We start from the raw sequence: 57,671 nt of genomic DNA on the forward strand, positions 1-57,671 counted from the left end.
TGCGGGCGCGGTGATGAAGGACTGGAACTTCTACCTGGCCTACAACCTGTTCCGGATCTGCGCGATCCTGCAGGGCATCGCCAAGCGGGTGGAGGACGGCACGGCGTCGAGCGCGCAGGCGCGCGAGGCTGGCGCCGGCGCGAAGCCAATGGCGGAGCTGGGCTGGCAGTTCGCGCAGAAGCTGTCGGGCTGAGCGCGACGCCCCTGAAGGAGCGACTTCGGATCGTTCTTCAGAGGGAGGGAAATTCCAGGCTACAATCTGCGGCTTCGTCGGGGCGTAGCGCAGCCTGGTAGCGCATCTGCTTTGGGAGCAGAGGGTCGCGAGTTCGAATCCCGCCGCCCCGACCACCTCTTCGAAAAGCCGCAAGGAGTTCTGCTCCTTGCGGCTTTTTCATTTCCGGGGCCGAGGCGACGTTCCAATGAATTTCGGACCTTCCAAGGCCGATCAGAGGTTCTTCCACTGCTGGTTGGTGCCCGTGCCGCAGGCCCACTGGATCACGCTGGTGCCATCCGCCGTGCTGGCCGCATTGACGTCCATGCACAGGCCGCTGAACCGCGACTTGAGCCGGAAGTAGCCGCTGCCCATGTCCTCCGTGGCCCACTGCTGGCTGGTGTTGCCGTTGCAGGCGGCCTGCACGAGGGCGGTGCCGCCGGCTGTGCTCTGGCTGGCGAGATCCAGGCATTGGCCGCTATGGCTGACCTTGACGCGCGACCAGCCGCCGCCGGCGTCCTCGAAGTTCCACTGCTGGTTGCCGGTGCCGCTGCAGGCCCACTGGATCAGTGTGGTGCCGGAGCTGGTGCTGGCGCCTTGCACATCCAGGCACTTGCTGCTGTGGCGGGCCTGCAGCATGCCGCCTGCCGGGGCGCCATAGATGAGGCCGCGGCCGACGCTGCTCATGTAGACGCGGCCCTCGGTGTTCATGTCACCGGTGATCAGGCTGCCATTGCCGGGGCCGCCAAACTGGTGGGTGTCGTCATTGATGCGCACCCAGTTTGCGCCGGCGTCGGTGGAACGGTAGATGCCCCGCTTGCCCGCGCCCACCGTGCCCCAGATGAAGACGGTGGGATAGCTGGAGCCGCTCATCGCCTTGCCGAAGCCGACGGCGCCGGCATAGCTGACGTTGGCAATGGTGCTGAACGAGCTGCCAGAGTTCGTCGAGCGCGCCAGGCCGCTGCCGTTCAGCGCCACCCAAACGTCGCCTTCGCGGCCCGGGGCGGTGCGCAGCAATGCCGACCCCCATTGGGCGATGGTGGCGGTGGGGCTGAAGTTGGCGCCGCCGTTGGTGCTGACGCGGATGGTGCCGTTGTCGTAGACGTAGAACTTGTTCGAGTTCACGGGATCCGCCACGGGAGCAATGCTTCCGGTGCCCAGGCCGCCCACGGCCGTCCAGGTCGGCGAGCCGGCCGTGAAGTTGGTGGACCGGTAGGTGGCGTAGGTGCCGTCGGAGTTCCTGAAGGTGTGCAGCAGAGCGCCGCCGTTGGCGGCCAGTGCGACGGTGCCGGCGGTGCCCTTGATGCCGGGAACGTCCGTCCACGTGACGCCGGTGTCGCTGGAGCGCTTCATCGAGTTGCCCACGCGCACCATCGTCGCGGTCGCGCCCGCTGCGACGGCCAGGCCCGAGGTGGTGCCGATGCGCGGGTTGTGGACCTGACCGTAGCTGTCGATGCTGCCGGTGTGGCGGAAACCGTCGAAGTCACCGATGACGGAGACCAGCGGCCCGCCCGGCACGCTCACCACACCCAGCGGCACAGTCTCCTCCAGGCCCTTGACCGTGAAGGTCCAGGCCGGGGCCGCGGCGTCGACGTTGGCGGAACGGAAAACCCCGTTGCCGGACGTGACCCAGGCGGCCTTGCTGTCGAAGGGATCGAACTCGATGTCGGTGGCCCAGTGGATGGACTCGGTCGAGATCCAGCTCACACCGTTGGGGTCCAGGCTGTAGCCCTTGGCGACCAGGTCGGTCCAGGTGGCGCCGCCGTTGGTGGAGAGGAAGAAATGGTCACCCCAGACGTTGGGGTTCTGTTGCATCCACGTGTTGCTCGTGGAAATGATGACGCGCTGGGCGTTGGCCGGGTCCACCGAGATGCCGGAGAACGGGCGGGTGGTGCCGCTCGGCGTCACGTTGGTCCAGCTGCCGCTGGCGACGTTGTACTTCCACACCTGGCCGGCATCCAGCGGCTCGGCCGGGTTCACGTTCGTGCCGCCGTTGCCGTCGGGACTCGGACCGGCGCCGTTGGCGTAGGTGACGAAGAGATTGCCGTCGCTGGCCAGCGCTGCACGCTGCGGCAGGTAGGCGGCAGGTGCGTTGGGCACCGCCGTGAAGCTGGCGCCGCCGTTGTCGCTGCGGTAGAAATTGGTACCCACCGAACCGTAGCGCGACACGCCCACGAAGATGCGCTGGGCAGCGCCGTTGAGGACGCTGGTGGGGTCCATCAGGACGAAAGCGACGCCCGCGCCGTTGGGAGTGGCCGTCACGGGCAGCGACGCCACGCGCGAGAAGGTGGCGCCAGCGTCTGTGCTCTTGAAGAGGCCGTTGGCGCGCGAGCCGGCGTAGACCACGTTGCCGTTGCCGGGGTCCACCTGCAGCCGCTCACCGTTGCCGCGGCCCATGCCATTGCCATTGGCACGCCACAGGTTGCTCACGTCCGTGATGCGGCTCCAGGTGGCGCCATAGTCGGTGGAGCGCATCACCACCGTCTTGCCATTGCTGAAGTAAGGCACGCCGGCGACGACGTAGACGACCGCGCTGTTGTTCGGATCCAGCGCCAGCGACTCCACGTGATAGAGGCCGACGTCATCTTGGGAGAAGCCGTCCAGCAGTGGAATCCACTTCGCGTTCGTGACGTCCCATCGGTAGGCGCCGCCCACGTCGGTACGGGCGTAAAACAGGTTGCGCTGCGTCTTGCTGGGAATGACGGCGGTCACGTAGCCGCCGCCGCCAATGGCGACGTTGCTCCAGCGGTAGGACTGGGCTTGGGCGTGGGGGGCGCCCGTGAGCACCAGAACGGACGCCACCAGGGGCGCGAGGATCCAGGTCTTCATGCGGTTTGTCTCCAGGTGCCGGTCAGGCGCCGGCGTGTTGACAGGACATTCCGCGTTGGCTGCCTCGCTTCAGGTCGGACAAGCGCCACGGCATGATTTGGTCATACCAAAACGGAACAGCTGCATGTTCATTGTTAACCTCCCGTGCGAAATATGGGGTTTATGCCAATTAATACAAGGTTTTTGAAACTTTTGGTCAGGCCAATTGCTTTCGAAGGCGCGGCGGGCCCTAGAACTTCCCCAGCATGTTGAGGAACACCCCGCGGCTGCGGTAGCTCAGGTCCGTCAGGTCATCCGAGAAGTCGGTGAAGTTGTAGCCCAGCCCCACCTTGAAGTTCTCGTTGACGTGGTAGTACCCCGCCGTCAGCAGACCCGTCTTGCGCTCGCTCAGCTCGCCGGCCCGCAGCATGCGCAGCTCCAGCAGCCAGTCGTAGCGCCGCACCACCTTCCAGTCCACCCGCGCGATCGCCAGCTGCGCGCTGCTCTTGAACCACGGCGCGCTGTCGTCGCGGCTGGGCCGCAGCTCGCCGACGCGCCAGGCCAGCTTGCCGCCGATGGTCCATCGCGCGCTGACGTCATAGGTCGCGTCCACCGCCGCCACCTGGCTGCGCTGCTGGTAGTCGATGCCCGTCGTGCTGACCGTCGTCTGCGTCACGTCGGTCGCCACCACCTGCCCCGGCGACGACAGGTCGTACAGGTAGGTGTACTTCAGCAGCACGTTGAGCTTGTCGTTGCTCACCGGCCGGAACGCGTAGCCCAGCACCGCCTCGGTGTACTTGGCCGCGGCCAGCGCGCTCGCCGCGCTGTCGCTGTCCGCCCAGTTCAGCTTGCCCAGCCAGCGCGCGTTCGGACCATCCTGCACGCTGACCGAGTTCTTCAGCAGCCAGCTGCGGCGCGTGTCCAGCCCGGTGCGATCGCGCCGGTACTCCACGCCGCCGGCGTACTTCAGGCTCGCGTCGCTGAAGCCCACCGAGAACCCGAGCGCCTCGCGATCGGTCTGCCCCGCGTTCTCCGACTCCAGCCGCCCGTTCTCCGCGCTCACCGCCAGCGTCCAGCGATCGTCCGGCGCGTACTGCACGCCGTAGGCATGCGTCAGGCCGCTCAGCACGCCGGTCGTCTGCTTGTGCTCGGTGTAGGCGCTCAAGCCATCGGCCAGCCGCGACTTGATGCCGCCGACCAGCGTGCCGCCGCGCGCGTTCAAGGTCTCGTCGGTGCGGCCGGTGTCCAGCGCGTAGGTGACGTAGACGTTGGAGCGGTCGTCGTACTGGTAGTCGACGCCCGCCTTGCCCGCCGCGCCGCCGTTGCCGCCCGAGGCCTCGCCCCGCAGCGACAGCTTGTCGTTCACGCGATAGCGCACGCCCGCGCCCAGCCGGTCGTTGTCCTGCCGCGTGCCCGTGCGGTCCACCGTCTTCTGTCCGAAGCCGTACACGCCCCAGCCCTGCCCGCTCTCGTAGTCGACCTGCACGGCCGCGTCGGCGCGCTCGCCGCTGACCACGCCCGATCCGGGCAGCAGCGGCGAGGTGTTCACCGTGTCGGTGGACTTGCGGTCGGCCCGCAGTCCGCCGCTGACGGTCCAGCGCTCGTCGACGCGCCAGGCCAGCTGCGCCTCGCCGGCATCGGTGTTGTAGCCGTTGAGCTCGTCCTTGTGATCGCCCTTGAGCCGCAGCTCGACCTGCTCGCTCACCGGCGCGGTCACGCTGACGCCGGCCTGCCGCGTCTCGTTGGACGCGACCTGTCCGGGCGCCGAGAAGCCGGCCTCGCGCAGCTGCGCATAGGCGCCGACATGTCCGCTCTTGGCCGCGCCGAGATCGGCCAGGTCCGCCTGCCCTTCGACGCGCCACGCATTCGCGCCGCGCGTGTCGCTGGCCAGCGTGTTCTGCGAGAACCCGAAGCCGCCGTCGAGCGAGCTGGTCGTGCCAATGCCGGGACCGTCGCTGCGCGCGGCCTCGATCTTCAGCGTGGTGTTCTCGCTCTTGCGCAGCAGCAGGTCCACGCCGCCCAGGCGCTGGTCGCCGCCGGTCTGCTTCTGCTTCGCGGCGGTGACGCCGACGCGCACCGCGTCCGTCACCCACCAGGCCGCGCGGCCGCCCGCCGCCAGCGTGTCGAGATCGCCCGACAGCGGCGTGTACTCGTAGTCCACCACCAGGAAGGCCGGCTGGCCGCTCAGGCCGCCCGCCCGCACCAGCTGGCCGTTGTCGGCCAGGCTGGGCAGCGGCGAGGTCAGCAGCACCCGCCCCTGCAGGTAGTCGACGTCATAGTCGCTGCCCGGGATCAGCGCGCGGCGCTGCAGCACGAAGCCGGAATCGCGATCACGGATCTCCAGCCACACCTTCTCGGCGCCGCGGCTCACGTCCTGGTGGCGCAGGTAGTACAGCGAGCCGCCCGTGCCGCGAAACTCCTCGCGCGCGGCCAGCGTGCCGGGCTCGGCCGCGTACAGGTCGGCGGTGAAGCGCGCGTCGCCGAAGCTGGTCGCCTCCTCGCCGACGAGGTGGCCCTTCAAGCCATACAGCCCGCGGTTGATCTGCGCCAGCGTGTTGTCGGCGCCCAGGTTGATCTTGAAGTTGCCCCACATCGCATGCGAGCGGCCGTCGTCCACGCGCAGGTACATGCGTCCCTGCGTGGGCGCGTCCTCGACGCTGGTCGAGTCGTCGCCGAAGGTGCCCCAGCTGTCCACCGGATCCATGCGGCGGAACAGCGAGGTCGGGTCCTTGCGGTCGAGGTTGCGCAAGAGCTCCCCCAGCGGGCGCTCCTCGGTGTCGAGGCTCGCCGTCAGCGTCCAGCGCTCGTCCAGCAGGCCCTTGCCGTAGAAGGCCAGGCGCCCTTCGGTCCAGGTGTCGTTGTTGTAGCGGTTGCGCTCCTGCGTCACCAGCGCGGCGGGGCCGCTGGTGCGGTCATGGCCGACGGTGAAGTCCGCCTGACCGACGAAGAAGAAGTCCTGCGGCGGCAGCTCGAAGTCGCGGCGGTAGATCCGCTCCTGGCCATCGGTGCCGCGCACGACGATCTCGCCGGTCTGCACGCGGCGCGGCACCAGCTGCTGCATCACGAAGCGGCCCTGCGCATCGACCGGCACCGCCAGTCCCAGCGCCCTCACCTGCTCGCCGGCGGCGATGCCCTCGCCGCTGGCCGTCACCGTGCCCCCGGTGACCGGGATGTTGGCGATGGACAGCCGGCTCTCGCCATAGCCCGCCAGCAGGCGCTGCGCCTCGGTCGGCTCCTGCTCGAAGCCCGGCGCGTGGCGATCGGCCAGCGCCAGCGGGATGTCGTCGGTTTCGTCGAAGCGGCCGTCGCGGTCGTAGACCCGCACGCGCCAGTAGAGCTTGCGGCGCGCCATCGGCCCCTGCGCCCACTCGGCGGGCACGGTCCAGGCCGCGCGCAGCTCGCTGTCCAGCGGCACGGTGGCCAGCAGCTGCGGCCGCATCTCGCCATCGGCGCTGAACACGCGCAGCTCGCCGCGCGCCAGGAACAGCCGGTAGTTGCTGTAGCCATTGAAGCGCACCGTGTCGCCGGGCACCGCGGTCGCGGGCCAGGCCGTGCCGTTCAGGCGGCGCAGCTGCACCAGGTTGTCGTACTGCAGGCGCAGGCGGTCGCGCTCGAGCCGCACGTCGATGCAGCGCTGGCGATCGGCGCTGGCGCTGTCCGCGCCCACCACCGGCTGGCCGTCGATCGTCAGCCGCAGCGCCGCGTCGTCGGGCGCGTACGGCGTCAGCATGGCGCAGGCGCTCGGGTCGACCAGCGTAACGCTGGACACCGTCTCCACCTTGGCGGGCGCCGTCTCCTTCCAGTACACGCGCACCTCGACGCGCCGGTTGGCGGACCAGTTCGCGCGGTCCTCCCGCGGCGAGGCCAGCGGCTCATCCGGACCGCGCGAGTCGGCCGCGTAGGCGTCCGCCGGCAGCCCCAGCTGCTGCGTCAGGTAGCGGCCCACCTGCTGCGCGCGCGCCAGGCCGAGCGCCTGGTTGTCCGGAAAGCGCGGACGCAGTTCAGGCTTGATGCGCTGCACGTCGGTATGGCCGACGATCTCGAAGCGCAGGCCCTCGCGGCCGCGCACCTGCGCGACGATCGCGTCCAGCCGCGCCTTGTCCTCGGGCTTGAGCAGGTCCTCGCCCGAGTCGAAGTGCGGCGTGTGCGACTCCTCGCGCGGCTGCGAGGTGCCGGGCACGGTGCGCGTCGTCTCGTCGCGCCGCTCCCGCAGCGCGCGCGGATCGCCCAGGATCACGGTGAGCTTGGGCAGCTCGCGCTCGCTGGAGGCCGGCAGGTGGTCGCGTCCATCGATCTCGACGGCGCGCGGGTCGGCCGCGCAGCGGTCGCTGAAGCGGCCGCGCGCGTCGGCGTGGCAGGCGCCGTCATCGCGGCGGGCCGGCGCGCCGTCTTGGGCCGCGGCCGGCAGGCCGATGGCCAGGCAGGCGGCGGCCGCGGCGCTGGCCAGGGCCGCGCGGGGGAATGTGGATCGGGTCATGCGAGTGGCGCGAAAGAAGGGAGAAGACAGGGACCTCGTCATGGCGTCCCCCTTGTCAGCGGTTCAGCAAGGCCGGCACGCGCTCGACCTCGATGTCCAGGTTGAACAGGCTGCGGCCCTGCGACTGGCCGAGCGCCTTCCAGCGCGCCAGCAGTCCGGCCTTGAGCGCCGCGATCCGCTCGTCGCCGAGCGCGCGCGGCTCGTCCGCCGCCGGCTGGTAGGCCAGGCGCAGGATCGAGGGCCGCTCCGTCAGCGCCGCCACCGCCTGGTCCAGCCGCGCCTCGTGCGCCGGCAGCAGCGCGAGCTGGCCGTCGGCGAAGGCGGCCGCCTTCAGGTCCAGCCGCACGACGCGGTGCACGGTGGCGCCGAAGTTCACCTTGATCGCCTTGCCGCGCGTGGCGCGCTCGGACGCCGGGTTCTCGGTCGTCACGCGGTAGCCCGAGGGCAGCGTGCGTTCATCGACCTTCAGCACCAGGTTGCTGCCGGTGCCCTCCTTCGGCACCGCCGCGCAGGCGATGTGATAGCGGCCCTCGGCATCGCTGCTCACCAGCAGGCCGTTGACGGTGGCGATGCGCACGTTCGGGATGCCGGGCTCGCCCTCGTCCTGCACGCCGTTGGCATTGCGGTCGTCGTAGACCTTGCCGATGACGTCGGTGCAGTCCAACAGCGCATCCGGCACGACACGCACCGACGCGGTGGCCGTGTTGGACAGCGCGCGGCCGCCGGTGCCCTGCGTGGCGACCACGCTGTTGACGTACTGGCCTTCGCCCACGCCCACGCCCACCGCCAGCACCATCGAGACGCGCTTGGTCTCGCCGGTGAGGAAGGACTGGCCGGCCAGCGTCAGCTGACGTCCCACGATCGTGGGCTTCACCGCCACGATCGGGCCGCCGGGCAGCGTCTGCACCGTCAGCGAGCCATCCAGGTACTTGAAGCCCGGGGGCAGCGTGTCCAGCAGCGCGACGTTGCCGATCGGGCCGCTGCTCGCGTTGCGCGCGGTGATCACGTACGGCACCGGCTCGCCCTTCTTCACCGTCAGCTTGGAGGTCGACTTGCGCAGCTCGATGGCCGTGCCGTCGCCCTCGCGGTCCAGCGGGATGTGGTTGTTGACCACCGGCCGCGCGTTCGCACCCGACTGCCACTTCAGGAAGTAAGGCGCGGCCGGGCCGGCCACCGGCACCGCGGCGCCGGTGATGACGCAGGCTTCGCTGTCGCGGATCAGCGGCGCGCCCGGCGCGCTGCAGTTCAGCGCGTCCAGCGGTCCGACCGAGGCCGGATAGGTCACCGACGGCAGGTAGCTGACCGGCGGCGTGATCGTCACCGTGTACAGGCCGGCCGGCGCGCCCGGCAGCAGGAAGAACTGGTACGCGCCGTCCGGGCCGGTCGTGATCGCGGCGTTGCCGCCGAGCAGGTGCAGCGCCGCATCGAAGCCGGCCGGGCCATTCAGCGCGACCACCGCGCCGGGGACCGGCTGGGCGCTCAGGCTGTCGTACACCACGCCGCCCGGATCGAGCGGCAGGTCCTGGCGGACCACGGCCGTGCCCGCGCCGACGGTCAGCGGAATCCAGCCGCGCGGGGTCATGCCCGCGACGGTCGGGAAGGCGCCGCCAGGGCCGTTCAGCGCCGGATCGGTCGGCCACGCGCCGCCCACCAGATGGCCCTGCGGATCGCGGAAGCGCACCTGATAGGCGCCCGGCACGACGTTGTCGAAGCGATAGCTGCCATCGGCCGCGGTGACGCGGGTATCGAGCACCTGCGCGCCGGTGTTGGCGCAGCCGGTGCCGCCGTCCAGGCAGGCCACCAGTTCCACGGTCCAGCCCGCGACGGCGGGCTCGCCGTTGCCGGCCTGGCGGTCGTGGTCGGTGTCGCGCCAGATGCGGCCGCTCACCGCGGCCGGCGAGGTCGACTTCTCGAAGAAGTCGTAGCCGGTGCCATTCGCCGCCACGGCGGGCAGCTTCACGTTGAGACGGCCCGGGGCCGGCACGCTGCCGCCCAGCGAGCCCGGCGTCTCGCCGGCGTGGGTGGAACCCGGCACCGGCGATTGCACGAGGGTGAAGCCCGCGCCGTTGTCCAGCGGCAGGTCGACGAAGCGGTAGCTGCCATCGCGCGCCGTGACGGTGCTGCGCGTGACCGGCTGGCCCGAGGCATCGGTGCCGGTCAGCGTCAGCGTCACGCCGGCCAGCGGCAGGTCGCCCGGCTCACGCTTGCCATTCCCATTGACGTCGTTGAACACGGTGCCGGCGATCGAGGCGCCCTGCTCGCCGAAGTCGTAGCCCTCGCCCGAGCCGCCGGTGTAGACCAGGCCGCCGATGCGGTCGTTGCCGGCGAGCGTGCCCGCCGCCGTGCCGTTGAGGCGGCCCACGGTCTCCGCGCCGTCGGCGTAGGTCACCGGCTGCGTCTCGGTGATCACGTAGCCCGCCGCGTCGGACGGCAGCACGCCGTCGAAGAGGTATTGCCCATCGGCGCCGGTGACGGCGCTCAGCTTGACGGGCAGCCCGCCGGCGCTGGTGCCGCTCAGGGTCAGCGCCACGCCCGCGATCGGCGGCTCGCCCGCGTCGCGCTGGCCGTTGCCATTGCTGTCGACATAGACGTGGCCGGAGATCTGGCCGCCGCGCTCGCCGAAGTCGTAGTCCGTGCCGGCCTCTTCCGAGGCCAGCGCGATGTCGCCGAACCGGTCGTTCACGCCGCCCGGATTGGCCGTGCCGCGCGGCGTGCCGCCGACCAGACCCAGATGCTCCGGACCATCGCCGGTGCCGGCGGGCTGCGTCTCGTCGAGCTGATAGCGCCCCGGCAGCAGGCCGGTGGCGGTGAAGCCGCCGTCGGCCGCGGTCGTCAGCGTCTTGGTCACGGCGCGTCCGAGGAAGTCGGTGCCGCTCAGCGTCACCGTCACGCCGGGCATCGGCGGCTCGCCCGCGTCGCGCTGGCCGTTGGCCGGCGCGATGTCGGCATAGACATGGCCCGACAGCGAGGCCGCGCGCACCGACGCGAAGTTGTTGCCGCTCGAGCTCGAGCCCGGCGCGCCCAGGCGGATCTGCTGGATCACCGGCGCGTTGGAACCCGACGGGCCCGCGTCGATGCCCGCGCCGCTGGCGGGCACGCTGCCCGGCGCCGAGCCGGCGCCAGTGACCGTGCCCGCGCGGGTCAGGCCCGGCAGGTAGCCGGCCGGACGCGTCTCGGTCACGGTGTAGGTGCCGGGCGCGACCTTGTCGAAGACGTAGTCGCCGTTGCCATCGGTGACGGCGGTGGCCGACACGGTGTTGCCGTTGGCGTCGGTGCCGGTCAGCGTGATCGTCACGCCGGGGAGGCCGGGTTCGTTCGACGTGGCGCCCTGGCTGCCGTCGCCGTCACGGTCGTAGAAGCTGCGGCCGCGCACCTGGCTGCTGGTGAGCTCGCCGAACAGGTAGTCGCCCACGCTGGCCGGCGTGCCGGTCAGCGGGATGACCACGCCCTGGATCACGTTGCCGCCCGGCTGCGCTGTGCCGGCATGGCCGTTCGGGTTGGCCTTGCCCGGCGCGTAGGTCGCGGGCTGCGTCTCGGTGATCGCGTAGCCGCCAGGCGCCGACGGCGGCACGTTGAGGAACTCGTAGTGGCCCGGCTGGCCTGCGATCGGCGTCGCGGCGATGTCGACCGGCGCTCCCGTGCTGGAGGTGCCCGTCAGGTGCAGCGTCACGCCGGTGATGCCAGCGTCGCCCGCGGCGGGCAGGCCGTCGTTGTCGGCGTCCTCGAAGACGCGGACCGTCACGCGCGGCAGGCGCTCGCCGAAGTGGTAGCCGGTGGCGGCGGTGCCGCTGCCGAGCGCGATGCCGGAGATGCGGTCATTGACGGCGGTGCTGCCGCCGGCCGTGCCGGCGGTCTCGCTGCCATCGGCGAAGCCGTCGGGCTGCGTGGGCTCGGTCACCGTGTAGGTGCCGGGCGTCAGCGTGGCGAAGGCATAGCTGCCATCGGCCGCGGTGGTGGTGCTGGCACTGACGGCATTGCCGAATTGATCGGTGCCGGTGAGCTGCAGCGTCACGCCGGCGATGCCGGGCTCGCTCGCGCCGAGCGCGCCGTTGTAGTCGCGATCCTGATAGACGCGGCCCGCCACCGAGGCGGCACGCACTTCGCCGAACAGGTTGCCGGTGGAGCTGCCGCCCGCGCCCAGCACCACGTTCTGGATCACGTTGGCGTTGGAGCCGTTGGGGCCGCTGGTGACGCCCGCGCCGCTGGCCGGCACGTTGCCGGCGCTGCTGCCCGCGCCACTGGCGCCGCCGGCGCGCGTGATGCCCGGCAGATAGGCCGCGGGCTGCGTCTCGGTGACGGCGTAGGTGCCGGCCGGGACGGAGAAGCTCCAGGCGCCCGCCGCATCGGTCGTGACCGTGCGGCTGACCGGCGTGCCGGTGCCATCGGTGCCGGTCAGCGTCAGCGTCACGCCGGCGATGCCAGGCTCGCCCGCGTCGGCCTGGCCGTTGCCGTTCAGGTCGTCATAGACGCGGCCCGACAAGGTCGCGGTCTGCACGGTGATCGTGCCGGTGGCGAAGTTGTTGCCGCCGTTGGGATCGGTGCCGCCATTGGTGTCGCCCGATCCGGTCGTCACGATGGTGGCGGTGTTGCTCAGCACCGTGCCGTTGGCCGGCGAGCCCACCACCCGCACCGGGATGCGCAGCGTGGCCGCGCCGCCGGAAGGCATGCTGGCGATCGCGCACGTGGTGGCGGTGGCGCCGGCGCTGCCGGTGCAGCTCGGCGCCGCCGGCGTGAAGGTCCCGGCGGTCACGGTGAACACCGGCGTGCCGGCCAGCTGCAGCCCGGCGGGCAGCGTGTCGGCGACCTGGGTGAGCTCGGCCGCCTGCGGGCCGTTGTTGCGCACGTGGATCAGCCAGTCGAAGGCCTGGCCCTGCGCGGCGGTGGCCAGCGGCGTGCTGGTGCCGCTGATGACGGCCGCCTTGTCCACGGCCTGCACGTCGGCCTTGTAGCGGAAGGTGGTCGGCTCCGTGGCGTTGTTGTTGGCCTGCGGATCGAAGGCGTCCAGCGCCGCGTTGGCGAAGCGCACCGAGGCCGCGTTGGTGTAGGTGCCCTTGTCGGCGCCCTGCAGGCGCACGCGCACCTGCACCGAGTTGACCTCGCCGGTCGCGCCGCCGCCGCTGCCGCCCAGGCTGGCGATGGTGCAGCTGAGGCTGCCGCCGGCCGCGCCGACGGTCACGCCGGCGGTGTTGCAGATCACGCCCGCGGGCAGCGGCGTCACCAGACCGGCGAAGGTCGGCGCGCCGGCCCCGGCGGGCAGCGTGTCGGTGAGCACGACGTTCTCGCCCGTCGACCCACCGTTGTTGGTGACGGTCAGCGTGTAGGTGACGTTGTCGCCGACGTTGACCGGGTCCACGTCGTCGACCTTGTTGACGATCAGGTCGTAGGCCGGCGAGGTCACCGTGGTGTCCTGCGTCGCGGTGTTGTTGGCGGCGCCGCCGGCGATCTCCGGCGTGCTCGTGGACACCGTCACCGTGTTGGTGATGGTGCCGCTGCCGCCGAGCGACGCGGCCAGCGCGGCGCTGGCGCGCACGCGCACCGTGACGGTCTGCTGCGAGCCGCGTCCGATCGAGCTCCAGCCGCACACCAGCGCGTTGTTGCCCGGGCCCGTGGCGCTGCCCGCGGCGGGCGTGGCGGTGCAGGAGCCGCCGCCGTTGGCGGTGGCCGACAGGAACACCAGGCCGGCCGGCAGCGTGTCGTTGATGGCGACGTTGTAGGCGCGGCTCGCGCTGGTCGCCGACGGGTTGCTGGCGGTGATGGTGTAGGTCAGCAGCTGGCCGGCGGACACCGGGTCCGGGTTGTCGGTCTTGGTGACCGCCACGTCGGCGCGCGCGATGAAATAGGCGATCGCCGGCGTGTTGTTGTTGGCGTTGTTGTTCGTGAGGTTGGGATCGGCCTCGTTCTGCGCGAGCGCGAAGGCCGTGTTGTTCACCGTGAACTGCGGATCCGACACGGTGCCGTCGCCGAAGTGGCGCACCGTCACCTGCAGGCGCGGGCAATCGACGCCGGCGGTGCACACCGGCAGCGCGGCGATCGTGCAGTTGTTCAGCGACACCGCGGACGCCGACGGCGACAGGCCGCAGCTGCCCATCGTGGCGCTGCCGGCGATCGCGTTCAGCGCGTACTGCGCGGGGCTGGCGTTGAAGACGTTGTTGAAGGTGTCCGTGACGGCGACGTTGGTGGCCGCCTGCGGGCCGGCGTTGACGACCTCGATCTCCCACACGATGGGCGAGCCCGCCTCCTGGCGGTTGCCGGCGCTGTCGCCCAGGCCCACGACGCGCTTGAGCACCGAGACATCGGCCTGCGCGCCGTTGGCTTGCGGGTTCACGCCGACGCTGGCGCAGTCGTTGGCGGAGACGTTGTCCGCCGGCGCGTTGCCCGAGCTCACGCACATCTGGTTGACCAGCGTGCCGCCCGCGGCGGTCGCCTGCGCGTTGATCGTGACGTTGCTGGTCGTCGCGCCGACGCCCAGCGCGAGGTTGCTGCTCGTGCAGGTGATGGTGAGAGGACCGGCCTGCGGGAAGGCGCCGCCGGCCGAGGACAGGCAGCTGAAGCCGGCCGGCGGCGTGATGCCGTTGACCTGCAGGTTGGCGGGGACCGTGTCGGTCAGCGTGATCGTGCCGGAGGACGGGATCGCGCTCGGGCCGAGGTTGGTGGTCGAGATCGTGTAGTTGAAGGCCTGGCCCACCGGCACGGCGGCCTGCGGCCAGCTCTTGCCCTTGTTGGCGCGCAGGTCCGCGGCCGGATCGACCACGGTCGTGTTGACGGAGCCGTTGACCGGCGCGGCGCCGGCGGCGCTCACCGTCGCGGTGTTGACGATGCCGATGCCGCTGGTCAGCGCCTGCACCGGCGCATTGATCGTGCCCAGCGAGGCGTTGTTGCCCGCGCTGCCGGTGCCGCCGCGCGTGCAGCTCAGCGTGCCGCCGGCGGAGGGACAGGTGCTCGACGCGGTGCAGGTCCAGCCGCCGCTGCTGAAGGTCGCGGGCGCGGCGGCGCAGAAGTTGGCCGGCAGGTTGTCGGTCAGTTGCGCGGCGCTCGGGAAGTCGCCGCTGTAGCGCACCGCGAACTGGAAGTTGAAGGCCTGCCCGGTCTGCACCGGATCGGCCACCGACTTGGTCTTGGTCACCGACAGGCTGGTGCCGGGCGTGACCGACGTGCTGGCGCTGTCCACGTTGTTGGCGCTGTCGCCGTCGCCGACGCCGCCACCGCTGGTGACGTCCGCCGCATGCGTCAGCGTGGAGTTGCCGCCGGCGCCGATCACGCCGCTCACCGTGATGACGCTGCTGCCGCCATTGGCGATCGCGCCGACGGCGCAGCTCAGCGTGTTGCCCGACAGCGAGCAGCCGCCCGGCGTGCCCGTCAGCGCGAAGCCCGGCGGCACGTTGTAGGACAGCGTGGACCCGGGTGACGCGTCGGGGCCGTTGTTGGTCACCGTGAAGCGCACGTTCTGCGTGCTGCCCGCCGCCGCCGTGGCCGGCGTCGTGATGGCCAGCTGCAGGTCCGCGCCGGTGTTGACCGTGGTGGTCTCGCTCTGCGAGCTGCCGCCGACGACGGTGCCGGTCACGGTCAGCGTGCCGGCGGCCAGGGTGCGCAGCTTGATCGGCAAGTGCACGGTGGCCTGCGCGGGCACGTTGATGCCGGTGCAGGTGAGCGTGCCGGGACCGGTCTGGTTCAGGGCCATGCCCGCGCAGCTCACGCCGGCGGGCAGCGTGCCGGTGCCGGCGTAGCGCCCGCCGGCCGGGACGTCGAAGTTCAGCGTGACGTTGCTCCGCGCCAGGCCGGTCGCATCGCCGATGCCCACGGTGTAGGTCACGGTGCCGCCCGCGGCCACCGGGTCCGGGCTGTCCGGGATGCCGGTGATGACAAGCTGCGCGTGCGCGGCGCCGGCCAGGCCCAGGCCCAGGCCGGCGACGGCCGCGGCCCGCCGGAGCGCTGCCCAGCCAAGAGCGGGGGCAAGGGCGAGGAGATTCAACATTCGGTCAAACGTCATCGTTGTTCTCCGGGCAGCAGCAAGCCACCCGTGCTGAGACAGGAAGATCGGAAAGGGAAGGAATTCGCGAGCGAGGCGCGGTGAAACGGGGACGCGAGTCCACCGGTCCCGGCTGGTTGCGGACCGCAACGAGCGCGAGGCACAACGAGCGAGGGCGTACGGTCGCGGATCAGCCGCGACGAGTCTTCACACGTTCATCACCGGCATAGAGCGGACGCTCTAAGGCCTGTATTTCGGCCGCTTCATGATGTGTCGGCGCCACATGTTCATCACCGCTCGCCCTCCGCGGCGGCCGGCCGCGGCGCATCGAACAGGACCCGTCCGGCCAGCGCGCCGATCACGGCGCCGCCGATGGGCGCGAGCCAGAACAGCCAGAGTTGGCCCAGCGCCCAGTCGCCGGCGAACAGCGCCACGCCGGTGCTGCGCGCGGGGTTCACCGAGGTGTTGGTGACCGGGATGCTGATCAGGTGGATCAGCGTGAGCGCCATGCCGATCGCCAGCGGCGCGAAGCCGGCCGCGGCCTGGCGCGAGGTCGCGCCCAGGATGACCAGCAGGAAGCCGGCCGTGAGCACGGCCTCGGTCAGCGCTGCCGCCGCCATCGAGTAGCCGCCCGGCGAATGCGCGCCGTAGCCGTTGGCCGCGAAGCCGCTGGCGGCCACATCGAAGCCGGGCTTGCCGGTGGCGATCAGCGCGAGCACGCCGCCCGCGGCGATCGCGCCCAGCACCTGGACCGCGACATAGGGCAGCAGGCGCGACGCGGGGAAGCGTCCGCCGGCCCACAGGCCGACCGACACGGCGGGATTGAAGTGGCCGCCGGACAGCGGTCCCACCGCATGCGCCATCGTCAGCACCGTCAGGCCGAAGGCCAGCGACACGCCGAGCAGGCCGATGCCCAGTTGCGGAAAGCCCGCGGCCAGCACGGCGCTGCCGCAACCGCCCAGAACGAGCCAGAACGTGCCGATGAACTCGGCGGCGAGTGCTTTCTTCATGAATCCCCCTCAAGCTGCGATTGGGCGGCATGATCCGGCGCCGCCGCGCGCTTGAGGAGAGGCGTTGACCTTTGTTGACAATCGGCGGCGTCAGCCGCGCGGCAGGTCGATGAAGAACGCGTTACCGGGCGCCCCGGCCCGCCATCCGGCCTGGCCGCCGTGATGCCGCGCGACCGCCTGCACGAAGGCCAGCCCCAGGCCGGTGCCGTCCGCGGCGGTGGCGCCGCGGCGGAAGCGCTCGAACAGGCCGGCCGCGATCTCCGCGGACAAGGGCGCGCCGCCATCGGCCACCTCCAGGCGCCAATGACCCGCGCGACCCGCGCGGCCGGCGCCGTCCACCAGGCGGCATCGCACCACGTCCCCTTCCCCGCCGCCGTGCTTGAGCGCGTTGTCGAGCAGGTTGGTCAGCGCGCGCACCAGCATCCCGGGGTCGCCGCGGATCAGGCACTCGTCGCCGGGCGCCTCGCTCTCGAGCCGCCTGCCGTGCCGCCGCGCCTGCGCCCAGCAGCCATCGACCGCTTCGACGAGCACGTCGCGCAGGTCCAGCGGCTCGTCGCGGTAGCCCTGCGCGGATTCGGCCCGCGCCAGTTGCACGAAGCCATCGGCCAGCGCGAGCGCGCGCCGCATCTGCGCCTGGATCGCGGGCAGCGGCTCGGCCCGCGAGGCCTCGCCCTGCAGCTCGATCAGCGCCAGCGTCGCCGACAGCGGCGCGCGCAGGTCGTGCGAGAGGAAGTCCAGCGCCTCGCGCCGCTGCCGTTCCAGCGCGCGCACGTGCAGGGCCGCGGCGGAAAGCTCGGCCATGCGGCGGTCCAGCAGATCGCCGCCGGACCGCGCCGAAGGCGGACGCTCATGCGGGGGCAGTTGTTGCCGGATGCGGTCGAACTCGCGCGCGAGGTAGGCCAGCACGACATCCAGCCGGCGCCAGGCCCACAGCGGATAGAGCAGCAGCAGGCCGAGCAGCGCCGCGCCGGGCTGCCATTGCACGCCGGCCTGCAGCAGCGCCCAGGCCGCCAGCACGATCAGCGGCAGCAGCGCTGCGATCGTGGCCGCCGCCCAGCGCGGCCGCACGAAACGCAAGGCGAGCACGGCCAGCGCGAGCGCCGCGAGCGTGAGCAGCGCCGCCTCGCCCGGCGACGCGTCGCGCAGCGTGTGTCCCGAGCGCAGCGCCGCCAGCACCTGCGCGGAGATCTCCACGCCCGGCATCAGCGTGTCCTGGCTTGCCACCGGCGCGGGATAGGCATCGGTCAGGCCCGGCGCCGTGGCGCCGACCAGCACGAGGGCGCCGCGCAGCGCCTCGGGCGCGACGCGGCCCTCGACGACATCGAGGTAGGACACGCGCCGCACGTGGCCCGGCGGTCCGGCGTAGGGAATGCGGAAAGCCTGCTCGCGGTGCCACCAGCCGGGACGTCCCGGCGATGGCGCCTGCGGCGGCGCGGGCAGCGCCTCGCCCGCCGCGCGCAGCAGCGCGAGCGTGAAGTGGTCCCACAGCACGGCGCCGAAGCCCTCGCGCAGGAAGATCGTCCGCACGACGCCGTCGTCATCCAGCTCCAGGTGCAGATGGCCCAGCGCGGCGGCCTCGGCGGCCAGCGCGGGCACCGGCAGCGACACCATCGCGTCGCCCGACTGCAGCGGCGCCATCCGCACCGGCAGCACCACGCGGCCATTGCGGCGCATCGCCGCGGCGAGCACCGCGTCGCCGGCCGGCTCCGGCTCGGAGAACATCAGGTCCAGGCCGATCGCGCGCGGGCGCGCGGCGCTGAGCGCGTCCAGCAGCCGCGCGTGCTGCTCGCGCGGCCAGGGCCAGCGGCCCAGCGCGGCCAGGCTCGCGTCGTCGATGCCGACGATGACGATGTCCGCCGGCGCGGGACGGCCGCTCCAGGTCATCAGGCGATCGGCGATCAGCGCGTCGACGCGGCCCAGGCCATTGAGACCGCCCAGCGCGCCGACCATCGCCGCGAACAGCAGCAGCGCCAGGGCCGAGCGATGCGCGACACCCAGGCGCCATGCGCCGGTCCGGCCGCGCCAGCGCGCCATCAGCGATCCGTCCGCACCGGCCCGCCGCCCGACTGCCGCACGGGCGTGCCGTCGCCGCTGCAGACCGAGGCCTCGGCCTCGATCAGGCGCGGCGGCGAGAACGCGCTCCAGCGGCCATTCGCGTCGGCCGCGCGCAGGCGCACCGCATACGGCACGCAGCCCGCCGGCAGCGACAAGCGCAGCTCGCCCGCCTCGACGACCTCGTCCTGCACCACGGCGGCGAACGCCGTGTCGGTGCCGATCTGCACGCGATAGCGGTAGCCCGGCGCCGCCTTCCAGTGCAGGCGCTGGCCGTCGACCACGATGTCGGCCGCCGCGGGCGTGACCGGATACGGGACCACGGCGAAGCGACCGGGATCGCTGAAGGGGCCGCGCTCGAGGCGGCCATCGGCCATGGGCGCCACCGACGCGACGCGCCAGTAAAGCTCGCCCGCCGGGAGCGCCTGGAGCGCGAAGTGGCAGCGATCGCGGGCCTCGGCGCGCCGCAGCGGCGATTCGAAGCCGGCGCTGGCCGAGACCTCGAGCAGATAGCCCGCGGCGCCGGGCACCGAGGTGCAGTCGACGGTCACCTGATCCGGCGCAACGATCTCGTCCGGCCGCGGCGACTGCGCCAGCGGCGCCACCGGCCGCGTGCGCACCCACAGCTCGCCGACACGCTCGGCGCCGAGCAGGCCATCGGCGTCGATGGCCCGCGCGCGCAGCGGATAGCGGCCATCGGCGAGCCCCTCCACCACCAGCGGCAACGGGCCTTCGCCCGACCACAGCACGCGGGTGAAGTCCGCGTCGTCGGCGACCTCCACGCGATAGCGCGACGCGTCCGGCATCGCCGGCAGCGGGATCGCGCCCGGCATGCGCTCCAGGCGGATCGCGCCGCCGGGCAGCGGCGGCGCCGGCAGCAGCGGCCTGAGCTGCGGCGCGGCGCCGCGGCGCACCACCGCGCCCTGCCCCGCCGCGAGCGCGACCGGATCGCCGGCGCGCCGCGCCCGGGCCTGGGCCTGCACCTGGGTCTGCACCTCGACGCGGCCTTCCACCACGTCGGCCGTGGCGAGCGCGCCCGCCATCGGCACCGTGACGCCGAAGCGCGTGCCGCGCACGCCGGCCGTCGCCAGCGGCGTCTTCACTTCGAAGCGCGAGCCGCTGGACTGCGGCGCGACCGTCGCATCGACGCGTCCGCCATCGAGTTCGATCAAGGTGTTGCGGCGCTGGCCCACCGGCAGGTCGCGCAGCCGCAGCAGCCTGGAGCGGCTGTTGGCCTGCAGCTGCAGCAGCGAGCCGTCATGCAGCCGCAGGCTGACGAAGCCCTGCGCGCCAACCTCCAGCACCGTGCCCTCGCCCACCGCGTCGCCGATGCGCAGCGTCTCGCCGCCGGCGCGCACCGGGCCGCGCACGTACTCCGCGCGGGCCGGCCGCGCCGTGCCCTTGAGCAGCGACGCCGGCAGCAGCAGCCGCTGCCCGGGCCGCAGCCGCGAGGGCTGCGCCAGGCGGTTCAGCTTCGCGACCTCGGGCCAGCGCCGCGGGTCCTCGAGCAGCCGTCCGGCGACCCCGTACAGCGAATCGCCGTGCTGCACCTCGTAGGGGAAGAGTTCCTCGGCGCGCGCCGCGCCAGGCACCGCGCCCAGCATCGGCAGGGCCGCCAGCGCGGCGGCCATCGCCATCGCCGGGCGCTTCATGCCCGCGTCTCCGCGGCGGGCGTGCCGGGCGCGATGACCTCGAGCCGGTAGCCGTGGCCATACACCGCGCTGAGGCGGTAGCCGCGCTCCGGCCGCAGGCCCAGCTTGCTGCGCACCGCCGAGATGTGCGTGTCCAGCGTGCGCGTGGGCAGGTCCTCGCCGCGGCCCCACACGGTCTGCATCAGATAGGCGCGGGACAAGACCTGACCCAGTTGCCGGAACAGGCACAGCGCCAGGTCGAATTCGCGCTGCTTGAGCTCGATCGCCTCGCCCTCGAAGAACGCCGTGCCGGTCGACGGCTGCAACAGGAAGCCGCCATGGCGCAGGCCCGCCTCGTCGCCCGGGTAGCTGCGGCGCAGCAGCGCCAGCATGCGGGCCTTGAGCTCGGCGCCGCGCACCGGCTTGATCACGTAGTCGTCGGCGCCGGCGGTCAGCGCCTGCACGACGTCGCGCTCATCGTCGCGATGCGTCACGAAGATCACCGGCGTGCGCACGCCATGCCGCGAGCGCAGCATGCGCAGCACGTCCAGGCCCGGCATGTCGGGCAGTTCCCAGTCGACCAGCATCAGGTCGAAGGTGGCGCGCTGCACCGCCTGCAGCAGGGCGCCGCCGGTGGCGAACCGGTGCCCGGTGTAACCGAGCGTTTCCACCGCACGGGTCAGGACATCAAGCTGGTGATGATCGTCGTCAAGAAGGGCGACTTGCATGGGCGGGCGGGGATTTCCAAGGCGGCGCGCATTGTCATCGGCCCCATCCCGCCGTGTCATAACCTGACCCCGCGCCGCCGTGCGGTACGCGGATGAAAACCCGATGGAATCGGCGATCCAGCGCCCTGGGGCCCTTCACCCCCTTCAAATGAGGGGGTCGCGCCGCGCTGGCGCGGCGGCGCCGGTTCAGGGCCGCGCGTCCAGCGGGATCGCCGCCGTCTCCACGAAGATCGACGGCCGGAAGCCCTCGGGCCCGCCGCCCGCGCCGGGACGCGCGTCGGAGGCCAGCACTTCGATGGCGCGCGCCGACATGGGCTTCGCGAACAGGTAGCCCTGCAGTTCATCGCAGCCCATGGCGACCAGTTGGTCGCGCTGCGCCACCGTCTCGACGCCCTCGGCCACCACCTTCATCTGCAGCGCGCGGGCCATCTCGACCACTGCCCGGACAATGGCCTGCGCCTCGACGCTGCCGGCGACATCGGCGACGAAGGCGCGGTCGATCTTCAACTCCTGCGCCGGCAGCTGGCGCAGCGCCGCCAGGCTCGAGTAGCCGGTGCCGAAATCGTCGATCGACACATGCACGCCCAGCGCGCCCAGGTGCTTGAAGGCGCGCTCGGTGACGGAGGCGTGCTCCATCGCGACGGACTCGGTGATCTCGCAGGTGAAGCGCTCGGGGCGCAGGCGATAGGTCTTCAAGCCCTTCTCGAGCCGGGCGATGAAGTCGTCCGACCGCATCTGGTAGCCCGACACGTTGATGGCGACGCGCATGCGCAGGCCGAGCTCGCGCCAATGCGCCGCCTGGGCGAGCGCGGTGTCGGCGACCCAGTCGCCGATGGCGTCGATGAGCCCATAGCGCTCGGCCACCGAGATGAAGCGCGCGGGGCTGACCATGCCCAGGGTCGGATGCCGCCAGCGCAGCAGCGCCTCGACGGACGTGACCTGCAGCGTGGCGGCGTTGACCTTGGGCTGGTAGACGAGTTCAAGCTGCTGGCGCTTGACCGCCTCGCGCAGCTCGCGCGCCAGCGCCATTTCCTCGCGCATCACTTCTTCCTGCACTGCATCGAAGAAGGCGTGCCCATTGCCGCCCAGGCGCTTGACCGAGCGCATCGCGGTCTGGGCCCGCCGGATCAGGCGGATGGAGCCGCCATGCTCCGGCGAGGTCGCCACGCCGACCGACAGGCCGGCCCGCAGCGCCGTCGTGCCGATGACGACCGGCTCGCCCAGGGTCTCCAGCACCTGCTTGACCAGCCGGTCGGTCTGCGCGGCGGGGATCTCGCTCCACACGGCGAATTCGTCGCCGGCGAGCCGCCCGATGAGCGCGCGCTCGCCGGCGAGTTGCCGCAGCCGTGCCGCGGTGTGGATCAGCAGCTGGTCGCCGTTCTCCTTGCCGTGCTCGTCGTTGACGAGGCGGAAGCCGTCCAGGCCGATGTAGAGCAGGCAACCCTCGCCGCCACGGCGCGCGAGCGATTCCAGCGCGGCGGTGAAGTCGTCCTCGAAGCGGCGTGACAGCGGCAGGCCGGTCAGCGGGTCGCACTGGCGGCGCCGGCGCGCGCGCTTCCAGCGCTGCTGGACCGCCGACAGCGGGAGCAGGGCCAGCGCCGCGCCCAACAGGACGCCGAGCAACACCCACATCAACATCAGAAAGGCTCCGGAAGCCGCGGAAGATGGGTCGATGCTAGGCGCTAGCCGCCGCTTCGGGGGCGTGGAGCACCGGATCGCGGGGGCACGTGACGCGCAAAGGCGGCAAGTTCACACACCGTGAGGACAGCGCCGGGGGAAATGCGTAAGGGCGCACCGGCGAGCGCCCGTAGGTGGAAACCCCATCGCCCCCGTGATGTCAGTACCGTGTCAGCCAGGGACAATGCGCGCTGTTTTTTGTTTCAGAACTGCGCCTCCCGGTCACGAGCCGGGACCGGCGCGCCAACGGGTTGGCCCGGAAAGATCGAGCAGAGCATGGCGCTTCAGCATTTGACCGACGAACAGGTGCAGACCTGGACGCGCGCGCAGAAGGACGAGTGGTGGTTCAAGAACGTCTTCCGCGGCGACATGGCGCAGCTCTCGCTGCGCTCGGGCTTCACCGGCTTCATGCTGGGCGGCATCCTGGCGGCGACCTCGCTGTACATCGGCGGCAAGACCGGCATCAGCGTCGGGGTGGGCCTGACCTCGGTGATCCTGGCCTTCGCGATGTTCCGCATCTTCGCGACGCTGGGCTGGGCCAAGGACTACACGATCCTGGAGAACAACTGCACGCAGTCGATCGCGACGGCGGCGGGCTACGTGGTGTCGCCGCTGTTCTCGTCGCTGGCGGCCTACATGCTCTTCGTGGACCGCATCGTGCCGTGGTGGCAGATGACGATCTGGATGATCCTGATCGCGGTGCTGGGCGTGCTGGTGGCGTTCCCGATGAAGCGGCGCTTCATCAACGAGGACCAGCTGCCCTTCCCTGAGGGGCGCGCCTGCGGCGTGGTGCTGGACTCGCTGTACACCGGCGAGGGTGGCGAGGGCATCTACAAGGCCAAGCTGCTGGCGAAGGTGGCGGGCGGCGCGGCGCTGTACCAGGCGGTGATCAGCGACGGCTGGATGAAGCTGCTGCAGTTCAAGATCCTGCGCATGGACCAGTGGGCCGGCATGACCGAGCCCTGGACCTTCCACGAGCGGCTGGACGAGTACTACTACGGCCTGGCGGCCAAGGCCGAGATCTGGATCCCGAAGATCCTGGGCACGGACATCCGCGCCCTGGGGCTGCGTCTGACGCTGGACGTGGCGATGCTGGGCGTGGGCGGGCTGATGGGCATCGCGGTGGCGACGAGCTGCCTGCTGGGTGCCTTCGTGAACTTCGTGGTGCTGGCGCCGATCATGATCCAGGCGGGCGACATCGTTCAGCGGGTGAGCGCCACGGGCGCGCCGATCCCGATCTCGCGGGCGGAGATCGTCAACCAGTGGTCGATGTGGTGGGGCGTGGCGATGATGGTCGCGGGCTCGCTGACGACGCTGCTGGCCAAGCCGGACCTGTTCATCGCGGTGTTCAAGTCCATGCGCCGCAAGCCGGGCCAGGCGGGCACGGGCAGCGACCTGCTCAAGCACATCGAGGTGCCGCTGTGGATCTCCTTCGTGGGGGTGCCGGTGCTGGGCGTGCTGTCGTCGTACGTGGCGCACCTGTTCTTCGGCGTGCCTTTCATGATGGCGCTGATCTCGCTGCCGCTGATCTTCGTGCTGACGGTGATCTGCACGAACTCGATGGCGCTGACTTCGTGGACGCCGACGGGCGCGCTGTCCAAGATCACGCAGTTCACGATGGGCGCGATCGACCGGGCGAATCCGGCGTCGAACCTGATCCCGGCGGGCATGACGTCGGAGATCTCGTCGAACGCGGCCAACCTGCTGAGCGACATCAAGCCGGGCTACATGCTGGGCGGCAAGCCGCGGCACCAGGCGATCGGTCACGTGATCGGCGTGGTGGCGGGGGTGCTGTTCTGCGTGCCGCTGTTCTTCCTGCTGTTCGTGCCGAAGAACGCCGCAGGGGTGCGCAGCACCTCGACGATCATTTCGGAGCAGTTCTCGATGCCGGCGGCGGTGCAATGGCGCGGCGTGGCGGAGATCATCGCCAATGGGCTGCACAGCCTGCCGGCGTCGGCGCTGATCACGATGGCGGTGGCGGCGGTGTGCGCCGTGGGCATCGAGCTGATCAAGATGGCGACGAAGGGCAGGTTCCCGCTGTCGTCGGTGGCGATCGGTCTGGGCGTGGTGCTGCCGCCGGAGTCGACCTTCGCGATGTGGGTGGGGGCGATGATGTTCTTCGTGATGGCGAAGGTGCACAAGACGCCGGGCACGGCGGGCTGGAAGCGCTGGGTGGATGGCTGCGAGCCGGTGTGCGCGGGGCTGATCTCGGGCGCGGCGCTGATGGGCATCGGCAACGCGATCGTGAACGTGCTGATCTGAACTTCAGATCGTCGAGAGTCGACCGGATGCCGGTCGAAATCGAACCGCTCCATCGGTGCCGGTGACGGCGCAACGCATGGCACAATTCGGGCCCTTCGGAGGCGTGGGAACGCTCTCCAAGGGCCCGAAGTCCATCTGGACGCACGGGCCCGTCGGTCTACCGACATCAGTCTGCCCGTAGCTCAACTGGATAGAGCAGCTGCCTTCTAAGCAGCAGGTCGGGGGTTCGAGTCCCTCCGGGCAGGCCACGTTGATGCGATGCGTTTGACCGCACGGAGCACCGGAGGTCCACCGTCAAGAAATTGAGCGGGAGCCTGGAGTGCAGCGCTCACCGCGATATGAGATCCAGCCCAGCCTGGTCGGATCTCCTCAACCTTCGCCGCCGCTGCGGCCATGGCATCTGCCATGGTGTTCAGGTTTGCGCACGTATCAAACGGGCTTGCCGAATTCGATGTTCAGCGCATTCGCCTCACAAAGCGACTTGAATCGCTCCGAAACCACGAATCTCGCCTTGCTTTCAACATCCCTGGCAATCAGGAACTCGGAATCAAATGAAGAGTGATAAACCGCCCGCAGCAGCATGCTGCCGCCAGATATCAATTTCCTGAACTCCGACTTTGACGCATCAACCAGCGGCAATTCTCTCAGGATGTGACCTGCAAAACATTCAACAATGCGCCCCTCACATTCCACGCCGCATGCAATGAATTCCATCTCCCCCGAAAGAGCTTCGCCCATCACATCAACAAAGCGATTCGAGAAAATTGGAACCCGAATGGATGCGGCGATCAAATCCGTCGCCGCGAGACTGGCAACCGTATACCCACGTTGAGCCACGGTTCGCAAAGGCAGACTGAGTTTGGACGGGTCCACCCGCCCATGAATCAAGCAGTCCGAGATGGTCTTTACATCGCCTGAAAAGTCGACGATTGCCTCTTCGTCCTGTACCGTCGTCCGAGGTGAAAAAACATTCATGATCCGTTACCTTGCGCAAGTGAATCTGCCATCCCGGGACCCACGGCGAAGCTCAAGCTGCAAGCCGTTGATCTCCTGGCGAATCGTTCGTTGATCCCATCCGTTCTGATGAGCGAGATCATCCAACCCATCGAGATAGATTTCAACCATTTCGTTGTACTCCTTATGCTCGATCGTCCAACCCCTGTGAAGGCCGAGCCCAGGATTTTCCTGGACCTCCCTCATCCAGGAAAACATTGGCATGTACATCATATTCGAGGGGGCATTGATATCGAGCCCTGACCTCTGAAACACGGGATGATTTCTAAGGGAGAACGGAATGATGTGCTGACGTTGCCACAATGGGCGGGTCGGCATCCACGACGGGAACCTGTCTTCCAGCCCAAGCGGATCGGACCAGCCAAATGCATTCTGCGCGAATCCGTAGATATTCTCTCCGGCCGCCTGTCCAAGCGGATCCCGGCTGACAAACCCACCCAGGTTCGGATCGAAATATCGATAGCGGTTGTAATGCAGGCCGCTTTCAATATCCTCATACTGCCCTTGCAGCCGGATCGGATTAACGGTCGTGGCAAGCTGCAACTGGGCCTGCCCCCAAACTTGGTTGCGCGATGCCCACACCACCTGCCCATCGTCTCGAGTCAATCGAGTCGGGCACCCATTCAGATCGACGTGGTATCGATAGCTGACGTCGTCCTCGATCAACGCAAGTGGTACGAAGCTGTACGGGTGATAAAGGTATTCGCGCTGCGAAGCCGCGGACGTTTTCTCATCCGGCGCCTCAGCCACAAGGGCGTCCCCATCCCAACCGAACCGGATTGCGCCATTCCCGGACCGCTTGAAGACGCGCCGCCCCAGTGGGTCGTAGCCGTAGACGGTCTCCGTCTCTGACTGATCGGGGCCGAACGTGCGCCTCGTGCGACTCCGCACCAGCCGCTGATTGCCATCCCATTCCAACGCCAGCATCTTCGGCATCTCGGCATCGCCAAGCTGGCGCTCATCGCGCCGCTCCACCAGGTTGCCCGCGGCATCGAAGCGGTAATGCACGCCTTCGCACCAGCCTTCGCGCCGCCAAGGTCCATCGCCTTGCTTCACGCCAGTGGTCAATCGATCCCCTGCCGGATCCTGGAAGAACTTCTTGAGCTTCCCCTGCGGGTCGATGTGCTCGACGACCTGTCCGAGCGGGTCGTAGCGGAATTGGTCCAACCCGTACTGGCTGTCCTTGCGGTGGGTGAGATTGCCCGCCGAGTCGTAGCCGTACTGCGTGCTGAACAGCCACTCGGCCTCGCGCCGCACGCCCTGCCCCGTGAGCCTGCCTTCGGCGTCGTACTGGTACTGCCGTTCCAGGTTCGGCGCGAGCACCTCCTTGACCACCTGCCCCGCCTCGTCGCGCTCGATCGTGATCGGCGGCTCATCGTTGATGCGGATCGCCGTTGGTTGTCCGAGCGCGTCGTACTCGTAGGCGATGGTGTTGCCCGCGCTGGTCTCACGACGGATGCGACGACCCAGCATATCGAATCCGTTCTTGATGACGAAGTCGCCCTGCTTCTCTTCAAGCAGGCGTCCTTCCACGTCAAGCGTGCGCTGCACCGCGACGTGCTCATTGGCGCAGCCGGTGAGATTGCCGTTCGCGTCGAAGTCGAAGGTCTCCTCGAACTGCCGCGACGCGTCGAAGGGATGCTCGAAGCGCTTGCGCCGGATGCGGCCCAGCTTGTCGGTCGTGAAGTCGATGGCCCGACCCAGCGGGTCGATGCTCTGCTTCAGGTGTCCAGAGAGGTCGAAGACATACCGCGTCGCCTGCCCCCAGTAGTCGACCTCCTCGACCACGCGCCCGAGCGCATCTCGCCGGAGTTCATACGTCTCCCCGCGCTGATTGCTCACGCCGACGAGCTGCTCTTCGGTGTCGTAGTGGTACTGCACCACGTGTCCATCGGGCTGGTGCCGCTTGGCGATCAGTCCCTGGCCGAAGTACTCGAAGCTCGTGCGCGCGCCGTTCTCGTCTTCATGGTGGGTCAGGTTGCTCTGCGCGTCGTAGGCACACCGGATCCGCCCACCGCCCGGCAGACTCGCCTCGACGAGCCGGCTCTTTCGGTCGTAGCGGAATCGAGTGGCGCGGCCGAGGGGATCGGACTGACTGATCACATTGCCCAGCAGATCCCGCTCGAGCCGCGTCACATGCCCCAGCGCGTTCCTCACGCTGGTCAGATAGCCGTCGGTGTCGTAGCCCAATCGCGTCGTGGCCTTGAGCGCATCGGTCACGCTCAGCAGCAGGCCGTCTCCGCTGTACTCGTAGACGGTCACCGCGCCGAGAGGGCTCGTCTGCGCGGCCAACAACCCGCGCTCATCCCATCGCTGGCGCCAGCTCGCGCCGTTGGGATCGGTGATCGCCACCGGCTTGTTGCGGCCATCCACCTCCACCGACATCGCGCTGCCATCCGGCCGCGTGAGCTTCAGCAGATTCCCGCGCTCGTCATACGCATACTCCGTGCGCCGATTCGCGGCATCCACCACCGCCGTCGTGCGTCCGACCTCGTCGTACTCGAAGATCGTGCGTCCGCCCAGTGGGTCGATCTCCAGGATCGGCAGGCCGTTCTCATCGCATTGGACGGTCGACACATGCCCCAGCGAGTCGGTGATGCGCACCTCGCGGATCGCCGGCCAGTACGCGAACTGGTAGTCGTAGAGGCCGCCATCGCCCCAGGCGTGCACGACCTGCCACTCGCCGCCACCGTCGCTGCCCTCGCCGCTCTTGTCGTACTCGTAATGGAACGACAGCCCGGTCCGGTTGGTGTGCCGCACCATGTGCCGCCCGTCGTAGGCGAAGCGATACGGATTGCCCAGCTCGTCGCTCGCCGCCACCAGGCAGCCCTGCGCGTCGTGCTCGTAGCTCACGAAGGTGTGGCTGAACTCCGCCTCCGGCACGTACAGCGACAGCGACCGGATGAAGCGCCCCGCGTACTCCACCAGCAGGTGCCGTCCGCCCGACTCGCGGATCGCGCTCAGCCGCCCTTCCACCCATTCGTACAGCAGCCAGTTGCCGCACAGGTCCGTGACGCGCCCCAGCGGCACCTCCCTCACCTGCTCGGCCGTCAGGACAGCCCCGGCCTTCGGGAAGTGATAGGTCAGGTCACCCTTGGTGCGCACGCGCCATTCGTCGCCGTGGTCGCTCAGCAGCGCCCCGTCCATCAGCTCCAGCACCGCGGCCGCATCGCCCTGCGCATCGGGAAGTGAAGGAAAGAGCGCCGGACCTTCATCCGGATGGAGGAACACCACGCTGCCATCGGCCGCGTCGATCTCCAGCCGCGCATCGGCCGGGCTCTCCCAGCCCACGCCGCAGGCGCCCACGCGCTCGCGTCCCGACGCGTAGTTCCGCACCCAGTCCACCGGAATGCGCCACGGCAGGCTGAAGTCGCTCTGCTCGACGCTGACCTCGCCGGTCAGGATGTTCACCGGCTCCGCGCGCAGCACCTTGCACTTGAGGAACCCGGGGTCCATGTTCTTGAACAGCTTCTGCCGGAACTTCTTGAACCGCGCCCCCAGCGCCTTGCCCAGCCGCGACTTGGCCAGCTTGCCCAGCCCCGCGAACAGCCCCCGCGCGGCCATGCCCGCCATCGAGATGGTCGGCGCCCCGCCCACCTTCACCGTGTTGGGGATCGCCAGGTTGAAGCTCGTGGGCAGCAGGCTGGGCAGCTTGAGTTTTTTCTTCTTCAGCCGCATCGGGCTGGGCATGCCCGCCACCTGGCAGCCCAGCACCGGCAGCGCCTGGTACGACAGCGGGTCGCCATCGGCCACCACCGTCGCGCTGCCCATGAACAGCTCGTCGTCCTTCTCCGGGATCATCGGCGCGAAGGGGAAACCCGGCGGAATGTGCACCACGATCGCCGACGTGCCCGCCGTCGCCCGCTTCATGCCCATCACCTTCACCGTCGCGCCGATGAAGGGCAGGTAGTCGAAGGGATCGAACACCACCGACAGATGCGGCGTGGGCAGCGGGATCGGCCCCGCCGGCGTCGTGCACAGGTGGATGTCGATGCCCAGCTGCGGGTCGCCATGCTTGGCGGAAAGACTCATGCAACGGCTCCCTCGGCCTTTGATGGGGCCGCGGTGATGGCACCCGGCATCGCGACCGGCCACGCCGGCCCGAACAGGCCGCGCGACGTCGTGTACAGCTCGACGAACGCCGCATCGCCGCTCGCCGCTTCACGGTCCGCGCGCTCCTGCGCCTGCTGCTGCAGCGCCTCGCCTTCGTCGAAGTGCTGCAGCTCGACCCGGCGCAGCTCGGCCACCTCGCTGGAGGCCTCCAGCGCCGCGGCCTGCTGGTCCAGGCTCGCGCGCCGGCGCGACTGCTCGCGATCGAGCTCATGCCGGATCGCCTCGATGCGGCCGGCGCGCTCGGGCTCGATGAGCCGCAGCATCTCGAAGCAGTGCAGCGGCAGCGTCGTCATCGGCCGCGACGTCGCCCGCAGCCGCTCGCCCACGTCCAGCGCGGGCCGGCCGAACGCCAGCGCCGCCTGGGTGTCCCCGGCGCGCGCCAGGCAGAAGGTCCCCATGCGCAGCGCCTCGATGCGCAGCAGCGGATTGGGCAACTCGCCCGCGAGCTTTTCAGCCGCCTGGTAGCACGGCGCCGCCTCGCGCGGCTGACCCGCGGCAAGCAGCGCGGCGGCCTCGCCGAACCACGACTGCAGCACCAGTTGACCGCCCGCCGGATGACCGGCGGCGCGCGCCGTCTCCGCCGACGCGCGCGCGTGGCGATAGTGATTGACGGCCTCGTCGCAGCGGCGCTCCTTGAGCATCACGCCGGCCGTGAGCAGGCGCACCGCCACCTCCTGGTCGGGCCAGCCCTGCTGACGCGCGAAGGCCAAGGCATCCCGCGCCTTCAGCAGGACCTGATCGGCCGAGCCCTTCTCCGCGAGCGCGAACAGGCCCGTCAGCAGATTGCGGAACACCCCGCCCGGCCCCACGGCCGGCTCCTGCGCGAAGGTCTCCTGCGCGAGCGACCACGCATCCAGCGCCAGCGGCTGCACCAGCACCTCGGGATGGTCCGCCGCCGCGAGCCGCTCCAGGCGTGGCACTTCGACGAAGTCCGGCACCACGAGCCGCACGCCCTCGGGCACACCGGCCTGGAGCGCGCGCTCCACCCACGCGGCCCAGGCCTCGTCGTCCTGCACCACCGCCGGCGACAGCACCGCCACCAGATGCCCGAACACCGCGTGATGCGCCGCCAGCGAGCCCAGCGCGCGCACGAACGCCGCCGCCGTGTCCGGCGCCTCGTCCGGCTCGAAGCGCCAGTCCGGCGTCTGGCCCGCTTGCCGCAGCTCGTCGTGGCTCGCGGCGTACTGGCCCGCCAGCGCCTCCTTCAGCGCGCGCGAATAGGCGATCGCCTGCTCGAACGGCGCCTCGAAGACGATGAAGGTGTCGCCGCTGGCGCCGCTGGCCGCCTGGCCATCGGCCTCCTCGTGCCGCTGCATCTCAAAGAAGCAGTCGAGCAGGCGCTTGCCGCTGTCCGGCGCCTGCCACAGCAGCAGGCGCTTCGCGGGCAGGTCGATGAACGCCTGCCAGTGCTGCAGCAGCTCGGCGAGCCGGCGCTGCACCGGATTGATGGCCATGGCCACCCTTTCTTCAGCAGTTCAGGGAGATTTCGGTCCCGTTGACCGACACGCCGCCGGCATCGACCTTGATGACCGAGCCGCCAGCGCTGATCGTGATGCTGCCGCCGTCGATGACGACGGTCGACGCGCCCACGCCGAAGGTCAGCGCGCTGGCCGAGGTGTAGGCGCCCGCGCCGTTGGCATGCAGCGCCATCGTGCCGGTCGCGCCGTGCGTCACCGCGCCGGTCGTCTGCACGTCCAGCGCGCCGGTGATGGCCTGCGTGTAGCCGCCGCTCACGGTGAGCCGCTTGCCCGCCGTGACGGTCTTCTCCTCGCCGGCGGTCACCGTCTCGACGAAGTGGCCGTTGACGGTGTTCTCGCGCTTGCCGTTGACCGTGTTGGTCAGGTCGCCGGTGACCGTGCGGGCGGTCGCGCCGGTGATCGTCTGCGTGTAGCCGCCCGCCGTCACCGTCATCTCATGCCCGGCGTTCACCGTCTCCGCCAGCTTGCCCACCACGCTCATCGTGCGGTCGGCATTGACGGTCAGCGTGTCGTTCACCGTCACCGTGGTCGTGCGGTTGTTCTTGACCGTGTTGGTCTGGTCGTGCAGCACCGTCGTGGACATGTCGTACTGCGCATGCAGGGTCATCTGCTCCTGCCCCGCCGTGTCGTTCATCGACATCTCGTTGTAGCCGGTGCCCTTGTGCGTCTTGGACTTGATGCCGCTGACCATCGCGCCATCGGGCAGGCTGAACGGCGGCATCTGCTCGGCGTTGTAGAGCCGGCCCACGATCAGCGGCTGGTCCGGATCGCCCTCGAGGAAGTCGACCACCACCTCCTGGCCGATGCGCGGGATCGACACGCCGCCCCAGCCCTTGCCGGCCCAGGGCTGCGACACGCGGATCCAGCACGAGCTGCGCTCGTCGCGCCGGCCGCGGCGGTCCCAGTGGAACTGCACCTTCACGCGGCCATAGTTGTCGGTGTGGATCTCCTCGCCGCCCGGTCCCGTCACGGTGGCCGTCTGCGGTCCCGGCACGATCGGCTTGGGCGTGCGGCGCGGCGGCCGGAACTGCTGCGCCGCCGGGATCGCGCCGAAGTCGCAGCGCAGCTCGGTGCGGCCGCTGCCGGATTCGCTGGCGGCCTGGCGCACCGTCAGCGTCGTGGCGGTGATCAGGTACCTGCCGTTCTGGTCGTCGCGCGGATGGCGGCTCATCGACAGCATGCGGCCCACGCAGACGCCTTGCGCGTTGCTGCTGCCGCTGAGCACGTTGAACGCGCTGTGCAGCTCGTCCAGCCGGTCCTCCGCGTACTGCGAGCCATCGGCCGACTGGCGGTAGCCGCCCGGGAAGTCGAAGACCTCGCCGTCGGACAGCGCATGGTCGCGCTCGCGCGCCTGCTCGCTGAGCAGCGAGGCCGAGGGCCGCTCGAAGTCGTAGTCCGTCAGCACGACCTTGCCGGGCTGCATGCGCTGCTCGCTGGTCCAGCGGCTGATGTGCTCGAGCTGCGGCGGCGCCTGCTCGACGTTGCCGTAGAACGGCAGCGATTCGCAGCCCGGCGTGGTGTCATGCGCGCCGGCCGCGTCGCACAGCACCAGCTTGTGGCCGCGCTCGTCGTGCTCGATGTACCAGTAGATGCCTTCCTGCTCCAGCAGCCGCGCGACGAAGTTGAAGTCCGTCTCGCGGTACTGCACGCAGTACACCCAGGGGCGGTACGGCCGCATCAGCTTGAGCTCGAAGCGCGCGGCCGGATGGTCCTGGAACACGGCCGCCACGATGTCGGGCACGCTCATGTCCTGGAAGATGCGGCAGTCCGCGGTGCGCGTCATCAGCCAGGGCCAGGGCTTGAGCGTCATCTCGTAGACCGCGTGGCGGCCCTCGAAGCCGCCCTGCACGAAGCGGGCGACATGGCCGCTCAGGCGCCGCACGCCGGCGTCGCGCAGCGCGATGGCCACCGTCACCGGCTTGCCGAGCAGGTCGCTGGCGGCGATGTCCATCTGCTCGCTGAGCAGCCGCAGGCGGATCTCGCCCAGCTCGCTCAGCGCCTCGCGGGCGTAGCACTCGTGCACGCGCAGCGTGCCGTCGGGCAGTGGGGATTCAAGCCGTAGGGAAGCGGTCATGTCGCGCGGTGCTCGGTGGGGCTTGCATTAGAGGCAGCGCCCCCCAGAGGGGTAAAGCGACGAAAGTCACCAGCCGCGAGGCCGATTCAGGAGCCCCATTTGCGCAGGGGTGACGAGTTGCATGGGAGACATGCGGGGAGATGTGAAGCTCGTGACGAGCGGTGACTTTTGGGGCCGGATCGCAGGGGGCAGGCACGTCGTTTGACCGCGCCTTCGCGGGGCGCTGCTGCCCTGCGAAACACCCCCTCTCCCCTGCCCTCTCCCCCCTCGCGGGGGGCGAGGGAGTTCTTGCGCAGGGCAAGTGCGGCCATGCGAGGCACCACCCGGCGCAGTCCTGCCCCCTCGCCCCTCCGGGGAGAGGGAGGGGTGAGGGGTCTTCGCGCGGCGCCAGCGCCGCGTCCCTCATACTGCAGCCCCGTCTTTGGTGCCCTCCCTTCCCGCCGTGTTCCTGTCCGCGCTCCGCAAGCTCTTCAAGTCCCTGCTCTTCCTGCTCCTGGCTGCCGCGCTGCTGGCGGTCTGGGGCTTCGTCATCGAACCGCGCTGGGTGGCCGCGCGCGAGATCGCCGTCGACGTGCCCGGCTGGCGCGGCCCGCAGGGCCTGAAGGTGGCCGTCGCCTCCGACTGGCACATCGCGCACCAGACGCGGCGCGTGATGACCATCGCGCGCGCCAACGCCCTCGTCGACCAGATCAACGCCGCCCATCCGGACGTCGTGCTGCTGCCCGGCGACTTCATCTCCGGCCGCGGCGAGGACGGCACCACGCCCGAGGACGTCGCCGCCGTGCTGGGCCGGCTGAAGGCGCCGCGCGGCGTCTACGCCGTGCTCGGCAACCACGACTGGTGGACCGACGGCACCCGCTTCAACCGCGCGCTGCGCGCCGCCGGCATCACCGTGCTGCTCAACGAGGCGGTGCCGCTGCCGGACTCGCCGGTGTGGGTGGTCGGTGTCGGCGACCGCATGTCCGGCCACAGCGAGCCGGAACGCGCCACGCGCCAGCTGCCGCGCGGCGCGCAGGCGCTCGCGCTGATGCACGACCCCGCCAGCGCGCGCGAGCTCGCGCCGCTGCCCGGCCTCACGGTCGCGGCGCACACGCATGGGGGCCAGGTCTGGATCCCCTTCGTGGGCTCGGCGGTCGCGCCGCATGGCTGGCCCAAGGACCAGACCCATGGCTGGGTCCAGGTCGGCGGCCGCCCGATCTACATCACCAGCGGCCTGGGCGTCAGCATCTATCCGATCCGCATCAACATGCGGCCGGAATGGGTGATGTTCCGCGTCGGCGACGCGGCGCGCGAGGCCGCGGCCTCCGCTCAGTAGACCGACTTCTCCGGCCGCCGCGCCAGCACCGCGATCGGCGGCGCCCAGCGCTCGCCGCGCGGCTTCTTGCTGGTCACCAGCGTGATCTCCGAAGGCTCGAAGACCTCGACGTTGTGCGTGATCGGCGTCGTCAGCAGGTACTGCGCCCGCGTGCTCTTCAGGAAGTGGCCCACCAACTGGATGTTGCGCACGTCCAGGTGGGCGAAGGGCTCGTCGATGAAGACGAAGCCGCCCGGCGCGTCGTCGTCCTTCATCAGCCCCACCAGCAGGATCAGGCTCTTGAGCACCTGCTGCCCGCCCGAGGCCTCGCCGTCGTTCAGGCCCACCTCGCCCTTGCCGTCGAAGTTGAACTTCACGTGCAGCCCGGCCTGCGCCAGCACCGTGTCGTCGTTGTCCAGGTGCGGCAGCTCGGCCTGCGCGTGCACGCCGGCCAGCTCGCCCAGCTCCTGCACGTTCTTCCTGTAGCGCCGCACCGTCGCGCGCAGCACGTCGATGTAGCGCTCGCGCGCGTTGAACGCGGCGATGCGCGCCATCTCGTTGCTGGCGCGGCGGTCGTCCAGCTGCGTGGTCTGCTCCAGCACCGCGACCTGCATCCGCGCGTGGCGCTCCTGCACGCCGGCATCGGTCTCCCACACGCCGGTGTCCAGCTCCTGCTGCACATGGCGCGAGGCGATCTCCGCCTGCTTGGCGTTCTCGAACTCGTCGCGCAGCGCGGCCAGCCGCATCGGATGCACCCACGCGGCCGGGAACTTCGTCCGCGCCTCGCGCGAGGCCTTCGCCATCGCCAGCAGGTCATCGCGCCTGGAAGCCCAGTCGCGCTCGGCGCGCAGCACGTTCTCCTCGCTGGCCTTCAGGCCGGCCTGCGCGCCCTCGTAGTCGCGCTCGGCGCGCGTCACCGCGGCCACCGAGCGGTCATGCTCCTGGTCCAGCGATCCCATCCGCGTCGCCGCCTCGATGCGCGACTGGCGCAGGCCGGGCAGCCGGGCGCGGGCCTCGGCGAACTCCTCGGCGCGCTCCACCAGCTCCTGCGCCGCCTTGTGGCCCTGCGCCGCGCGCTGCGCGTCCTTGAGCTGGCGCTCGATCTCGAGCTGCTCCTTGGCGAGCTTGGACAGCTCCAGGTCGTAGCGCGTCAGCTCCTTGTCCAGCGAGGCGCGCCGCGCATCGAGCGCGGAGTCGCCGAACTGGTACTCGCGCGGCTCGACCCACAGGCTGCGGCCGCCGCGGCCATCGCGGTAGTAGGCCTCGGTGGTGATCCACTCGCCGCCGGCCTGGGCGCCCTTCTCCGTGTCCGCCACGCAGCGGATCGAGGCCAGCTGCCGCAGCAGCCAGCCCGGCGCCTTGGCGTTGAACTTCAGCACCGACAGCAGGCTGTCCTTCGGGCTCACCGCCGGCGCATGCTCGCCGTCGGCGACGACGTAATGCCGGTAGCGCTCGCGCGAGGCGATGCGGTAGGCCTGGCTCTCGTCGCTGGAGCGCGCCAGCACCACCACCCAGCGCGACGGCCGCAGGAAGCCCTCGGCCGCGGCGCGCCACTGCTCGTCGGCGATGTCGATCGCGTCGGCCAGTACGTGGTGCGCGATGCCGGCCTCGTCCAGCGCCTTGCGAAAGCGCGTGACCTCGGGCGGCGGCGGCGGCACGCGGTGGCCGGTCAGCTCGTCCATCGCCTGCTGCGCCTTGCGCTGCTGGTCGTTCTGGCGCGTGAAGCTCTCGCGCAGCTGATGCTGGCGCGTGCCCAGCTCCTCGAGCTTGGCCGTCAGCGCCGCGCCATCGGTCTCGACCGCGGCCAGCGCCTTCAGGTCCTCCTCGCGCTTGGCGAGCTGCTCCATCGGGCGCTCGCCCTCGCGCGCGGCCTCGAAGGCCTGGCGCGCCTGCTTGCGCTGCTGCTCCAGGTCGGCCAGCTTGTCCTTGGCCGCCTCCTGCGCCTTGAACAGCGCCAGCAGCTGCGCGCGCTTGTCGCTGATGCCGCGCTCGTCGGAGCGCGCGAAGAGCCGCTGGCGATGCAGCTCGCGCAGCTGCTGCGCGGTGCGCTGGCGCTGCTCGCTCCACTGCAGCACCGGCACGACTTCGGTCGCCAGCCGCTCGCGCTCCTTCAGCCGCAGCTGGTACTGCTGATAGCTGTTGACGCGGTTGGCCAGGTCCGACAGCTGCGCCTGCGCGTGCGACAGCTCGTGCTGCGCCTGCTCGACTTCCTTGAGCAGCTGCTGCTGGTGGTTGCGCGCGAGCTCGTAGCGGTCCAGCACCTCCTGGTCGCCGAAGACCTCGAACACCAGCCGCAGCAGCTCCTTGGACGACAGCTCGCACAGCCGGTCGGTCTGGCCCTGCTCCAGCGCCAGCACGCGGCCGATCGCGCGCGTCAGGCCGGCGGCCTCCAGGCGCTTCTTCCACGCCTCGATGCCCAGCCAGTCCTTGTCGCCCTTGGTGTCGAGCTCCTCGATCTCATGCACGCCGTCCACCAGGATGTAGCGGCGCACCCAGTCGCCGCCCTGGCGCGAGATGCGGCAGGCCAGCGTCACCTGGTCCGCGTACAGCAGCGAGCTCGCGAACGGGCGGCTGCTGTTCTGGCGGCCGCGCGGCCGGTTGTCCACCAGCGCGCGCAGCCAGGCGTGCTCCGCGTTGGCATGGCGGGCGTAGGTCTTGTAGGTCCGCCCGCCGGAGCACTCCAGCCCCAGCAGCGTCCGCATCGCGTCCAGCAGCGTGGTCTTGCCCGAGCCGTTGGGCCCGGCGATGGTGATGATGTTGCCGTCCAGCGGCATCGAGACGCGGCGGCAGTAGTCCCAGTGCAGCAGTTCCAGGGATTGCAGGTGAAACATCAGGCGTCGCTCAGGTCGGATTCTTCGTTGTGGCGGGCGGCCAGGATGGCGCCCAGCATCGGGCCGGCCTCGGCATCGGTGCTGCGCGCCAGCACGTCGGCCAGCGCGCCGTCCAGGATGCGCGGCGCCAGCGTGTCGTAGTCCAGCAGCAGGTCCAGCAGCGGACCCTCGCAGATGTCCTCGCCCTTGCGGGTGATGAAGCCCTGGCGCTCGAGCAGCTTGAGGTTGGCGTCCAGCCGCATCTTCTTGCCCAGCTGGTTGCCGAAGTCGGCCAGCAGGCTGCGGTAGGACAGCGTCGGCGCGCTGCTCGCGGCGCTGGGCAGCGGCTTGTCCTTGGCGAACATCTCGCCCTGCCCTTCGGCGGCCTCCTCGGCGCGCGCGAGCTGGCGCTGGCGCTTGGGCAGCACGATCAGCGACCACACCACCACCAGCAGCGCGACACCGTCGCGCGGCAGGTCCAGGTTGTTGTTGGAGGCCAGCCCGGTCTCGCCGAACACGGCCACCTCGGCCGGCCGCAGCATCGCCAGCGTGATGTGGTCGGCGTAGACGTTGTCCACCACGCGCAGGCCCACGGCGGCCACGCGCTCGTTGACCGCGCGCCAGAGCTCCTGGTCGATCAGCGCGCGGCGCACCAGCGGCTGGTTGCGCGGCAGCCAGCGGCGCGCCAGCAGTTGAGCCGCCAGTTGGGCGGCGTCGTCGAGTTGATTGCTCATGACTGGGAAGGCGGTTCAGCGTCGGCGCTGGCGCCGACGGCAGGTTCGGGAGTGGCGGCGGGGGCAACCTCGGCGGACGCGGCGGCCGCGGCGGACGCGGCGGCTTTGCGGCGGCCGCGCCGGGGCGTTTCCTCGGGCGGGCGCCACCTGGGTTCGGGCTCGGGCTCGGCGGGCGGCTCGACCTCGGTCGAGTGCAGCACGCCCTGGCTCATCCAGCGCACGTACTCGTCGTCGATCTCGCCCTGCGCGGCGGACCAGCGCACGCGCCAGGGCTGGCGCGCCATGTCGCCGGTCGCGCCGGCCAGATGCTGCGCCTGCGGATCGCCCAGCAGCGGCAGCAGCTGCGCGCGGTAGGCCGCGCGCGCGTAGCTGCCGCCCAGCACCGCCGGACGCAGGTCGTTCATGGCCACGCTGTCGCCGCTCCAGCGGCCCAGCAGCGCCTGCAGCTGGTCCATCTCCGGCGGCAGGCTCATCACGGCCAGTTCGCCCGGCGGCGCGGCCAGCCCGCTCGGCAGCGGCTCGGGCGTCGGGGGCGCGGGACGGTCGCGCTCGAACTCGGCCTCGCAGCCGTCCAGCAGCTCATGCTGCGCGACGAAGACCGGATGCACCGGCCGCGACAGCGCGCCCAGCGCGAGGTTCTCGAGGAAGGGCACGTCCTGCAGCCAGCGCCGCACGTCGGTGGTGGTGATGCCGGTGGTGCCCAGCGTGACGCGCTGGCGGTCGGCCTGCTGCAGCGCGCGGTTGAACTGGCTCGCCATCGCGAGCAGCCGCGCCTGCGCCAGGCCGAGCTCGCGCGCCAGCCGCTCCAGCCGCGCGTTCCCGTCGGTCTGGGCCTGCTGGATGATCGCGGAGAGCGCGTCGCTGGCCTTCTCGACCAGCGTCAGCGCGCGGTCGAAGCGCATGCGCGCGCGGCGCAGGTGGAACTCGGAGCCGGACGCGATCGCGTCGGCGAATTCGTTGTAGAGCCGCGAGAGCTGCGCCAGCAGGTGCTGCAGCTGCGCCGGCTCCAGCGTGCCGAGCTGCTGCGCGCCGGCCACGCCCGCCAGCAGGCCGGCCAGATCGGCGTCCGCCTCGGTGCCCTTGCCCTGCGTCAGCGGCGACACCAGCGCCATCAGCTGCTGCGCCAGCGGCGTCACGCCGTACTGCTGGTTCGAGCCATCCCAGGCCAGCAGCTGCGCGTCGCGCAGGCGCTTGAGCACGAGCTCCAGCGCCTCGTCGCGCAGCACGTGGAAATGGCGGTTCAGGTCGTCGCGCGAGAGCCGCGAGTGCGGCAGGCTCATCAACTCGATGAACACCCACACGCGCAGCCGCACCAGCGTGGCCGGGCCGTGGAACAGCGCGCGCTGCGCGCTCAGCAGGGCCTCGTTGCGTTCCAGCTGCCACCACAGGAGCGAATCCTGCGGGAGCTGGCCGTCGCGGAAATGGTCTTCGAAGGAAGGTTCGGGGAGATCGTCGCGCAGAGCGTCGTCCGCGCCTCCCGGGGTCACTGTCATGGGGCGGGATTATCGCGCCCCCTCACACGGGTCCGAGCGCCCTTCGCATCAGGGTCGCCCCGGGGCCGAAGCTGGCCAGTTTCTCCGCCAGCGCGGAGCCGGCCGGCGCGTCGTCGCCGGCGGCGAAGCCGTGGCGCCGCCAGTACCCGCCCGAGCCCTGCACCGCCACCAGCGCGATCTGCGCCAGGCCCATGTCCTGCGCGCGGTGCACCACCTGCCGCAGCAGCTTGCGGCCGAGTTGCCGCGAGCGCCCCGCCGGCGACACCGCCAGGTCGTGCAGGTACAGCGTGCGCGGCGCGCGCGCCGGCGCGATCTCCCGCGCGTCGAGCGCCGGCCACTGCCCGTCATCCACCGGCAGGCTGACGACGTAGGCCAGCGGTTCGCCGGCCTCGACGGCCAGGTAGGAGCAGTGCAGATGGCGCGCCGCGTTCAGCTTGGCCTCGAAGGCCTGCGCGCTTTCCAGGAACTCGGGCCCATAGCACTGGGCCTGCAAGGCGAGCACGGCGGGAACATCCGCCATGCCGATCACTTTCAACTGCAGCATCAAACGAAGTCGCCGGCCGATCGCGCGTTCCAGTGGTCGGAGATGCCCGAGAAGAACGGCGACAGCAGCGGCGTGAAAAGACAGACGAAGACGAGGATGTTGAGCGCCACGCTCAACCAGAACACCCGCCGGAAGCCCGGCTTGGCGCTCTTGTGCCTAAGCAGGTGCTGTGCCAGCAGCGCGCCGGGCCAGCCGCACAGCAGCGCGAGCCCGTGCAGCGTCGCCTCCTTGACGCGCCATTGACCCAGGCGCGCCGCGCGCTTGTCCAGCGCGTAGACGATGAAGGTCGCGAAGCTCATCGCGACGTAGGTGCCCCACAGCCCGTGCGGCAAGGGCCACGCGAGATGGGTCAGCAGCACCAGCAGCGCGAAGCCGGGCACCAGCCACAGCGAGGCGCCGGTGTCGGCGGAGCCGCTCGAAGCAGGCGGCTTCCCTCGCGCACCCGTCCGGGTCGCGTCGGCACCCTTTGCGGGCGCCGGGCCGGTGGAGGCCGGCCTGGGCTCGAGGCTGCGCACCTTCAGCGCGCGGGGCTTGCCCTGCGCGTCGGTACCCGCCTCGTAGCTGACGCGCTCGCCGACGAAGGGCCGGCGAGGGCGCAGCCCGAAGGCGCTCACATGCGCGAAGCGTTTCGGTCCGCCGTCGGACGGCGCGATGAAGCCGTAGCCCTTCGCGTCATCCCATTGGACGATCCGGCCCTCGACGCGCATGTCCCCCGCGGCCTCCGATCCCTCGGCTCAGGTCGCGCCGGGCTCAGAAGCCCTTGCGCGGGCCCTTCTTGACGAAGCCGCCGCGATCATCGCCGCCTTGGCCGCGCGGGCCCTTGCTGAACGACGGCTTGCCGGCCGGACGGCCTTCCGGACGCTCGAAACGCTGCTCGCTGCCCTTGAACGCCGGACGCTCGGCGCGCGGGGCGTAGCGGTCGTTGTTCTCGGCCGAGCGGTCGAAGCGCGGATCGGCGCCGCGGCGCTGCTCGAAGCCGCCGGCGCTGCCGCCGTTACCGCCTTCGCGGCGCTCGAACGCACCGCGCGGCTGGCCGCCGAAGCCCTGGCCGTCACGCTGCGGACGATCGCCGAAGCGCGGACGGTCGCCAAACGGGCGATCGCCTTGCGGGCGCTCGTTGAAGCGCGGCGCGCCATCGCGGCGCTCGAAGCGTTGACCGCCCTGGCCGCCGCCGAAGCCGCCTTCACGGCGCTCGCCGAACGGGGGACGGCCCTGGCCTTCCGGACGCTCGAAGCGGGCGGTGTTGTCGAAGCGGTTGTCGCCGCCGAAACCGCCACGGTCGCCACCACGGTCGTTGCCACGGAAGCCGCCGCCCTGCGGACGGTTGCCATAGCCGCCACGGCCGCCGCCGAAGCCGCCGCGACCGCCGCCGAAGCTGCGCTCACCGCGGTCGCCGCCCGGGCGCGACGGATAGATGCGCGGCTCTTCGCTGCGCGGCTCCAGGCCGGTGATGCGCGAGACCGGGATCTGCTGCGTCGTGAACTGCTGGATGCGCTTGATCATCGAGATGTCGCCGCGCTCGGCCAGCGTCACCGCGATGCCGGAGCGGCCGGCGCGGCCGGTGCGGCCGATGCGGTGGACATAGTCCTCGGCCTTCATCGGCAGGCCGAAGTTGATGACGTGCGAGATGGTCGGCACGTCGATGCCGCGGGCGGCCACGTCGGTGGCGACCAGCACGCGCAGGTCGCGGCGGCGCAGCGCCATCAGCGTGCGGTTGCGCTTGCCCTGGGGCATGCCGCCGTGCAGCGCGGCGACGCGGTGGCCGATGGCCTCCAGCTGCTCGGCCAGCCACTCGGTGTCCTGCTGGGTGCTGGTGAAGACCACGGCCTGGTCGACGTCGCGCTCGCCCAGGATGTGCTCCAGCAGCTTGCGCTTGTGCATGCCGTTGTCGGCCCAGTGCAGGCGCTGCTCGATGTTCTCGTGGGTCTCGGTGTGGCCCGACACGTCGATGCGCTGCGGGTCCTTCATCAACTGGGCCGCAAGGCGGCCGGTGTTGCCGGCGAAGGTCGCGCTGTACATCAGCGTCTGGCGCTCGGCCGGGATCTGCTGGGCGACGAAGTTGATGTCGTCGATGAAGCCCATGTCCAGCATGCGGTCGGCCTCGTCGAGCACGAACATCGTCACGTTCTCGAGCTTGCAGCGGCCGCTGTTGATGTGGTCCAGCAGGCGGCCCGGGGTGGCGATCAGGATGTCCAGCTGGCCGCTGAGCGCGCGCAGCTGCTGCGCGTAGGGCATGCCGCCCAGCACGGTGGCCACGCGCAGGCCCTGGATGTGGCGGCCGTAGGTCATCGCGGACTTGGCGACCTGCATCGCCAGCTCGCGGGTCGGGGCCAGCACCAGCACGCGCGGGCCGACCATCTTGGTCTTGTTGCCGGCGGCGCGGGCCGCGCGGGCGTCCAGCACCTGTTGCAGGGCCGGCAGGATGAACGACGCGGTCTTGCCCGAGCCGGTGCGCGACGAGACCATCAGGTCCGCGCCGCCCAGCGCCGGCGGAATGGCCTGGGCCTGCACCTCGGTGGCGTTCTCGTAGCCGGAATCCTTGACGGCGCGCAGCAGCGCGTCGTGCAGGCCCAGCGCGGCGAACGGCGTGCCGGAGGTCTGCGCGTCGGCGCCCAGTTCGATGGCATCGATGGCCTGGTCGAGTTCGTCTTCCTGGCTCTGATCCACGGTCTGGTTCTGGGCGTCGGCGTTCATGTCGTGTTCGAAACTCATTCTTTGCAATCCAATGGTGCGCGGGCAGGCGGACGTCCGGGTGTCGGGCGCCAGCGCCGGAGCGCAAGTCCGCCGCGCGAAATCAAGGGATCGCGGCGGAAAGTGATGTCGCTGGGAGAAAGCTCGCGTCGATCACCAGGAAAGAAAGACACATGCGCGGCGCGCCCGTTGACACGGACTTGCGATCGACATGAAGGGCCTGGTGAGGCGCCGGGGAACAGTCAAGCGACGGCATCGCCGCCGACCGAACCCGAGGGCATGCAAGTGCGAGCGATCCGCTGGGGATCACCGTCCCGGTGGAGAACCGGGCCCTGCGTGACCCCCGTTGGAGGGGCCGGCGCAGCGGACTGCAAGAGGTCAGAGGAGACGTACGAAGCACCGCACGAAGCGGTGAAGCCCGAAAGTATAACGACTTTTCGGGTTTCCACCTAGCACAGAATAATGAGGCCGCGTTCGAGCGGCGCGCCCCAGGTTTTCAGAGGCCTTCCAGCAGCTTCGGCAGCACGGCCATCAGCGCGTCCAGCTGGTCGCCCTCCAGCCAGGCCGGCGCGGCGTCCAGCCAGTCGGGGAAGGCGACGCCTTCGCGCTGCGCGCGCAGCACGGCCACGTCGAGCGAGTCCTCGATCAGCAGCAGCGCCGCGGGCACGCCCTGCGCATCGCCGCCGCAGGTCGCGTCGACGCGGTGATCCAGCACCGCGGGCTGCCACGGCAGGTCCGCGTGCACCAGCGCCACGCGGTCGCCGGCCAGCGCGCCGGCCTCGAGCCCGCCCAGCGCGTCATCGCTGGCCAGCAGCACGCCAGCCTCGGCGCCGCGCCAGGCCGACAGCGCGGCCTCGCGCGCCGGGGCCGTGTCGCCGGCGCGCAGGCGCTGCGGCGGCAGGCGGCGCAGCTGCGGCGACATCGACAGGCTGTCCAGCAGCGTCTCCGAGCGCGCGCAGACCACCAGGCGCGACGCCGCCGGCACCGCGCCCTGGATCCATTCGCGGCGCAGGGCGAGCACGGCCTCGGCCTTCGCGGCCAGCGCCTGGCGCGAGGCCGGCGGCAGCAGCGCGAGCGCCTCCAGCACCTGCTGCTGCTCGCTGCTCGACAGGAAGCGCAGCGCGGTCCAGCGCTCGGCCAGTTGGCGGAGCTGCTTCAGCGGCGCGGCCGGCAGGCTGGCGCCGTTCGCGCCGGCGCCATCGAGCCAGATCGGCGTCAGCAGGGCGGCGGGCAGATCGTCGAGCTCGCGCCGGCGGCGCGACAGCACGACGGAGGCGAGCGCCTCGCGCTTGAGCTTCTTGCCGGCGTCGGCCGGCAGCGACCGCAGCCGCGCGAGCGGACCGCGGCAGGCCTCGTCGAGCCACTCGATCCATTCGCCGATCCGCGCGTCGCCCAGCGGTTCCTGATGCGCGATCAGCAGCAACTGCGCCGCGGGCAGCGCGCGCAACGCGGCCAGGCGCCCGGCATCGACGGTCTCGATGCCGTCGACGATCAGCAGCGCGGGCTGCGGCTTGGCGGGCGGCGCCGCGGCGACGGTCACCGTCCTGGCCTCGTCGCCGAGCCAGCGCTTGAGATCGCGCTGCCACGCGGCATGCGCGGCTTCCGGCGCGATGATCACGGCCGGCGTCACGCCGAAGAGCCCGGCCCACAGGCGGATCGCCGCGATGGCGGCGCCGCGCTGACCCAGGCCCAGGTCATCGGCGATCAGCGCGCGGCCGGCGCAGACGGCGAACAGCGCCGCCTCCCACGCATGGACCGGCAGCTCGTCGGCCAGCAGCGCGCGCATCGCGGCGCCGTCGGCCATCAGTGCTTCGATGCGCTGCACGCGCGCCTGCGCGTCGCGGCCGCACGCGAGCTGCGGCCACACCGGCGCGTCGACGCGCAGCACCACGCCCAGCGCGCGGGCATCGCTCAGCACCTGCTGCAGCCAGGCATGGCCACCCTCGGCGGCGCGGCGCCGCTGCTCGTCCAGGCCGTCCTGATCGCGCAGGCGCTCCGGCACGTCGCGGCCGCAGACCCACTGCAGGCCGCGCTCGGGGCCCGGCACCAGCCAGACCTCGGCTTCGCGCGCCGGCCAGCCGTCGTCGAGCGCCTGATGCTGCGCCTCGTCGAACAGCGACAGCAGCTGCGCACCGTGCTCGCACGTGCCTTGCGCGCGATAGCCGGCGCAATCGCAGCGCCAGGTCTGGCGGCCCAGCAGCCGCAGTCGGAACGTGCCGGCGGTCTCGGCATCGCGCAGCTCGTAGTCGCCGAACACGCCGTCGTCCTCGCGCGCGCCGAGCGTGAAGCGCGGCGGCTCGGGCGGCGCTTCCTCGGCGGCCGGCTCGGCCTTCGGCTTGCGGCGTCCCTTGCGGGCGGGCGCGGGTTCCGCGCCCTCCTCGCCTGCCGCGGCCTCGACCGGCTCCGAGGCCATCTCAACCGGGGCCTGCGGCGCGCTGTCAACGGCGGCCGCCCGCTTGCGGGCCGGGCGCTTCCTCGGCGCGGGCACGGGCGTGTCCGCTTCCGGCGCGGGTGCCTGTTCGGCCGCGGCCGGCGCGGCATCGACCGCTGCGGCGGCGGCAGTGCCGCCGGCGTCGGCGGCCACGGCCTTCGCGCGGCTGGCGCGCTTGCGCGCGGGCTTCGGCGCTTCGGCCGCCTCAGGCGCCTCAGGCGCCTCGGGCGTCTCGGCCGCCGCGATCGCCTCGATCACGGGCTCGATCGCCGCCTCGGCCGGCAGCGCCGCCGCCTCATCCGCTCTGGTCTTGCGCGCCGCCGGGCGGCGCCGTTGGGAAGTCGTCGTCATGAAGGTCCTCGTGCCGCAGCCGCGCCTCGCGCCAGCCCCGGACACTGTTGAAGATGGCGAGCGCATGCGCCCGCCGCAGATCGTCCAGGGTCAGCCGCGCCTCGCGCAGCCGGCCCTGTTCCAGCAGCTCCTCGCGCAGCGTGCCGGGCAGCAGGCCGGCATCGGCGCGCGGCGTCAGCCACGGCCCGTCCGGCGCGCGTCGCAGCGCGAGGTTGGTCAGGCAGCCCTCGGTGAGCTCGCCGTCCCGGTTGAAGAGCAGCACGTCGAAGCAATCCGCCGGCTTCGCGTCCAGGAAGGCCTGGTACACCTCGCGGCGGGTGGTCTTGTGCTGGATGAATTCGGCGTCGGCGCCGCGGGTGTCGATCGGCGCGGACGCCAGCGCGACGCGCAGCGGGCTGGCGTCCTCGCCGGCGGGCAGCGGCTGGGCCGAGTCGCCCAGCCCGCCATCGCGCGCCAGCGTCAGCCGGACACGCCAGGCGCCTTCGGGGTGGCGCCGGGCGATCTCGACCAGCCGCGCCCTGACCGCGTCCGCCGACCACGGGAGGCCGAAGTGCCGCGCGGTGCGCTGCATCCGCGCGAGGTGGCGCGCCGCGTGCGCGAACTCGCCCCGCTCCAGCCGCATGGTCTCGAGCGCCTCGACCGGCGCGCGCGCGCGGCTCAGGAAGCGCGCCTTGGCGCGCCATTCGTCGATCTCGTCGCGCGGCCGCGAGTCCAGCGTGATGCCGCTGCCCACGCCGCAGCGCAGCGCGCGGCCGGTCTGCTCGACGGTGCGGATCGGCACGTTGAAGGTCGCCGCGCCGCCCGGCTGCAACAGGCCCAGCGCGCCGCAGTACCAGCCGCGCGGGCCGGGCTCGAGCTCGTCGATGACCTCCATCGCGCGCTTCTTCGGCGCGCCGGTGACCGAGCCGCAGGGGAACAGCGCCGCCATGACCTCGTCGAGCGCGAGCCCCGCGCGCGTCACCGCACCGATCGTCGAGGTCATCTGCCAGACCGTCGGCAGCGCGTGCAGCTCGAACAGCCGCGGCACGCGCACCGAGCCCGTCACCGCCACGCGCGAGAGATCGTTGCGCAGCAGGTCGACGATCATCAGGTTCTCGGCCCGCTCCTTGGCACTGGTGCGCAGGTAGGCCTGGGCGGCCTCGTCGGCGGCGCGGTCGCGGCCGCGCGGCGCGGTGCCCTTCATCGGCTGCGCCGACAGCAGCCAGGTGTGGCTGGCCTGCGGCGCCTCCGGCAGCGGACGCCAGTCGAAGAACAGCTCCGGCGACACGCTCGCCACGCTGCCCGGCCCCTCGCCGCCATCAGCGCCATCAGCGCCATCAGCGCCATCAGCGCCATCAGCGCCGCCGGTGCGCAGGAACAGCGCGAAGCCGCCCGGCTGCGCCGCGTGCAGCGCGAAGAAATGCAGCGCCGGATCGAAGGCCTCGCCGCCGCCGCCGTCGTCATTGCCGCCACCGCCGCCGCCCCTGGCCGGCTGCGCCTCGGCGTCCAGCCGCGTCGTCAGGTTGACCTGATAGCAGTCGCCATCGCGGATGTAGCCGCGGATGCGCTCGACCTGCGCCATCTCGGCGGCGTCCTCCTGGACGTCGCGCCAAGGCGTGATCGGATGCGCGCGGCGCGCGCCATCGGCGGCGAGCGCCTGCGGCCACGGCGCCGGCGCCTCATGCCAGACGTGGAATTCCGCCAGCGGCGCCTCGCCCGCCGGCCGCGTGCGCAGCACCGGATCGAGCGCCCCGGCCGCCTCGTAGCGCAGCCCGCCCAGCACCCAGGCGCCGGCGCGCGCCGCGGCATGCGCCAGGCGCAGCACGGCGCGCAGGCGATCCGGATCGCGCGCGATCAGGCGCTCCGCCGGCGGCGCGAAGAAGGCGCCACGCAGGCGTTCGCCGTCCTCGCGCGCCAGCGGATGGCGCGGAAAGTCGAAGGCCGCCCACAGGTCGTGGGGGCGGCGCGGGATGTCCATCGGAGTCTCGGTCGCGCGGGTGCGCGGTGCTCGTGAAGGGGCCGGCCGCGGCGCTCAGTCCAGCTTCAGGAACTGCTCGCGGTAATGGATCAGTTCGTCGATGGACTCGTGGATGTCGGCCAGCGCGGTGTGCTTCTGGGCCTTCTTGAAGCCTTCCATCGCGGCGGGCTTCCAGCGGCGCGCCAGCTCCTTGAGCGTGGACACGTCCAGGTTGCGGTAGTGGAAGAAGTCTTCCAGCTTGGGCATGTAGTTGGCCAGGAAGCGGCGGTCCTGGCAGATCGAGTTGCCGCACATCGGCGACTTGCCGGCCGGGATGTAGGCCTTCAGGAAATCGATGACCTGCTGCTCGGCGTCGGCCTCGGCGATCGTCGACGCCTTGACGCGGTCGATCAGGCCGCTCTTGCCATGCGTGCCCTTGTTCCAGGCGTCCATGCCGTCCAGCGTGGCGTCGGACTGGTGGATCGCGAAGACCGGGCCCTCGACCCGCACCGTCAGCTGCGCGTCGGTCACGACGACGGCGATCTCGATGATGCGGTCCTTGTCGGGAAACAGGCCGGTCATCTCCAGGTCGATCCAGATCAGGTTCTGGTCGTTCAGCGGCAGCGCGGGGTTGTCGCTCATGGCGGCGTCCTTGTCTTCTGTCTTGCGGGTCTTGCGGGTCTGCGGACCGGGCGCGTCCCCTCGGGGGAACGCCGCCGGGCCGGCGGGAATGGCGCGGATTGTCGCAGCGTTGACGGGCGTCGCGGGAACACCCCGCCCGGCAGCGCGGCCGGGGGGCGGACGCCGGCCGCCGGGCCAGTCGCCATGCGGGAGAACGCCGCAAAGTTGACACGGCGCCACGGCGCGGCACCCGATCCCGGGGGGGTACGGCGTACGGCGCCGGTGTCAGACTTGCCGCAAGCACGCCGCCCACCACGGCAGTGCCCAGAGGTCAACAAAATGATGCGCGAGTCGTTGGACCCCTCCCTCGCGGATGGGATCGCCGCGCCGGCCCGGCAGGTGCCGGGGCCGTCGGCCGAGATGCGCCGCTTCTCCGCGGGCCTGCGCGTCGTCACGGCGCTGATGTGCAGCCTGCTGCTCATCTCGAGCAAGCCCGCCGTCGACCTGGGCGCCGGCGTCACGATGCTGGTCTACATCGCCTGGGCCGGCGCGCTGATGTGGTCCGACGCCCGCGAGCGCCCCGTCGTCTCGGGCCTGGCCGCCTACTGGCTGGACGTGGCCTGGGCCGCGTCGATGATGTGGCACTTCAGCGTCGGCAACATGATGCTGATGCTGGCGCTGGTCCATCCGGTGGTGCTGGCCAGCATCGGCTACGGCGTCGGCCACGGGCTGCTGCTGGCCGTGCTCGGCACGGTCGCCATCGCGATCGACCCCGACGCCGGCCGCGCCCCGCTGCCCACGGCCGACGGGCTCGGCGGCCATGCCCAGATCCTGCTGCTCGCGCTGATCCCGGCCGCCGCGCTGCTGGCCCGGCCGATGCGCGCGCTGCACCGGCGCATCGCGCTGATCGACGAGATCGAGGCCGGACTCGACCCCCGCCGCGGCCTGGAGCCGATCTGCAGCGAGCTGGTCGAGCGCCTGCGCCAGGGCACGCAGGCCGACGTGCTCGCGCTGGTGCTGCCGAGCCGCTTCGGCGCGCCGGCCATGATCGCCAGCCGCGAGGACGGCGGCTTCCGCGCCCGCCCCGAGGTCCACCAGGCGCTGGAACAGCTGCTGGCGCAGACCGGCCCGCAGGCGCTGAGCTTCACCTCGCGCCGCTGGTGGGATCCGCGGCCGCGCATCCGCGTCCATGCCGGTCCGCGGCCCGCGCGCGCGCTGCAGACGCCGCTGGAATCGCTGGCCCGGATGCTGGACGTCGCGGGCCTGCACATCGCGCCGCTGACCCGCTATGAGCGGCAGCACGGCCACGTCGTGATCGGCTACCACGGCCTGCGCGCGCACCGCCAGGACCTGCGCGCGCTGACCGACGCGATGCCCGAGCTGCTGCGCGTCATCGAGCAGGCCGGCCTGGTCGACCAGCTGCAGGATGAGAGCGCGTCGCATGAACGCGCCCGCATCGGCCGCGACCTGCATGACAGCGCGATCCAGCCCTACCTCGGCCTCAAGTACGCGGTCGAATGCGTGGCGCTGCGCATCCCCGCCGACAACCCGGCGCGCGCGGAGGTCGACGCGCTGGCGGAGCTGGTCAACGCCGAGGTGGCCTCGCTGCGCGAGCTGATCTCGGGCCTGCGCACCGGCGCGCGCGGCGGCGACAACGCGCTGGTGCCGGCGGTGCGGCGGCAGGCGCGGCGCTTCACGCTGCTGTTCGGCATCGAGGTCGAGGTCCACTGCCCCGAATCGCTGCCCAGCTCGCGCGCGCTGGCCGGCGCGATGTTCCACCTGCTCAACGAGACGCTGAACAACATCCGCAAGCACACGCAGGCGCGGCATGTCTCGATCGCGCTGAGCGGCGAGGACGGCGCGGTCACGCTGTGCGTCAGCGACGACAGCGGCTCCGTCACCGGCCGGCCCGCGCCCGCCTTCCATCCGCACTCGCTGCACGAGCGCGTGGCCGAGCTCGGCGGCTCGCTGACGATCTCGCGCCGCGACGGCCTGGACACCGAGCTGCTGTTCCGCATTCCGACCTCATGCCCCTGATGCCCCTGATGCCCGCCCGGGTGATCGACAAAGGAGAACACCGATGAACCTCAGCGCGCACCTGCCGGGCCAGACGCCCCGGCCGATCCGGGTCTTCGTCGCCGAGGACCACCAGATCACGCTGTGGGGCCTGCACCAGCTGATCGACGCGTCGCGCCCGCGCATGGAGATGGTGGGCTGCGCCTCGACGCTGGACGAGCTGCTGCGTCACGACGGCCTGCCGCAGGCCGACCTGCTGCTGCTGGACCTGGACCTGGCCGGCGAGGACGCCTGCGCCGCGATGGAGGAGCTGCGCCGCCGCGGCAAGGCGCAGGTGCTGGTGCTGACCGGCGCCGACGACGCCACGCGGCATCGCAGCGCGGTGATGCGCGGCGCGCGCGGCGTGGTCCACAAGTCCGCGCCGGCCGCGACCATCCTGCGCGCCATCGAGTGCGTCAACGACGGCGAGGTCTGGCTGCACCGCGCGCTGATGGGCGAGGTGCTGGGCCTGCTGACCGACGGCGGCGCGCCCCGGGCCGCGGCGCCGCGCGATCCCGAGGCCGAGCGCATCGCCGGCCTCACGCCGCGCGAGCGCGACATCATCGGCGTGCTGCTGCGCCAGGCCGGCGCGAAGCTGCTGGCGGTGGCCGACACGCTGCACATGAGCGAGCACACCCTGCGCAACCACCTCACCGCGATCTATTCCAAGCTGGGCGTGCGCGGCCGGCTGGAGCTGCATGTCTACGCGAGCGCCCACGGCCTGGACCGCGAGCCCGCGCGGCCGGCGGGGGGAGCTTTGTCCTAGGCCGGCGGCGCGGCGCCTCCCTGGCGCCGGCGCGCACGCGCGCCCACCATGGGGCCCTCGTTGCACGAGGCCGCCATGTCGATCCACCGCCTGCCAACGCCCTCCGGCACCTCCGCCAGCACTTCCGCCGGCCGCGATGCCCACGCGCCTCCCGGCCCGCCCCCCGGCTCCCCGGACAGCCCCCGCGCTGCGAAGGTCGTGCCGATCCGCGCGGCCGCATCGACCGCATCGACCGCATCGACCGTATCGACCGTCTGGCCGCTCTTTCCCCCGCCCGCCCCCGCGCCGGCGTCCGCCGCCCTGCGGACCGTCCGCACGCTCCAGGCCCTCTTCCGGCGCGAGCCGCTGCGCCCGGCCCTGCTGCTGACCGCCGCGGCGATCGCCGTCGATGCGCTGTGGATCGCCTTCGGCGGCTGGCATCTGGCGGCGCGCGACTTCGTCCTGCTGGGCGTGGCCGTGGCGGCGCTGGCGCTGCCCTTGCTGCTGCCGCGCTATCGCCATGACGCGCGCATCGCGCCGGCGCTGCGATGCGCGGCGCTGCTGCTGGTGTTCCAGGCTGCCGCGGCCTGCCTCAGCTACCTGCTGATCGCGCTCGCGCCGCCGCTGACCGACACCCTGCTCGCGCGCTGGGACGCCGCGCTGGGCATCGACTGGCGCGTGCTGCGGCAGGGCCAGGCCTCGCTGCCCGCCCTCGCGCGGATCGCGTTGAGCGCCGCCTACGACAGCGGCCTGCCGCAGATCCTCGCCGTGGTGCTGTACCTGGGCTTCAGCGGCCGCGGCGACCGCTTGCACGATTTCATGAACCGCTACGCCGCCGTCACGCTGCTGGTGATCCTGCTGTCCGCCCCGATCCCGGCGGCGGGCGCCTTCAAGCACTTCGGCCCCGGCCCGGTCGCCGACCTCTGGCACTTCGAGGCGCTGCGCGGCGGCAGCCTGCGCACGCTGTCGCTGCAGGCGATGCAAGGCCTGATCTCGATGCCCTCGCTGCACGCCGCGATGGCGGTGCTGCTGGCCCATGCGCTGTTCGCGACGCCGCTGCGCTGGCCAGCGCTCGCGCTCAACGCGCTGATGCTGGCCGCGACGCCGGTGCTCGGCGGCCACTACGCCGTCGACGTGATCGCGGGCATCGCGGTCGCGGCGGCCGTCCTCGCCTGGCGCCCTCTCCGCCCTCCCCGCCCTCCCCGCCCTCTCGACCCTCTCGACCCTCTCATCCCGCGCTGAACCAGGAGCCCGACATGTCCGTCCCCTTCGCCCGCCGCCTGTCCCGCGCGAACGCGGCACCCCGCCGCGAGGGCCGCCTCACCGAATGGCTGCTGCGCAGCTTCGCGCTGCTGGCGCTGGCCGTCGTGCTGGCGCGCTGGGGATACGCCTGGTGGCAGGACCCGGCGCGCGGCACGCTGCTGCTGCTGATCGTCTCGGAGGGCTACACGCTGCTGCTGGTGCTGCTGGCGCGGCGCGCCGAGTGCCGCGACCTGTCGGTCCCGGCCATCGCCGCGACGCTCTACGCGACCGGCTTCGTCGTGCTGCTGTCGCCATCGGGCACGCGCGCGTTCGCGCCGGAGTGGGCCGGCGCCGCGCTGCAGCTCGCCGGCCTGGGCTGGCAGTTCGCATCCAAGGTCACGCTGGGCCGCTCCTTCGGCCTGCTGCCGGCCCGGCGCGGGCTGGTCGTGCGCGGCCCCTATCGCGTCGTCCGGCACCCGATCTATCTGGGCTACCTGATCGGCCACTGCGGCTTCCTGCTCGTCAACGCGTCGCCGCGCAACGCCGCCGTGCTGGCGCTGCTCTATGTCGCGCAGGTGGTGCGCATGCATCGAGAGGAAGCCATGCTCGACGACCTGCAGGCCGAGTACCGCGCCTATCGCCGCCGCGTGCCCCACCGGCTGATCCCCTTCGTCTACTGAGGTCCCCGACGCCGCTGCGCCACGCGCGGCGTGGGAGGAATCTCCCTCCCCGGCCGCCCGCAAGCTCCCGCGCCACGCGCGCCTTCGCTGCCTAGCATCGATCCATGAGCCCGCTGCCTTCCACTGTCAACGCTGTCGCCGTCTCCGGCCCCTTCGGCGTGCTGCTGGTCGACGACCAGCAGGCGGTGCGTGACGGCCTGTCGCGGCTCATCGCCTGCTCGCCGCGCACGCTGCGCTGCCTGGGCGCCGTGGCCACCGGGCAGCAGGCCCTGCTGGCCGCGCGGCAGCTGCATCCCGACGTCGTCGTCGTCGATGTCGACCTCAACGGCGAGGACGGCCTGGCGCTGCTGCCGCAGCTGCTGACCCAGTCGCGGGTGCTGGTGCTGACCTGCCACGACGACAACGCCACGCGCGATCGCGCGCTGCGCCTGGGCGCGCAGGCCTTCCTCGCCAAGCACCTGCCGGCCGCCGAGCTGCTGGGCACGCTGGTGCGGCTGGGCGGGCTGGGCCGTCCCGGCGCGGCGCCGCTGAGCGCCTTCGCCCCGCAGGAGCAAGGCGCCGAAGGCGCTTCCACCGGCCCGGCGGTCCATGACAAAACTCCCCCCCGGCAAGGGTCAAGCTCCCCCCGCGGCATGGCGCCATCCTCCGCTGCGCGCCGTGACCGCGATGCCTAGAGTGAACGCCATGGACACGCACCGCCCTCCGTCACCCGCCGCCGCGATCGCCTGGGCCTTGGCCCGCGACGAGCGCGCCGCCACGGCGATCGAGTACGGCCTGATGGCCGCGCTGATCGCGGTGGCGATCCTGGGCGCGCTGACGCTGACCGGCTCGTCGCTGGTGGCGCTGTACCAGTACTGGTCGTCGGCCGTGGTGGCCGCGCTCTGACATGAACACGACCGAAGACGCGCCTCGCCGGCCGGCGTCCTCCCCCAACAGGCCGGCAGGGTATGGATCCGACCCCGATGGATCTCCTTTCCTCCCCACTTCAAGGACTTTCATCATGAAACTGCTCCCCATCTCCAAGGCCACCCGCGCGCTGCAGCAATTCGCCCAGGACGACGAGGGCGTCACCGCCATCGAGTACGGCCTGATCGCCGCGCTGATCGCCGTGTTCATCATCGGCTCGGTCACCATCGTCGGCTCCAAGCTGGCGGCGGTGTTCACCGCGATCTCGACCGCGCTGACCACGGCGCTGTGAAGGCGCCGGCGCGGCCGTGCCGGCCCATGCCGGCCGCGCTCCTTCCAAGGTCCGCCACCGACTCCCACGCCCTTCCCCCAAGGAGATCACCATGACCCTGCTGCACCGCCTCCAGGCGCTGGCCGGCGACGACGATGCCGTCACCGCCATCGAGTACGGCCTGATCGCCGCGCTGATCGCCGTCTTCATCATCGCGTCGGTGACGCTCGTCGGCTCCAAGCTCGACGCCGTGTTCACCGCCATCTCCACGGCCATCACCGCCGCGCTCTGACCGGACCGCCGCCATGTCGTCCCTGCTCTGCGCCCCCGTCACGCTGGCCGCCCTGGCGCTGGTGCTGGGCGGCGCCGTGCGCAGCGACCTGCGCGCGCGGCGCGTGACCAACCGCTGGCTGACGATCGGCCTGGCGCTGGCGCTGGGCCTGCATGCGGCGGCGATCGCCGCGGGCGGTCCCGCCCCGGCGGGTGAACGCTGGTGGTCGCCGCTCGCCGGCGCCATCACCGGCCTGGCGCTGATGCTGCCGCTGTACCTGCTGCGCGCGATGGGCGCCGCCGACGTGAAGTTGATGGCGGTGGTCGGCGCCTTCGTCGGCGCGGCCACGGTCGTGCCGGCGGTCCTCTACACGATGCTCGCGGGCGGAGTGCTGTCGCTGCTCGCGATGCGCGATGCCAGCGTGCTCGCCCGCGTGATGACCCATCTGACGGACCACGGGGCGGCCCGGCGCCGCGCGCCCTCGCCCCATGCCGCCGGCGCCACGCCGCTGGAACGCACCGCCGCGCGGCTGCCCTACGCGGTCGCGATCGCGATGGGCAGTGCCGCGGCGTTGATCGCGCCCCCGCTGATCTAGGACAGGACCACCCCATGTCCCTGCTTCAATTCCCCCACGCGCCGGCCCCGCGGCTCGCGCCCTGCGCCGGGACGCTGCCGGCGGCGCCGCGCACGATCGAGGAGACCGGCCTGTCGCCGGCCTTCCTCACCGACCTGGTGGCCAAGACGCTGCTGCAGGGCGCGACCGGCCGGCTGGTCGAGTTGGGCGCGCGGCTGTGCCTGGGCGGCGTGATCGTCGAGGCGCTGTGCCAGGCGATGCGCCGCGATGGCCTGCTCGAGGTGGCGCGCCGCGGCGCGCACGAGGCCGACGTCGAATACGACCTGACCCTGGCCGGCCGCGCCCGCGCGCTGGATGCGTTCTCGCGCAGCGCCTACATCGGGCCCGCGCCGGTGCCCGCCGAGCTCTATGCCGAGCGCGTGGCCGCGCAGGCCGCGTCGCTGCACCCGGTCACGCTGCGCTTCGCGCGCGAGGCCTTCGCCGGCCTGGTGCTGGCCGACGAGCTGATCGACCGCCTCGGCACCGCGATGAACGCGCACCGGCCGATGCTGCTGCACGGGCCGGCCGGCTCGGGCAAGACCTACATCGCGCGCAGCCTGTCGCGGCTGCTGCCCGGCCCGGTCGCGGTACCGCACGCGATCAGCGTGCACGACGAGGTGATCCGGGTCTTCGACCCGCTGGTCCACCAGCCGCTGGACGGCCCCGCGGCCAGCCGCGGCGGGCTCGACAGCCGCCACCGGCCCGATGCCCGCTGGGTGCTGTGCGAGCGCCCCGTCGTCGCCTGCGGCGGCGAGCTGACGCTGGAGATGCTGGACCTGGGCTTCGATCCGCGCGCCGGCTACTACGAGGCCCCGCCGCACCTGAAGGCCAACAACGGCCTGTTCATCGTCGACGACCTGGGCCGCCAGCGCGTCACGCCGCGCGAGCTGATGAACCGCTGGATCGTGCCGATGGAGCGCCGCCACGACCACCTGACGCTGCGCCAGGGCGCGCGCTTCACCGTGCCCTTCGAGATGATGCTGGTGTTCTCGTCCAACCTGTCGCCGCGCGACCTGGACGACGCCTTCCTGCGCCGCATCGGCCACAAGATCGAGGTCGGCCCGGTCGACGCGCCGTCCTACGGCCGCATCTTCGAGGGCGCCTGCGCCGAGGAGGGCGTGCCCTACGACGCCTTCGGCCTGGTGCACCTGATCGACGGGCTGCACCAGCGCCACGGCCGCTCGCTGCTGGCCTGCCATCCGCGCGACCTGCTGCGGCTGGTGGCGAGCCGCGCGCGCTATCTCGAGATCGAGCCCTCGCTCGATGCCGGCCTGCTCGACTGGGCCTGGCGCACCCACTTCGGCGAGACCGCCGCCGTCCCTTCTTCCGCCACCGCCGATCCGTCCAGGAGGCAGCCATGAGGTCACGAGGTCTGTTGATGCTCTTCATCGCCGCGATCGCCGGCCTGGCCGCGGTCGTCATGGCCGCGCGCTGGATGCAGGGCCAGAGCGGCAACCAGGGCCGCATCGCGATCGCCAACGCCGACATCGAGCTCGGCGGCCGCATCTCGCGCGAGATGGTGCGCATGACCGACTGGCCGCAGGGCAGCGTGCCGGCCGGCGCCTTCGAGGACCCGGCGGCCCTGGAGGGCCGCGTGGTGCTGGTGTCGATGCAGCGCGGCGAGCCGCTGACCGAGGCGCGGCTGGCGCCGGTCGGCACCAAGGGCGGCCTGTCCGCGGTGGTGCCCGCCGGCAAGCGCGCGATGACGGTGCGGGTCAACGACGTGGTCGGCGTCGCCGGCTTCGCGCTGCCCGGCACCTATGTCGACGTGATGGTGAACACGCAGGATGAGGGCTCGGCGCGCAACGACCGCGACCACTCGATCTCCAAGATCGTGCTCGAGCGCATCCTGGTGCTGGCCGTGGCGCAGGAGGCCGACCGCGACACGACCCGGCCCCGGGTCGTCAACGCGGTGACGCTGGAGGTCACGCCCGACGAGGCCGAGCTGCTGGACCTGGCGCGCAGCGTCGGCAACCTGTCGCTGGTGCTGCGCAACCAGACCGATCCCAAGGCCGCCGGCGCCGGCCTGGGCGCGACCAAGGCGGCGCTGCTCGGCATGGCCGCGCGCACCGATCCCCCCGCCCCGGCGCCCGCGCCGGCGGCGCCCCGTCCCGCGCCGCGCCGCGCCGCCGCGCCGGCCGTCGTGCCGGTCGCCGCCGCCGCGCGCACCGGCTGTGTCGAACTGATCCGCGGCCTGGACAAGGTCACCGAGTGCTTCTGACCGCGCCGCGCCTGCCCCACCGGAGACCGCCCATGTCCACGCCCCCGCTCCTGACCTCCGCCTCGGCGCCGCGCGCCGGGCTGACGGCCCTGACGATGCTGTTGTCGTCGGCCGCCAGCCTCGGCGCGCCCGGCCCGGCCGCCGCGCCGGCGGCCGTGACCGCCACCGCGGCCGCGGCCCGGGCCTCCGCCACCGGAGCCGGCGGCGCGCCGATGTGCGCCCGCGTCGAGACCGCGCCCGCCGTCACGGTGCCGGTGGGCA

The 57,671-nt window shown here is 71.6% G+C and carries 36 protein-coding genes and 2 tRNA genes (2 of these 38 cut by a window edge); 17 read left to right on the plus strand and 21 right to left on the minus strand.

Annotated features, from left to right (window positions below):
- Together ACEN96_RS18385 and ACEN96_RS18390 are read left to right on the plus strand one after the other, a co-directional pair.
- Positions 1-193 carry the final stretch of a phosphotransferase family protein gene (locus ACEN96_RS18385; RefSeq protein ID WP_495584514.1) on the plus strand. Its footprint begins 890 nt before the window's first position, so only the last 193 of its 1,083 coding nucleotides appear in the window; its start codon lies off the left edge, out of view; the stop codon is at positions 191-193.
- 78 nt (positions 194-271) lie between these two features.
- Positions 272-348 (plus strand) — tRNA-Pro (locus ACEN96_RS18390).
- A 97-nt stretch (positions 349-445) separates the two neighbouring features.
- On the opposite strand, the gene ACEN96_RS18395 is transcribed toward ACEN96_RS18390, so the two are convergent.
- The 8 genes from ACEN96_RS18395 to ACEN96_RS18430 form a co-directional block, all read right to left on the minus strand.
- Positions 446-3,040 (minus strand): RICIN domain-containing protein, encoded by a 2,595-nt coding sequence (locus ACEN96_RS18395; RefSeq protein ID WP_495584515.1) that lies wholly within the window; start codon positions 3,038-3,040, stop codon positions 446-448.
- A 229-nt stretch (positions 3,041-3,269) separates the two neighbouring features.
- Positions 3,270-7,496, minus strand: a complete 4,227-nt coding sequence (locus tag ACEN96_RS18400; protein WP_495584516.1) for an OmpA family protein — start codon at positions 7,494-7,496, stop codon at positions 3,270-3,272.
- A gap of 55 nt (positions 7,497-7,551) precedes the next feature.
- Positions 7,552-15,468: an SdrD B-like domain-containing protein gene (locus ACEN96_RS18405; protein WP_495584517.1), complete on the minus strand. Its 7,917-nt coding sequence runs from the start codon at positions 15,466-15,468 to the stop codon at positions 7,552-7,554.
- Between the two features lie 284 nt (positions 15,469-15,752).
- Positions 15,753-16,472, minus strand: coding sequence for an aquaporin Z (gene aqpZ / locus ACEN96_RS18410; protein WP_495584518.1), 720 nt, complete (start codon positions 16,470-16,472; stop codon positions 15,753-15,755).
- A 90-nt stretch (positions 16,473-16,562) separates the two neighbouring features.
- Positions 16,563-18,506, minus strand: a complete 1,944-nt coding sequence (locus ACEN96_RS18415; protein WP_495584519.1) for a CHASE2 domain-containing protein — start codon at positions 18,504-18,506, stop codon at positions 16,563-16,565.
- On the minus strand, positions 18,506-20,176 hold the full coding sequence (locus ACEN96_RS18420) for a FecR domain-containing protein (protein ID WP_495584520.1): 1,671 nt from the start codon (positions 20,174-20,176) through the stop codon (positions 18,506-18,508). Before ACEN96_RS18420 ends, ACEN96_RS18415 begins: the two co-directional genes overlap by 1 nt.
- On the minus strand, positions 20,173-20,883 hold the full coding sequence (locus ACEN96_RS18425) for a response regulator transcription factor (protein ID WP_495584521.1): 711 nt from the start codon (positions 20,881-20,883) through the stop codon (positions 20,173-20,175). The genes ACEN96_RS18420 and ACEN96_RS18425 overlap by 4 nt, the downstream gene beginning before the upstream one ends.
- Positions 20,884-21,069: 186 nt before the next feature.
- Positions 21,070-22,521 (minus strand): putative bifunctional diguanylate cyclase/phosphodiesterase, encoded by a 1,452-nt coding sequence (locus ACEN96_RS18430; RefSeq protein ID WP_495584522.1) that lies wholly within the window; start codon positions 22,519-22,521, stop codon positions 21,070-21,072.
- A 315-nt stretch (positions 22,522-22,836) separates the two neighbouring features.
- Here ACEN96_RS18430 and ACEN96_RS18435 point away from each other — a divergent pair, with 315 nt between their 5' ends.
- Both ACEN96_RS18435 and ACEN96_RS18440 read left to right on the plus strand, forming a co-directional pair.
- Complete coding sequence (locus ACEN96_RS18435) at positions 22,837-24,822, plus strand: OPT family oligopeptide transporter (RefSeq protein ID WP_495584523.1); 1,986 nt, start codon at positions 22,837-22,839, stop codon at positions 24,820-24,822.
- 171 nt (positions 24,823-24,993) lie between these two features.
- Positions 24,994-25,070, plus strand: a tRNA-Arg gene (locus ACEN96_RS18440).
- Between the two features lie 181 nt (positions 25,071-25,251).
- Here the strand turns inward: ACEN96_RS18440 and ACEN96_RS18445 are convergent.
- From ACEN96_RS18445 to ACEN96_RS18460, 4 genes are read right to left on the minus strand one after another with little or no spacing between them, the layout of a single operon-like run.
- A complete protein-coding gene (locus ACEN96_RS18445; RefSeq protein WP_495584524.1) occupies positions 25,252-25,797 on the minus strand; it encodes a hypothetical protein in 546 nt (181 codons plus the stop codon).
- Between the two features lie 6 nt (positions 25,798-25,803).
- The gene (locus ACEN96_RS18450; protein ID WP_495584525.1) at positions 25,804-29,868 is read right to left on the minus strand and encodes an RHS repeat-associated core domain-containing protein; all 4,065 of its coding nucleotides are present in this window, start codon (positions 29,866-29,868) and stop codon (positions 25,804-25,806) included.
- The gene (locus ACEN96_RS18455) at positions 29,865-31,403 is read right to left on the minus strand and encodes a hypothetical protein (protein WP_495584526.1); all 1,539 of its coding nucleotides are present in this window, start codon (positions 31,401-31,403) and stop codon (positions 29,865-29,867) included. Before ACEN96_RS18455 ends, ACEN96_RS18450 begins: the two co-directional genes overlap by 4 nt.
- 13 nt (positions 31,404-31,416) lie before the next feature.
- Positions 31,417-33,501, minus strand: coding sequence for a type VI secretion system Vgr family protein (locus ACEN96_RS18460; protein WP_495584527.1), 2,085 nt, complete (start codon positions 33,499-33,501; stop codon positions 31,417-31,419).
- A 424-nt stretch (positions 33,502-33,925) separates the two neighbouring features.
- On the opposite strand from ACEN96_RS18460, the gene ACEN96_RS18465 reads away from it, so the two are divergent.
- Entirely contained in the window at positions 33,926-34,816 is an 891-nt protein-coding gene (locus ACEN96_RS18465; RefSeq protein WP_495584528.1) for a metallophosphoesterase, read from the plus strand.
- Here the strand turns inward: ACEN96_RS18465 and ACEN96_RS18470 are convergent.
- The 9 genes from ACEN96_RS18470 to orn form a co-directional block, all read right to left on the minus strand.
- Entirely contained in the window at positions 34,810-37,626 is a 2,817-nt protein-coding gene (locus ACEN96_RS18470; RefSeq protein ID WP_495584529.1) for an ATP-binding protein, read from the minus strand. The genes ACEN96_RS18465 and ACEN96_RS18470 overlap by 7 nt on opposite strands.
- Positions 37,626-38,339 carry a hypothetical protein gene (locus tag ACEN96_RS18475; RefSeq protein WP_495584530.1) on the minus strand — a complete coding sequence of 238 codons (714 nt, stop codon included), beginning with the start codon at positions 38,337-38,339 and terminating at the stop codon, positions 37,626-37,628. The genes ACEN96_RS18470 and ACEN96_RS18475 overlap by 1 nt, the downstream gene beginning before the upstream one ends.
- Positions 38,336-39,832: a hypothetical protein gene (locus ACEN96_RS18480; protein WP_495584531.1), complete on the minus strand. Its 1,497-nt coding sequence runs from the start codon at positions 39,830-39,832 to the stop codon at positions 38,336-38,338. The genes ACEN96_RS18475 and ACEN96_RS18480 overlap by 4 nt, the downstream gene beginning before the upstream one ends.
- 22 nt (positions 39,833-39,854) lie before the next feature.
- A complete protein-coding gene (locus ACEN96_RS18485; protein ID WP_495584532.1) occupies positions 39,855-40,376 on the minus strand; it encodes a GNAT family N-acetyltransferase in 522 nt (173 codons plus the stop codon).
- Positions 40,376-41,083, minus strand: coding sequence for a DUF1294 domain-containing protein (locus ACEN96_RS18490; RefSeq protein ID WP_495584533.1), 708 nt, complete (start codon positions 41,081-41,083; stop codon positions 40,376-40,378). Before ACEN96_RS18490 ends, ACEN96_RS18485 begins: the two co-directional genes overlap by 1 nt.
- 43 nt (positions 41,084-41,126) lie before the next feature.
- Entirely contained in the window at positions 41,127-43,088 is a 1,962-nt protein-coding gene (locus ACEN96_RS18495; protein ID WP_495584534.1) for a DEAD/DEAH box helicase, read from the minus strand.
- A 475-nt stretch (positions 43,089-43,563) separates the two neighbouring features.
- Entirely contained in the window at positions 43,564-45,849 is a 2,286-nt protein-coding gene (locus ACEN96_RS18500; RefSeq protein ID WP_495584535.1) for a hypothetical protein, read from the minus strand.
- The gene (locus ACEN96_RS18505) at positions 45,794-47,806 is read right to left on the minus strand and encodes a chorismate-binding protein (protein ID WP_495584536.1); all 2,013 of its coding nucleotides are present in this window, start codon (positions 47,804-47,806) and stop codon (positions 45,794-45,796) included. Before ACEN96_RS18505 ends, ACEN96_RS18500 begins: the two co-directional genes overlap by 56 nt.
- 54 nt (positions 47,807-47,860) lie before the next feature.
- Complete coding sequence (gene orn / locus ACEN96_RS18510; RefSeq protein ID WP_495584537.1) at positions 47,861-48,427, minus strand: oligoribonuclease; 567 nt, start codon at positions 48,425-48,427, stop codon at positions 47,861-47,863.
- A gap of 333 nt (positions 48,428-48,760) precedes the next feature.
- On the opposite strand from orn, the gene ACEN96_RS18515 reads away from it, so the two are divergent.
- The 12 genes from ACEN96_RS18515 to ACEN96_RS18570 all read left to right on the plus strand — a co-directional run.
- Positions 48,761-50,443, plus strand: a complete 1,683-nt coding sequence (locus ACEN96_RS18515) for a sensor histidine kinase (protein WP_495584538.1) — start codon at positions 48,761-48,763, stop codon at positions 50,441-50,443.
- A 43-nt stretch (positions 50,444-50,486) separates the two neighbouring features.
- Positions 50,487-51,227 (plus strand): response regulator transcription factor, encoded by a 741-nt coding sequence (locus tag ACEN96_RS18520; RefSeq protein WP_495584539.1) that lies wholly within the window; start codon positions 50,487-50,489, stop codon positions 51,225-51,227.
- Between the two features lie 75 nt (positions 51,228-51,302).
- Positions 51,303-52,448: a phosphatase PAP2 family protein gene (locus tag ACEN96_RS18525; protein WP_495584540.1), complete on the plus strand. Its 1,146-nt coding sequence runs from the start codon at positions 51,303-51,305 to the stop codon at positions 52,446-52,448.
- 14 nt (positions 52,449-52,462) lie between these two features.
- Entirely contained in the window at positions 52,463-53,128 is a 666-nt protein-coding gene (locus ACEN96_RS18530; protein WP_495584541.1) for a methyltransferase family protein, read from the plus strand.
- Between the two features lie 104 nt (positions 53,129-53,232).
- Positions 53,233-53,802: a response regulator gene (locus tag ACEN96_RS18535; protein ID WP_495584542.1), complete on the plus strand. Its 570-nt coding sequence runs from the start codon at positions 53,233-53,235 to the stop codon at positions 53,800-53,802.
- Positions 53,803-53,812: 10 nt separating this feature from the next.
- Positions 53,813-54,013 carry a Flp family type IVb pilin gene (locus tag ACEN96_RS18540; protein ID WP_495584543.1) on the plus strand — a complete coding sequence of 67 codons (201 nt, stop codon included), beginning with the start codon at positions 53,813-53,815 and terminating at the stop codon, positions 54,011-54,013.
- Between the two features lie 115 nt (positions 54,014-54,128).
- The gene (locus tag ACEN96_RS18545; protein WP_495584544.1) at positions 54,129-54,326 is read left to right on the plus strand and encodes a Flp family type IVb pilin; all 198 of its coding nucleotides are present in this window, start codon (positions 54,129-54,131) and stop codon (positions 54,324-54,326) included.
- 91 nt (positions 54,327-54,417) lie between these two features.
- A complete protein-coding gene (locus ACEN96_RS18550; protein WP_343638899.1) occupies positions 54,418-54,597 on the plus strand; it encodes a Flp family type IVb pilin in 180 nt (59 codons plus the stop codon).
- A gap of 13 nt (positions 54,598-54,610) precedes the next feature.
- Positions 54,611-55,171, plus strand: coding sequence for a prepilin peptidase (locus ACEN96_RS18555; RefSeq protein ID WP_495584545.1), 561 nt, complete (start codon positions 54,611-54,613; stop codon positions 55,169-55,171).
- 14 nt (positions 55,172-55,185) lie between these two features.
- Positions 55,186-56,550, plus strand: coding sequence for a DUF8689 domain-containing protein (locus ACEN96_RS18560; RefSeq protein WP_495584546.1), 1,365 nt, complete (start codon positions 55,186-55,188; stop codon positions 56,548-56,550).
- A complete protein-coding gene (gene cpaB / locus ACEN96_RS18565) occupies positions 56,547-57,410 on the plus strand; it encodes a Flp pilus assembly protein CpaB (RefSeq protein ID WP_495584547.1) in 864 nt (287 codons plus the stop codon). The genes ACEN96_RS18560 and cpaB overlap by 4 nt, the downstream gene beginning before the upstream one ends.
- A gap of 32 nt (positions 57,411-57,442) precedes the next feature.
- Positions 57,443-57,671, plus strand: the 5' end (the start) of a protein-coding gene (locus ACEN96_RS18570; RefSeq protein WP_495584548.1) for a type II and III secretion system protein family protein. It continues 1,541 nt past the right edge of the window; 229 of the gene's 1,770 nt are visible here — the first part of the coding sequence; its start codon is at positions 57,443-57,445; the stop codon falls past the right edge of the window.

The sequence above is a fragment of the Roseateles sp. Mitsp63 genome, from assembly GCF_059491535.1.

Bases quoted from the DNA above. Each gene is read 5' to 3' on its own strand.
- ACEN96_RS18500 (WP_495584535.1), bottom strand. From the start codon at position 45,849: ATGACGACGACTTCCCAACGGCGCCGCCCGGCGGCGCGCAAGACCAGA.
- ACEN96_RS18435 (WP_495584523.1), top strand. From the start codon at position 22,837: ATGGCGCTTCAGCATTTGACCGACGAACAGGTGCAGACCTGGACGCGC.
- ACEN96_RS18460 (WP_495584527.1), bottom strand. From the start codon at position 33,501: ATGACCGCTTCCCTACGGCTTGAATCCCCACTGCCCGACGGCACGCTG.
- ACEN96_RS18445 (WP_495584524.1), bottom strand. From the start codon at position 25,797: ATGAATGTTTTTTCACCTCGGACGACGGTACAGGACGAAGAGGCAATC.
- ACEN96_RS18480 (WP_495584531.1), bottom strand. From the start codon at position 39,832: ATGACAGTGACCCCGGGAGGCGCGGACGACGCTCTGCGCGACGATCTC.
- ACEN96_RS18475 (WP_495584530.1), bottom strand. From the start codon at position 38,339: ATGAGCAATCAACTCGACGACGCCGCCCAACTGGCGGCTCAACTGCTG.
- ACEN96_RS18560 (WP_495584546.1), top strand. From the start codon at position 55,186: ATGTCCCTGCTTCAATTCCCCCACGCGCCGGCCCCGCGGCTCGCGCCC.
- ACEN96_RS18430 (WP_495584522.1), bottom strand. From the start codon at position 22,521: ATGTTGATGTGGGTGTTGCTCGGCGTCCTGTTGGGCGCGGCGCTGGCC.
- ACEN96_RS18490 (WP_495584533.1), bottom strand. From the start codon at position 41,083: ATGCGCGTCGAGGGCCGGATCGTCCAATGGGATGACGCGAAGGGCTAC.
- ACEN96_RS18545 (WP_495584544.1), top strand. From the start codon at position 54,129: ATGAAACTGCTCCCCATCTCCAAGGCCACCCGCGCGCTGCAGCAATTC.
- ACEN96_RS18495 (WP_495584534.1), bottom strand. From the start codon at position 43,088: ATGAGTTTCGAACACGACATGAACGCCGACGCCCAGAACCAGACCGTG.
- ACEN96_RS18415 (WP_495584519.1), bottom strand. From the start codon at position 18,506: ATGGCGCGCTGGCGCGGCCGGACCGGCGCATGGCGCCTGGGTGTCGCG.
- ACEN96_RS18550 (WP_343638899.1), top strand. From the start codon at position 54,418: ATGACCCTGCTGCACCGCCTCCAGGCGCTGGCCGGCGACGACGATGCC.
- ACEN96_RS18535 (WP_495584542.1), top strand. From the start codon at position 53,233: ATGAGCCCGCTGCCTTCCACTGTCAACGCTGTCGCCGTCTCCGGCCCC.
- ACEN96_RS18470 (WP_495584529.1), bottom strand. From the start codon at position 37,626: ATGTTTCACCTGCAATCCCTGGAACTGCTGCACTGGGACTACTGCCGC.
- ACEN96_RS18395 (WP_495584515.1), bottom strand. From the start codon at position 3,040: ATGAAGACCTGGATCCTCGCGCCCCTGGTGGCGTCCGTTCTGGTGCTC.
- orn (WP_495584537.1), bottom strand. From the start codon at position 48,427: ATGAGCGACAACCCCGCGCTGCCGCTGAACGACCAGAACCTGATCTGG.
- ACEN96_RS18555 (WP_495584545.1), top strand. From the start codon at position 54,611: ATGTCGTCCCTGCTCTGCGCCCCCGTCACGCTGGCCGCCCTGGCGCTG.
- ACEN96_RS18450 (WP_495584525.1), bottom strand. From the start codon at position 29,868: ATGAGTCTTTCCGCCAAGCATGGCGACCCGCAGCTGGGCATCGACATC.
- ACEN96_RS18505 (WP_495584536.1), bottom strand. From the start codon at position 47,806: ATGGACATCCCGCGCCGCCCCCACGACCTGTGGGCGGCCTTCGACTTT.
- ACEN96_RS18400 (WP_495584516.1), bottom strand. From the start codon at position 7,496: ATGACCCGATCCACATTCCCCCGCGCGGCCCTGGCCAGCGCCGCGGCC.
- ACEN96_RS18540 (WP_495584543.1), top strand. From the start codon at position 53,813: ATGGACACGCACCGCCCTCCGTCACCCGCCGCCGCGATCGCCTGGGCC.
- ACEN96_RS18530 (WP_495584541.1), top strand. From the start codon at position 52,463: ATGTCCGTCCCCTTCGCCCGCCGCCTGTCCCGCGCGAACGCGGCACCC.
- ACEN96_RS18520 (WP_495584539.1), top strand. From the start codon at position 50,487: ATGAACCTCAGCGCGCACCTGCCGGGCCAGACGCCCCGGCCGATCCGG.
- cpaB (WP_495584547.1), top strand. From the start codon at position 56,547: ATGAGGTCACGAGGTCTGTTGATGCTCTTCATCGCCGCGATCGCCGGC.
- ACEN96_RS18420 (WP_495584520.1), bottom strand. From the start codon at position 20,176: ATGAAGCGCCCGGCGATGGCGATGGCCGCCGCGCTGGCGGCCCTGCCG.
- ACEN96_RS18525 (WP_495584540.1), top strand. From the start codon at position 51,303: ATGTCGATCCACCGCCTGCCAACGCCCTCCGGCACCTCCGCCAGCACT.
- ACEN96_RS18405 (WP_495584517.1), bottom strand. From the start codon at position 15,468: ATGTTGAATCTCCTCGCCCTTGCCCCCGCTCTTGGCTGGGCAGCGCTC.
- aqpZ (WP_495584518.1), bottom strand. From the start codon at position 16,472: ATGAAGAAAGCACTCGCCGCCGAGTTCATCGGCACGTTCTGGCTCGTT.
- ACEN96_RS18455 (WP_495584526.1), bottom strand. From the start codon at position 31,403: ATGGCCATCAATCCGGTGCAGCGCCGGCTCGCCGAGCTGCTGCAGCAC.
- ACEN96_RS18485 (WP_495584532.1), bottom strand. From the start codon at position 40,376: ATGCTGCAGTTGAAAGTGATCGGCATGGCGGATGTTCCCGCCGTGCTC.
- ACEN96_RS18425 (WP_495584521.1), bottom strand. From the start codon at position 20,883: ATGCAAGTCGCCCTTCTTGACGACGATCATCACCAGCTTGATGTCCTG.